A 51,770-nucleotide genomic window follows, 5' to 3' on the forward strand; every position below is an offset into this window, starting at 1 on the left:
CGCTCCACGATGTGGACGCTCGGGGTGTTCGTGCTGCTCGTCGTCGGGATCGGGCTGCTCACCGGAGTGGTGGTCGCCGACTCCGGCTCCGATCTCTCCGGTGACGAGAACGCGCTGTCGCTGGGCTTCTTCGGGGTGCTGCTGGGCAGCATCTGCGTCATCACGCTGGGGGTGCTGACCACCGCCTCCGAGTACGGCACGGGCATGATCCGCACCACGGCGACGGCGTGCCCGGCGCGCGGGCGGATCCTCACCGCGAAGGCGGTGGTGTTCTTCCTCGTCGCCTTCACGGTCACCCTGCTGTCCACGGTGCTCGTCGCGCTCGCGCAGACGGCCCTGCTGGACGGGAGCGGCGCCCGGCAGCCGACCGGCGCGGAGTGGTTCAAGGCCACGGTCGGCGTCAGCCTCTACATCGCCCTGCTCGGCCTGGTCTCGCTGCTGGTCGGCTCGGTGCTGCGGCACTCGGCGGGCGGCATCACCATCATGATCGGTGTCGTCCTCGCCCCGCTGGTGATCGCGCTGTTCATGGCCACGCGCTCGCTGGAGAAGGTGCGCACGGCGCTGTTCGAGTACTCGATCCCCAACCAGCTGAGCGTCTTCTACTCCAGCTCCCTGAGCGATTCCGGCCCTGCGGGCTGGGACCCGCTGTGGATCATGCTGGGCGTCGCGGCGGCCGCCTTCGCCGGCGCCTGGGCGCTGCTGGAGAAGCGGGACGTGTAGGAGGCTTCGGGCGCCGGTCCTCGCGGGCCGGTGTCCGGCCCGGCGTCGGCGGGCCGACGGGGCCGGTCATCAGGACGTGGCCGTGAACGGCCCCTCCGCAAGGCCCCCGCCTTCAGAACCTGCGTTCGGAACCCGCCCCGGAATCTAGAATCTGGGCGCGTTACGGGACCGCTGCACCCGCGTGGTGCGGCGGTCCTTCGCGTTCCAGCACGCCTTGTGCCAGTGCCGCCGGTCGTCCACCCCGGCGTGCTCGGGCCAGGCCACCACGTGCGGGACACCCGAGCCGATCATCTGGTCGCAGCCCGGGCAGCGGTACGTCTTGCCCGCCGCGCTGGCGCCCGCGACATGGCGCACACTCCAGTCGTCGCCCCGCCAGCTCTCCGTGGACTGCCAGCCGCCGTAGCGGCTCGCGGTGTCGTCCTCGGCGCTCCGGCCGGCGGAGCCGGGGCTCTTGGGGCGGTTGCGACGCGGGGACACGGGACACCTCACGGAACGTGCTCGGGAACGGGGCCGCATCCAGACTACGCGCCGCCGACAGGGGTACGTGTGCGGAACCGCATTCCCCACCAATCCGCACAAGTCCCCCTGCGGGACGCCGTATTCGACCGACAATCCGGAAATCCTTTTGGCAGGCCGTGTCCTCGGCACGTGTCGGACGGTTATGCCGGGCGGGGGAGCTCCGCGTCGGAGCCGAGGAAGCAGGAAACAGCGATGCGCGTAGGAAGTTTCGTGTTGGCCGCCCAGTTCCCGGGCCAGGGACAGGGGGAGGCGCTGCACCGCGCGGTCCGTACGGCGGAGGTCGCCGAGGAGGCGGGCCTGGACGCGGTCTGGCTGGCCGAGCACCACTTCGTACCGTACGGAACGTGCCCGTCCGCCGTCACCCTGGCCGCGCTGCTGCTGGGTCGCACCCGGCGGCTGCGGGTCGGCACGGCGGTCAGCGTGCTGCCCACGGCGCACCCGGTGGCGCTCGGCGAGCAGGCCGCGCTGCTGCACATGACGAGCGGCGGGCGGTTCTCGCTCGGCGTGGGCCGCGGCGGGCCGTGGGTCGACCTGGAGGTGTTCGGGACGGGCCTGGACGCGTACGAACACGGGTTCCCGGAGTCGCTCGATCTACTGATGCGCTGGCTGCGCGAGCCGTCCGTGGGCGCCTCGGGGGAACGATTCGCCTTCCGTGAGGTTCCCGTCGTGCCGCGCCCGTCGGAGGCGCTGACCGAGGTCCCCGGCCCCGAGGTCGTCGTGGCCTGCACCTCCCCGGCGAGCGTGCGGCTGGCCGCCGAGCGCGGGCTCCCGATGCTCCTCGGGATGCACGTCGGGGACGAGGAGAAGGCCGAGATGATCGCTCTGTGGCGGCGCTTCGCCGAGGCGGCCGGGCGGCCGGGCGACGAGATCCGGGACGCCGGGCACGTCTCGGCCGGCGTCTGCCAGATCGCCGACCGGCGCACGGACGCTGCGGAGGCGCTGCTGAAGGCGATGCCGGGCTGGCTCAGGCAGGGCCTGGGCGCCCATGTCACGGTGGACGGCCGGGCCCGCCGGATGCGCGATCCGCTGGCGTACACGGAACTGCTGTGCGGGCTGCACCCGGTGGGCACTCCGCGGCTGTGCGCCGACCGGCTGGCGGCGACCTCCGAGCGGACCGGCATCTCGCGGTTCGCGCTGCTCGTCGAGGGCTCGGGCGACCTGGCCGCGACCGAGGAGAACGTACGGCGGCTCGGCGCCGAGGTACTCCCCCACCTCGGCTGACCGAGCCGTCGCGGCACGGCGGGTCCTACGGCCGCTCCGTCCTGAATGCACCTCCCGCGGACCGAGCGGCGGGGGGACGGCGGGTCTCGCGTCCGGTGCGCTTCCCGAAAGTCCGGCGCGCCCCGGGCGTCAGGCCCCGCGCGTCAGCAGTCCCGCAGCTCCGGGGACTGGTTGAGCAGCTGGGCGCGCACCGACGTGAACCGGGCGAGCCGTTCGTCGACCGAGGTGTCGAGCGGGAAGACCGCCACCCGGTGGCAGTTCTGGAAGGCCAGCCGGACACCGAAGTGCCGCTGGAGCGCGCCGCGAATCGCATCGCTCGCGAGCGCGCGCAGCAGCTGGCCGCGCGCGTGCTCGTCCGGCGGGGGCGTCTGGTTGTCGGCGAAGTCTCCGCCGTCCACCTTCAGCTGGGCCACCAGGGAGCTGATCATCTCCCACGCATAGGGCAGGGAGGTCCGGACGCAGTCGACGAAGTCGGCTTCGTCGACCTCGCCTCGCTCGGCCTGTTCGAGTAGGGCCGGTGAGACGTCGAGCGACATGGGTTCTCCTCTCGCACCCCCGGACTGCGGGGGTTGCCGGACAGATGAGGGAGTTCGTGACAACGAACACGGTGCGTACACACATCGCGACCTCCCGTTCTCTACGTTAGGCAACTGAACGGTCACCCACCAGGCGAATGCACGTACCGGCAGGGCGGGTTGTGCACACAATCGGCCACAAGTGAACACGGGTGATCGTGGGAAAAATGGGGCGACGCACGGGCGCGCTCACGCGCCGGAGGGGGAGCCCCGGCGGGCGAATCGCGCCCGGACCGGTGTGTCGAGTAGCGTTGCCGACCATGCGTCTCGTCATCGCCCGGTGCTCCGTCGACTACGCCGGCCGGCTCACCGCCCACCTCCCGTCAGCACCCCGTCTGATCCTGGTCAAGGCGGACGGCAGCGTCTCCATCCACGCGGACGACCGCGCCTACAAGCCCCTGAACTGGATGTCGCCGCCGTGCAGCCTCAAGGAGGGCACGGGTGACGAAGAGGGCGTGTGGACGGTCGTCAACAAGGCGGGCGAGAGGCTCATCATCACGATGGAGGAGATCCTGCACGACTCCTCGCACGAACTCGGCGTGGACCCGGGGCTGATCAAGGACGGGGTGGAGGCGCACCTCCAGGAACTGCTCGCCGACCGCATCGAGACGCTCGGCGAGGGTTACACGCTCATCCGGCGCGAGTACATGACCGCGATCGGCCCGGTGGACATCCTGTGCCGGGACGGCGAGGGGCGGACCGTCGCCGTGGAGATCAAGCGACGCGGTGAGATCGACGGGGTGGAACAGCTCACCCGCTATCTGGAGCTGCTGAACCGCGATCCGCATCTCGCGCCGGTGCGGGGGATCTTCGCGGCGCAGGAGATCAAGCCGCAGGCCCGCGTCCTCGCCACCGACCGCGGCATCGGCTGCCAGGTCCTGGACTACGACGCCCTGCGCGGCATCGAGGACGACAAGCTGCGGCTGTTCTGACCTATGGCATGAACAGGGGGCCGGGACCGTCGAGACGGTCCCGGCCCCCTGTGTCGTCGCGCGGCCGGGGGCGGCCGGACGGGTCAGGCGGCCGTCGTGCCGGACGGGTCGGCTGCCGCCGAGGGCGTGCCGCCGACGGTCGTGTCCGGCGAGGGGGCGCTCGCCGAGACGCCGGCCGTCGGGGACGACGAGCCGCCGCCCTCCGTGCCGCCGCTGCCGCCCTCGGTGCCGCCGTCGCCGCCCTCCGTGGTTCCGCCGGTGGGATCGGGGGTGGCGCTGCCGCCGGTCTCCCCGCCGGTGGGCGAACCGCCGGTGGAGCCGGTGGAGGTGCCGCCCGTGGGTGAGCCGCCGGTGCCGCCCGTGGTCCCGGTGCTTCCGGTGCCGCCCGTGCTGCCGGTACCACCGGTGCTTCCGGTACTTCCGGTGCCGCCCGTGGAGCTGCCGTGCCCGCCCGTGGAGCCGCCGGCTCCGCCGCTGCCCGACGAGCCGGTCGAACCGGTCGGCTGGGGCGGCTTCGACGACGAGCCGCCGCCGGCGCCGGGCGGCCGGACGCTCTCCGACGGCTCGGCGCCCGCCGGGTCAGCCGGGTCGTCCGCCGTGCCGTACGTGCCGTCGGGGCCAGGGTCGGTGGGGCGGCTGGTGGCCGTGCCCGTGTCGCCGCCCCCGCCGGTGCCGCCGCCCGTGCCGTCCTGCGGCGCGTCCCCGCCGAGGCCGCCGTCGTCGGCCTGGCCGGCGGACGGGTTGACGCCGACGTTGTCGGACGGGTCGTTCGCGTCGTTGTGCGAGGTCGCGCCGAGCGTCACCACCGTGCCGAGGACGGCCGCGAGCAGCGCGCCCGCGCCCGCCGCCACCAGGTTGCGCCGGGCCATCCCCTTGAGCGCCACCCGGCGCCGGGACTTGGCGCCGGGACCGGGGGTCCCCGGCGTCGCGGCCGGGGCGTACGACGCCGCGGCCGGGGTGTAGGACGTGGCCGCCGAGGGCTGGTGGGTGACCAGCGTCGAGGGCTCGCCGCCGGGCGAGCGGAGCACGGGGAACGGCGTGGGGACCCCGCCGGACGACGATGTCGGCCCCTCTGGGCGCGCGTCCGCCGCGTCCTCGCCCGCCGGCAGCGCGAGCAGTCCCGGCGCCGTGCCGGAGCGGTCGGCCACCAGGGCGAGGGCGCGGCGGCCGGCGACGGTGCCGCGCTTGTCGGAGAGCGCGCCGCGCAGGCCGATGGATGCCTCCAGCTCCGCGCGGGCCCGGTCCAGCCGGTCGCCGCAGAGCGCGAGGACGCCCAACTCGTGGTGGAAATAGGCCTGCTCGGCGACCTCGCCGGCCAGCCGGGACGCCTCGGAGCCGTACCGCAGCGCCCGCTCCCAGGCGCCCCAGTTGAGTCCGGCGGCGAACGCGGGCGCGGCCGTGCGGGCGAGTTGCAGGGCGATGGACTCCTCGCCCTCGCCGAGCGGCGCCGTGGCCGGCACCAGCACGGCCAGCGCGGCGAGCACGGCGTCCGCCTCGGCGCTCACCCGCTCCGGGCTGACCGAGGGGTGCCCGGCCCACCAGGCGTAGTGCCGGGCGGCGGCATGCGCCTGGTCCTCGGCGTCGGCGCCGTAGCCGGCGGCCTCCAGCTGGGTGAGCACCCCGGCGGCGAGCCGGTAGCGGGCCCCGACCGGGGAGACCAGGCCGCAGCCCGCCAGCTCGCCGAGCGCGGCGTCGGCGTGGGTGTCGCCGACCAGGGCGGGCAGATGGGCCTGGTGGGGCACCTCGCCGCCGAGCGCGACGGCGAAGCGCAGGGTGGCGCGGGCACAGGCGCTGAGCCGGGAGGCGAGCAGCGGGGCGGGCGCGGCCGCGTCGCCGAGCGAGGGCAGCGGCACCGCGTCGGCGGTGTCGTCGCCGAGGGCGGCGTCCTCGGGCGCCGCCTCGGCGAAGACGCCGAACTCCTCGACGGCGCTGGTACCGGCCCGCAGCCGGTCGCGCTGGCGCAGCAGGGCGCCGGCCTGGACGAAGCGCAGCGGCAGGCCCTCGGACTCGAACCAGAGGTCGCCGGCCCACCGGGTCTCCTCCTCGGTGAGGACCCGGCCGACGCCGCGCTCGATGATCTCGACGCCGGCCGCCCGGTCGAGGCCGCCGAGGACGATCTCCTCGACGCCGGAGTCGGCGGACGGCGCGGGCACGTCGGGGGTGGCGGCGACGAGGAAGGCGCACTCGGGGGTCGCGTCGAGGAGCTCGTCGAGCGCGGCGCCGCCGAACTCGATGTCGTCCACGACGACGACGGCGCCGATCTCCCGGACGTGGGTGAGGAGTTCGTCGCGCCCGGGACGGTGCAGGGGGGCGCTGTGGACGGCGTGGAAGAGGTCGTACAGAAGCTCGGTCGCGGTGCGGCGGTGGCCGCAGAGGCGGACCACGCCGTCGGGGGCCAGGTCGGCGCAGTCCTCGGCGACGAGGTCGAGAAGGCTGGTGCGGCCGGAGCCGCCGGGGCCGGTGAGGCGTACGGTGCGGCCGCGGGCGAGCAGCCGCACCAGGCGCTCGCGTTCGTCCTGGCGGTCCACCAGCGGCTCGGCGGACGGGGCCGGTCCGGGCGGGACGGGCGGCCGGGCGGCGCGGTCGGCGCCGGAGCGCTCGGCCCGGTCGCGGCGGCGCGGCGGCGCGGGGCGCTCGCCGGGCGGGCAGACCTCGATCTCGCTGCCGTCGACGGGGTTCACCGTGAGGAGGAGGTCGCCCGCGACCACCCGCACCGTGCGGGCCAGGGCGGGCGCGTGCGGGGTGAAGTCGGTGGCGCGGGTGTCCCGGGGCGGGCGCGGGCCGGGCGCGTGACCGTCGCCGTCGGGGCCCATGCCGTCGGGCTCCCGGGTGTTCGGGTCCATGGGTTCCATCGGTTCCAAGCCCCCAAAAGCGGTGTGCTCTTCGAGCCCTCCCGGCCTTGCTGCACGCTGTCGCTTCTGGTCCGGGCCCGCTCGAGGGTCGCTGAGCAGCGGGCGACCGAACCCTAAACCTTCGCACAGTATCTCCGACAGCCCGGGGTACCGCGCCGCCCGCAACGTCACGGTCTCGTGAGGATTGCGCGCGACGTACGGTTCGGCGTCGTCCGTGCGGGTCTCCCGCGTCGCCCGCTTCACACCCGTACGGGGTCACCCTGTACGGGACCGGCCGGAGGGCTCCTGCTGACGGGCGCCTCCCGTACGGGATTCCTCAGACGCGGGGCAGGGACTCCACGCCGATGCCGCCCTCGATGGCGAGGATGCGGTGCAGCCGGGTGGCCACCAGCAGCCGCTGCATCTGCGGCGGCACGTCGCGCAGCACGAGCCGCCGGCCGCAGCGGCCGGCCCGCCGGTGGACACCCATGATCACGCCGAGTCCGGTGGCGTCCCAGGAGTCCAGCTCGGAGAGGTCGAGGACCAGGTCGCCCACGCCGTCGTCCACGGCCGAGTGCAGGACCGTACGGGCGTCCGCCGCGCTGCGGACGTCGAGGCGGCCCCCGACGACCACCTGGGCGTGGTCGCCCCTGATGTACATATGCGCTCCCCGGGAATGCGGTGGCGTGCTCCGTTTGACGATGTGGCTGTGCAACCTCTGACTGCGGGTGCGGCGGTGCGGTTGCTGCCTGTTGGCGAACCGATACCGAATTCACCCCAAGGGGTGATCCGGGTAGCGCCCGTGCGGTCTCAGTGCTTGTAGAAGCCCTGCCCGCTCTTGCGGCCGATGTCACCGGCGTCCACCATCCGGCGCATCAGCTCCGGCGGGGCGAACTTCTCGTCCTGGGTCTCGGTGTAGATGTTGCCGGTGGCGTGCAGCAGGATGTCGACGCCGGTCAGGTCCGCGGTGGCGAGCGGGCCCATGGCGTGGCCGAAGCCCAGTTTGCAGGCCAGGTCGATGTCCTCGGCGGTGGCCACGCCCGACTCGTACAGTTTGGTCGCCTCCACCACCAGGGCGGAGATGAGGCGGGTGGTGACGAAGCCGGCCACGTCGCGGTTGACGACGATGCAGGTCTTGCCGACGGACTCGGCGAACTCCCGCGCGGTGGCGAGGGTTTCGTCGCTGGTCTTGTAGCCGCGGACCAGTTCCACGAGCTGCATCATCGGCACCGGCGAGAAGAAGTGCACGCCGACGACGCGCTCCGGGCGCTCGGTCACGGCCGCGATCTTGGTGATCGGGATGGCGGAGGTGTTGGAGGCGAGCACCGTGTCCTCGCGCACCAGCTTGTCGAGGGTGCGGAAGATCTCGTGCTTGACCTCCAGCTTCTCGAAGACCGCCTCGACGACGACGTCGGCGTCCGCGGCGGCGTCCAGGTCGGTGGTGGTGGTGATGCGGGCGAGCGCGGCCTCGGCGTCCTCGGCGGCGAGCCTGCCCTTGGCGACGAACTTGTCGTACGACGCCTTGATGCCGTCGGTGCCCCGCCTGAGCGCCTCGTCGGTGACGTCCCGCAGGACGACGTCCCAGCCCGCCTGCGCGGAGACCTGGGCGATGCCGGAACCCATGAGGCCGGCTCCGATGACGGCGAGCTTGCGTGCCACTGACGACTCCCCTGGTGAACGTGATGAACGTGTCGGACGTGCCTGGACGGGTCGGACGTGACGGTCGCGCAGGCCGTACGGATCGCGCTGGACGACCGGTGGCGACCGTGCGAGCGGCCGGCGGCGGGCGCGGGACGGCTCACACACTGTTCTCGTACGACTCCTGAGCGGACACTAGCGCTCGTACGGGGCTGTGTGACCGGTAAGTAACGCGCGTCACGTCTCAACTGACGGACATCACACCGGCATGGGTCACTGCGCGCCTCGGACGGCGTAGTTGGGCGGCTTCCCGCTCAACACGTCCGCCACGCCGCCGAGGAGAGCCGGTCCCTCACGGGGCGCTTCACCCGGATCGCGCCCGCCGGCCGTCCCGGGAGGCGGTCGGGGTTCGCCGCCGCTGACACCCTGTGAGTCCGGGACGGCGTGGCGCCGGACCGTGACGGTGGGCACAGGTGCCCGCCGTGGCGCCCCGGCGAAACTAGGCTGGCCTCATGGTCAATCTGACGCGCATCTACACCCGGACCGGGGACAAGGGCACCACCGCCCTCGGCGACATGAGCAGGGTCGCCAAGACCGACCTGCGGATCTCGGCGTACGCCGACGCCAACGAGGCGAACGCGGTGATCGGCACGGCGATCGCGCTCGGCGGCCTCGACGCGGACATCGTCAAGGTCCTCGTCCGCGTGCAGAACGACCTGTTCGACGTGGGCGCGGACCTGGCCACGCCGGTGGCCGAGAATCCCGAGTTCCCGCCGCTCAGGGTCGAGCAGTTCTACGTGCACCGGCTGGAGGCGGACTGCGACCGCTTCAACGAGGAGCTGGGGAAGCTGCGCTCCTTCATCCTGCCCGGCGGCACCCCGGGCGCGGCCCTGCTGCACCAGGCGTGCACGGTGGTCCGCCGCGCCGAGCGCTCGACGTGGGCGGCCCTGGAGGTGCACGGCGACACCATGAACCCCCTGACCGCCACCTACCTCAACCGCCTCTCGGACCTCCTGTTCATCCTGGCCCGCACGGCCAACAAGGCCACGGGCGACGTGCTGTGGGTACCGGGGGGCGAACGGGAGTGATGCCGGCGGCGCAGGGGACGCCCGCCGGGGCCGTAAGGGGCGCCCCAGCCCGTAGGGGGCGTGCGCCAGGCCCACAGGGGCTGTCCGCCGGGCCCGTAGGGGGTCCACGGGGAGCGGCCGCCGGGCCGGGCCGACACGGCTTCCGGGCGCGGCGCCGGTCGTCGCGTACCCGCCCGGCGTGAGGGCGCGCGCCGGGCGTTCTACTCGCCGCCCTTGTTCACAGCCCGCGTCAGCGCCGTGCCCACCTCCCGGGAGAGGCCCGACTCGCAGGGGATGCCGAGGGTTTCGGCGAGTGGCCTGGTGTGCAGGCCGGCCAGGGCCTCGGTGAGATCGGCGAGGCACTCTGCGGCGTCGCGGCCCCGGCCGACGGTCGTCACGGCGGCCGCCAGGCCGATCACCGCGGCCGGCCACCACCACACCCCCAGCACGAGGTACGCCGCCGACCAGGCCGGCAGCCGCGCGGCGGGTCCCCGGCGTCGACGGCGCACGCCGCCGCCTCCGTGCGCAACGATCTCGCCGCGGTGCTGCACGCCGAGGGCCGCGACCGGGAGGCCGCGGCGGAGCTGCGGCAGGTGGCGGCGGCCACCGCGCGCGAGCACGGCGAGGGCGACCTGGAGACGCTGCCCGTCCTGGACACCTGGCCAACGTCCTGATCGACGCCGGGGACCATGAGGAGGCGGCGCGGCTGCTGCACGGCTGCCTGGACGGCTACCGGCGGTTCCTCGGCCCGTCCCATCCGCCGGCCCGCGCGGCCGCCGAACGCCTGGACCGGCTGCGCGGCACCCCTCCGTGAGCCTCGGGCCGGACCTCCCCGGCCGGGGGCTTCTCGGCCGGGGGCTTCTCGGCCGGGGGCTTCTCGGGGAAGAGCAGATACGTCTGGGCGACCGCCCCGTGGATCGCGGTGCCCACGACGTGCTCCCCGCCAGGACCTTGAGCGGGGCGCTGCCGGCCGGGCCGGGGCTCCGGCTGAAGGGCACGGAGGCGGCCGGCCTGATCGAGGGGGCGCACGGTGGCGCGCGGCGACGGACCGATCGCCCCGGCGATGACCCGGCGGCTGATCGCCGAGTTCGCCGTGCGGTCCGCGCCCGCGCCGAGGCCCGCGCCCGAGGGACTGGGGGCGCTCATCCCGTGCGAGCGCGAAGTGCTCGCCCACGACGGCCGGGGACTGTCGAACGCGGAGACCGCCGACCGGCTCCAGCCGGCGCAGGGAGCGGGGAAGACCACGTCAGCCGCCTGCCGGGGGAGCCGGAACCACGCAGCCGGCTGCAAGCAGCGGTGCCGGCAGAGGAGTTGGGCATCTCGCCGATCCGCCGCCCAACCTCCGCCAGAGTGGTCCAGACCTATTGACCCGTGGTCCAGACCTTTCTATTCTCGCGGCACTTGGGCATGGAGGCTCAGTCATGCCCCTGACACTCACACCCCCGACAAGGGAGGCGCAGCATGCGCTTCAGACACAGAGTGGCGGCAGGGCTCGCGACCCTGGTGCTCCCCATGGCCGGACTGGTCGCCCTCACCGGACCGGCCAGCGCGGCGGCCGACGCGGCGGCCACCGCCACCGCCACCTTCACCAAGACCAGTGACTGGGGCACCGGCTTCGGCGGTTCCTGGACCGTGAAGAACACCGGCACCTCGGCGATCAGCTCGTGGACCGTGGAGTGGGACTTCCCCTCCGACACCAAGGTCACGTCCGCCTGGGACGCCACGGTCACCAACTCCGGCAACCACTGGACCGCCAAGAACGTCGGCTGGAACGGCTCCATCGCCCCCGGCGCCTCGGTCTCCTTCGGCTTCAACGGCTCCGGCCCCGGCTCCCCCTCCGGCTGCAAGCTCAACGGCGGCAGCTGCGACGGCGGCCCCAGCGTCCCCGGCGACACCCCGCCGAGCGCGCCCGGCACCCCCACCGCCTCCGGCGTCACCGACACCTCGGTGAAGCTCTCCTGGAGCGCGGCCACCGACGACAAGGGCGTCAAGAACTACGACGTCCTGCGCGACGGCAAGAAGGTCGCCACCGTGACGACGACCTCGTACACGGACAGCGGCCTGACCGCCGGCACCGACTACTCCTACAGCGTGCAGGCCCGTGACACCGCCGACCAGACCGGCCCGGTCAGCGGCTCCGTCGCCGTGCACACCACCGGCGGCGGCACCACTCCCCCGCCCACCGGCGACAAGGTCAAGCTCGGCTACTTCACCGAGTGGGGCATCTACGGCCGCAACTACAACGTCAAGAACCTGGTGACGTCCGGCTCCGCGGCCAAGATCACGCACATCAACTACGCCTTCGGCAACGTCACCGGCGGCAAGTGCGCGATCGGCGACTCCTACGCCGACTACGACAAGGCGTTCACCGCCGACCAGTCCGTCAGCGGCACCGCCGACACCTGGGACCAGCCGCTGCGCGGCAACTTCAACCAGCTGCGCCAGCTGAAGGCCAAGTACCCGAACATCAAGGTGCTGTGGTCCTTCGGCGGCTGGACCTGGTCCGGCGGCTTCGGCGAGGCGGCCAAGAACCCGGCCGCCTTCGCCCAGTCCTGCTACGACCTGGTGCACGACGCGCGGTGGGCCGACGTCTTCGACGGCATCGACATCGACTGGGAGTACCCGAACGACTGCGGCCTGACCTGTGACACCAGCGGCCCCGACGCCTTCAAGAACCTGATGGCCGCGCTGCGCGCCAAGTTCGGCAAGGAGCTGGTCACCGCCGCCACCACCGCGGACGGTTCGGACGGCGGCAAGATCGACCACGCCGACTACGCCGGCGCCTCGCAGTACGTCGACTGGTACAACGTGATGACGTACGACTTCTTCGGCGCCTGGGACGCGAAGGGCCCGACCGCCCCGCACTCCCCGCTCACCTCCTACAGCGGCATCCCGAAGGCCGGCTTCACCACCGCCGACGCGCTGGCGAAGTTCAAGGCCAAGGGCGTGCCCGCCAAGAAGCTGCTGATCGGCATCGGCTTCTACGGCCGCGGCTGGACCGGCGTCACCCAGGACGCCCCCGGCGGCACCGCGACCGGCGCCGCACCCGGCACCTACGAGGCCGGCATCGAGGACTACAAGGTCCTCAAGACCAGCTGCCCGGTCACCGGAACCGTCGCCGGCACCGCCTACGCCCACTGCGGCAGCAACTGGTGGTCCTACGACACCCCGTCGACCATCAAGTCGAAGATGGCCTGGGCCAACAGCCAGGGCCTCGGCGGCGCCTTCTTCTGGGAGTTCAGCGGCGACACCAGCGACGGTGAACTCGTGAACGCGCTCAGCAGCGGCCTGTCGTAGGCACAGCCCGCCCCGAGTGACACGGAAGCTCCCCCGGACCCGGTCCGGGGGAGCTTCTTCGTGGGTCCTCTTCGGATGCGGAGGCTCCGGAGACGGCGGCCGCCCTACGCGACGTTCACCCTCTGCCCGGGCGGGGCCGCCTCCAGCCAGGCGAGGAAGCCGGTCAGCGCGTCGTCGCTCATGGCCAGCTCCAGGCGGGTGCCCCGGTGCACACAGGTGAGGATCACCGCGTCGGACAGCAGCGCCAGCTCCTCCTCGCCCTCGGGCAGCCGGCGGCCGGCCACCTCGATCGACGCACGCTCCAGGGTGCGGCGCGGGCGGGGGGCGTAGGAGAAGACGCGGAACCACTCGACGCGGTCGCCGTTGTAGCGGGCGACACCGTAGCTCCAGCCCTTGCCGCTGGTGTCGGGCGTCTCGGGCACGTCCCAGCGCAGGCTGCAGTCGAAGGTGCCGCCGGAGCGCTGGATCAGCCGGCGCCGCAGCCCGAAGACGAACAGTCCCACCACCACGAGCGCGACCACGACTCCGCACACAGTCAGAGCGAGGACCATCGGCACCGACCTCCTCGTCTCCTAGGTAATGGAACGGAAAAAACACCCACATCCACCTCAGCCGCGACCGGTTCCGGATTGCTCCGGTACCGGCCGCGGCTGAGTGACGTCATCGCATCGGCGCTGGGTTCAGCGTGCCGCCGTCGCCGCCCGCAGGCGGACGTCGGCGCGGCGCTCGGCGGAGGCGTCGCCCTCCGCCTTGGCGCGCTCGAGCTCCCGCTCCACACGCTGGACGTCGATCTCGTCCGACAGCTCGGCGACCTCCGCCAGCAGCGACAGCTTGTCGTCCGCGAAGGAGATGAAACCGCCGTGCACCGCGGCGACGACCGTCGCCCCGTCACTCGTACGGATGGTCACCGGGCCCGACTCCAGCACACCGAGCAGCGGCTGGTGACCGGGCATGACGCCGATGTCGCCGGACGTGGTGCGCGCCACGACCAGGGTGGCCTCGCCGGACCAGACCTGCCGGTCGGCGGCGACCAGCTCGACGTGCAGCTCAGCAGCCAAGGGAGGCTCCTCGGGTCACCACCCGGTGGGGTCACCGGGTGTTGGAAACAAGTCTAGTGGGCCGTGCGGCACGAAGTGCCCGGGCCCGCCCCCGGCGGGCCGGGGGCTTCGGGGGAGGTCCCCCGTGAGGCACAGCGTTGGGCGTGGGTGAGGGGGCGGGACGCCCCGCCCCCTCGGGTGTGGACCGTGCGGCCCACGGTGAGCCGAAGGCTCAGGAGACGCCCAGCTCCTTGGCGTTCTTCTTCAGGTCCTCGAGACCACCGCACATGAAGAACGCCTGCTCCGGGAAGTGGTCGTACTCGCCGTCGCAGATCGCGTTGAACGCGGCGATCGACTCCTCCAGCGGCACGTCCGAACCGTCCACGCCGGTGAACTGCTTGGCGACGTGGGTGTTCTGGGACAGGAAGCGCTCCACGCGACGGGCCCGGTGGACGACGAGCTTGTCCTCCTCGCCGAGCTCGTCGATGCCGAGGATCGCGATGATGTCCTGCAGGTCCTTGTACTTCTGCAGGATGTTCTTCACGCGCATGGCCGCGTTGTAGTGGTCCTGCGCGATGTAGCGCGGGTCCAGGATCCGGGACGTCGAGTCCAGCGGGTCCACGGCCGGGTAGATGCCCTTCTCGGAGATCGGACGGGACAGGACCGTCGTCGCGTCGAGGTGGGCGAAGGTGGTCGCCGGGGCGGGGTCGGTCAGGTCGTCGGCGGGGACGTAGATCGCCTGCATCGAGGTGATCGAGTGACCGCGGGTCGAGGTGATGCGCTCCTGGAGGAGACCCATCTCGTCGGCCAGGTTCGGCTGGTAACCCACCGCGGACGGCATACGGCCGAGCAGCGTGGAGACCTCGGAGCCGGCCTGCGTGAAGCGGAAGATGTTGTCGATGAAGAACAGCACGTCCTGCTTCTGGACGTCGCGGAAGTACTCGGCCATGGTGAGGCCGGCCAGCGCGACGCGCAGACGGGTGCCCGGGGGCTCGTCCATCTGACCGAAGACCAGCGCGGTCTTGTCGATGACGCCCGAGTCCGACATCTCCTCGATGAGGTCGTTGCCCTCACGGGTGCGCTCGCCGACACCGGCGAACACGGAGACACCGTCGTGGTTGTTGGCGACGCGGTAGATCATCTCCTGGATGAGCACCGTCTTGCCGACGCCGGCACCGCCGAACAGACCGATCTTGCCGCCCTTGACGTACGGGGTCAGCAGGTCGATGACCTTGACGCCGGTCTCGAACATCTCGGTCTTCGACTCGAGCTCGTCGAAGTTCGGGGCCTTGCGGTGGATGGACCAGCGCTCGCCCGAGTACTGCTCGTCGACGTTCAGCACCTCACCGAGGGTGTTGAACACCTTGCCCTTGGTGAAGTCGCCGACCGGGACGGTGATGCCGTCGCCGGTGTCGGTGACCGGGGCCTGGCGGACCAGGCCGTCGGTGGGCTGCATGGAGATGGTGCGGACCAGGCCGTCACCCAGGTGCTGGGCGACTTCCAGGGTCAGCGTCTTGCGCTCGCCCTCGTTCGCCGGGTCGGCGACCTCGACGTGCAGGGCGTTGTAGATGTCCGGCATCGCGTCGACGGGGAACTCCACGTCGACGACCGGGCCGATGACCCGCGCGACGCGGCCGGTGGCCACGCCCGACGCAGCGGTCGGCTCAACAGTGGTGGTCATTAGTTGTCACTCCCCGCGGTCGCGTCGGCCAGGGCGCTCGCGCCACCGACGATCTCGCTGATTTCCTGGGTGATTTCGGCCTGGCGGGCCGCGTTGGCAAGACGGGAGAGCGTGTTGATCAGCTCGCCCGCGTTGTCGGTCGCCGACTTCATCGCGCGCCGCGTGGCAGCGTGCTTCGAAGCGGCCGACTGGAGCAGCGCGTTGTAGATGCGGCTCTCGACATAGCGCGGCAGCAGGGCGTCGAGGACGTCCTCCGCCGACGGCTCGAAGTCGTAGAGGGGAAGGATCTCGTCCTTCTTCCGCGTCTCGGCCGCGACCTCGTCCAGACGCAGCGGAAGCAGTCGGGGGCCGACCGCGGTCTGCGTCATCATCGAGACGAACTCGGTGTAGACGATGTGGAGTTCGTCCACGCCGCCGTCAGCCGTGTCCTTCTCGATGGCCTCGATCAGCGGCGCCGCGACCTTCTTGGCGTCCGCGTACGACGGCTCGTCGGTGAAGCCCGTGAACGACTCCGCGATCCTGCGCTCGCGGAAGTTGTAGTGGGCGACGCCGCGCCGGCCGACGATGTACGTGTCGACCTGCTTGCCCTCGCGCTCCAGGCGCTCGGTCAGCTGCTCCGCCGCCTTGATGGCGTTGGAGTTGAAGGCGCCGGCCAGACCGCGGTCGCTCGTGAGGAGCAGCACCGCGGCGCGGGTCGGGTTGTCCGCCTCCGTGGTCAGCGGGTGCTTGGTGTTCGAACCGGTGCCGACCGCCGTGACCGCGCGGGTCAGTTCCTGCGCGTACGGCGTGGAGGCCGCCACCTTGCGCTGCGCCTTGACGACGCGCGAGGCGGCGATCATCTCCATCGCCTTGGTGATCTTCTTGGTCGCGGTGACGGATCGGATGCGACGCTTGTAGACCCGGAGCTGGGCTCCCATGAGTCAGGTCCCTTCCTTACGTCACTTGGCGGCAGCGGCCGGAGTGTCCTCGCCGAGCAGCTTGCCGTCCGAGGTCTCGAACTGCTTCTTGAACTCCGCGATCGCGTCGGCGACGGCCGTGAGGGTGTCGTCGGACATCTTGCCGCCCTCGCGGATGGAGGTCATGAGGCCCTGCTCCTTGCGGTGCAGGTACTCCAGCAGCTCCTTCTCGAAGCGGCGGATGTCGGCGACCGGGACGTCGTCCATCTTGCCGGTGGTGCCGGCCCACACGGAGACGACCTGGTCCTCGGTGGACATCGGCTGGTACTGGTCCTGCTTGAGCAGCTCGACCATGCGCTGGCCGCGCTCCAGCTGGGACTTGGAGGCCGCGTCCAGGTCGGAACCGAAGGCGGCGAACGCCTCCAGCTCACGGAACTGGGCGAGGTCCACGCGCAGTCGGCCGGAGACCTGCTTCATCGCCTTGTGCTGCGCGGAGCCACCGACTCGGGAGACGGAGATACCGACGTTCAGCGCGGGGCGCTGACCGGCGTTGAACAGGTCCGACTCCAGGAAGCACTGGCCGTCGGTGATGGAGATGACGTTGGTCGGGATGAACGCCGAGACGTCGTTGGCCTTGGTCTCGACGATCGGCAGACCCGTCATCGAACCGGCGCCCATGTCGTCGGAGAGCTTCGCGCAGCGCTCCAGCAGACGCGAGTGCAGGTAGAAGACGTCGCCCGGGTAGGCCTCGCGGCCCGGCGGACGGCGCAGCAGCAGGGAGACGGCACGGTAGGCGTCGGCCTGCTTCGACAGGTCGTCGAAGATGATCAGGACGTGCTTGCCCTGGTACATCCAGTGCTGGCCGATGGCGGAACCGGTGTAGGGCGCCAGGTACTTGAAGCCGGCCGGGTCGGAGGCCGGGGCGGCGACGATGGTCGTGTACTCCAGGGCGCCGTTCTCCTCCAGCGCGCGGCGGACCGACGCGATGGTGGAGCCCTTCTGGCCGACGGCGACGTAGATGCAGCGGACCTGCTTGTTCGGGTCGCCGGTGCGCCAGTTGTCGCGCTGGTTGATGATCGTGTCGACGGCCAGGGCGGTCTTGCCGGTCTGGCGGTCGCCGATGATCAGCTGGCGCTGGCCGCGGCCGACCGGGGTCATGGCGTCGACGGCCTTGTAGCCGGTCTCCATCGGCTCGTGCACCGACTTGCGCTGCATGACCGTGGGGGCCTGCAGTTCGAGGGCGCGGCGGCCGTCGGTCTCGATCTCGCCGAGGCCGTCGATCGGGTTGCCGAGGGGGTCGACGACGCGGCCGAGGTAGCCCTCGCCCACGGCGACCGACAGGACCTCACCGGTGCGGGTGACCGGCTGGCCCTCCTCGACGCCGCTGAACTCGCCGAGGACGATGGCACCGATCTCGCGCTCCTCGAGGTTGAGGGCGAGGCCGAGGGTGCCGTCCTCGAACTTCAGCAGCTCGTTGGCCATGGCCGAGGGCAGGCCCTCGACCTTCGCGATGCCGTCGCCGGCAAGGGTGACCGTACCGACCTCCTCGCGCGAGGCCGCGTCCGGCTTGTACGACTGGACGAAGTTCTCCAGCGCGTCCCGGATCTCCTCCGGCCGGATCGTGAGCTCCGCCATCTGGGTTCCCTGCTCTCCTTGTTGGGCCCGAAGTTTCACTCGGGGGGGTATTCCACGAGTCTGGGACTCCCCCCGAAAAGAGGTGAATCCTCTGCACGGCCCAACCAGGGCCGTCGTGTACGTCTTGCGTGTTGAGTTGCTGCTAGCTCGCCATGCGGCGGGCGGCGTCGTCGAGCCGGTCCGCGAGCGAGCCGTTGATGATCTCGTCGCCGACCTGCACCCGGACTCCGCCGACCAGCTCGGGGTCCACGTCGAGGTTGAGGTGCATCTGGCGGCCGTAGAGCTTGCCGAGGGCGGCGCCGAGGCGTCGCTTCTGGGTGTCGCTCAGCGGGACCGCCGAGGTGACGACGGCGACCATGCGGCCCCGGCGGTCGGCGGCGAGCTTGGACAGGGACTCCAGTCCCGCTTCCAGGCTACGTCCCCGCGGCGCGGTCACAAGGCGCGTCACCAGGCGCTCGGTGACCCGGTTGGCCCGGCCGCCGAGCAGGCGGTGCAGCAGTTCGGCCTTGGCCGAGGCGCTGGCGGCCCGGTCGGTCAGCGCGGCGCGCAGCTCGGTGTTGGAGGAGATGATCCGGCCGAAGCGGAACAGCTCGTCCTCGACCTCGTCGAGCGCGCCACGCCGCTGGGCGGTGGTGAGGTCGGCGATGTTCGCCAGCTCCTCCAGCGCGTCCACCAGGTCCCGGGACTGCGACCAGCGCGAGCGCACGGCACCGGACACCACGTCCACGGTGGCCTCGCTGACCTGGCCGGCGAGCAGGCGCTGGACCAGCGCGGCCTTGGCGTCACCGGGCTGCGCCGGGTCGGTCAGGACCCGACGCAGGCCGACCTCGCGGTGGAGCAGCGCCGTGACGGACGCCAGCTCGTCGGCGAGCCGCGCGGCGTCGACGGACGTGGAGTCCGTCAGCGCGTCGAGACGCTCACGTGCGGAGGTCAGGGCCTCGCGGCTCGCTCCGTTCATCGCGCTGCCTCGGCCTTCTCCTCGAGCTCGTCGAGGAAGCGGTCGATGACGCGGCTCTGCCGGGCGTGGTCCTCGAGGGACTCGCCGACGAGCTTGCCGGCCAGCTCGGTGGCGAGCTTGCCGACGTCCTGGCGCAGCGCGGACGAGGCGGCCTTGCGGTCGGCGTCGATCTGGGCGTGGCCGGCGGCGACGATCTCCTCGCGCTGACGCTGGCCCTCGGCCCGCATCTCGGCGATGAGCGCGGCGCCCTGCTCCTGCGCCTCCTGGCGCAGGCGCGCGGCCTCGTGCCGGGCCTCGGCCAGCTGCGCCTTGTACTGCTCGAGGACGCTCTGGGCCTCGACCTTCATGGCCTCGGCCTCTTCGATGCCGCCTTCGATCGCCGAGCGGCGCTCCTCCAGAACCTTGTTGATGTTCGGCAGGAGCTTCTTCGCGAGGAAGAAGAAGACGATGGCGAAGGTGACGAGGCCGATGACCAGCTCGGGGCCCGGCGGGATGAGGGGGTTCTGCGAACCCTCCTCCGCCAGCTGCACCATCTGCTGTGTCAGCTGCATGTCATCAGTGCCTTTCCCTAAGGGTGGGGTCGTCCGCCGTCGGTTTACTTGTAGGTGTAAACGAACGGCATGACGATGCCGATGAGGGCGAGCGCCTCACAGAAGGCGAAGCCCAGGATCTGGTTGGCACGGATCAGACCGGCGGCCTCGGGCTGGCGGGCGAGCGCCTGGGTGCCGTTGCCGAAGATGATGCCGATGCCGATGCCGGGACCGATGGCGGCGAGGCCGTAGCCGACGGAGGCGATGGAGCCGGTGACGGCGGCAAGGGTCTCAGTGGCAGCCATGCTGATTCTTCCTTCTCTTTCAAGGACCGGTGGGGGTTGGCCACCGGACGTCTGTGACGGGGCGGGGCGGGACTGGAGGCTCAGTGGTGCTCGGCCAGAGCGCCCTGAACGTAGGAGCAGGCCAGGAGGACGAAGACGTACGCCTGGACGGCCTGGACGAAGAGCTCGAAGAGGATCATGACCAGGGCCATCACGAACGAGACGGCGCCGGCCGCGATCAGCCAGCTGTTCATCAGGTACCAGCTGGCGACGGTGAACATCACGAGCAGCAGGTGGCCGGCGAACATGTTGGCGAACAGTCGCACCGCGTGGGTGAACGGGCGGACCAGGACGTTCGAGAAGAACTCGATGACGACGACGAGCGGCAGGACGGCGCCGAGCGACTTGTCGTAGCCGGTGAGGTTCTTGAGGCCGCCGACGAAGCCGTGCTTCTTGAACGTGAGGACCATCCAGGTCACGTACACGCACAGGGCGAGCGCGGCCGGGTAGGCGATGACCGACGTCACCGGGAACTGGGCGACCGGGATGATCGACCAGAGGTTCATGATCCAGATGAAGAAGAACAGCGAGACCATGAACGGGACGTACTTCTCGCCCTCGCGCTTGCCGAGCGTCTCGTAGACGATGCCGCGGCGCACGAAGTCGTAGCCCGCCTCGCCGACCATCTGGAGCTTGCCCGGGACCACCTTGGCCTTGCTGAAGGCGGCCCAGAAGAAGCCGACGACGACCACCGTGGTGACGATGGCGAGCAGCATCGGCTTGTCGAAGTCGTAGCCGCCGACCGAGAACATCGGCTTGAAGAGGAAGGAGTGGAGGCCCGGCGAAGGGAAGCCGCAGCCGTTGTCGGCGAAGACGCGGCAGCTCCAGTCGAAGGCGAGCGTGGTCTGTTCAGCACTCACCGCGGGCTCCTTCAGCGTGGCGCATGGGTACGGCAACCTCGTTGTGTCGGCGCGGCGAGCAGCCGCGGGTCGGCACCGGACTGGTGTTACGGATGTGGGGACGGCGGGCGGGCATCGAGCCTCGCGATCGACCAGGCGTCAGCTCAGCTGCCCGCGCCCGCGATGCCGCAGTTGGCACCGGACGATAGCAGGAGATCTCACACGCCTTTATCCCGGGCCTACCCCTCACGACGAGGACCCTGTCTTCTGGGACTTGTCGTTCTTGTCGGAGTCCGGCTCCACATAGAAGATCTTGGACTTCATGTGAGCGCGCGCCTGTGCGGCCATCCAGACGACGGTCGCGACGACGAGCGAGAACGCGAACGCCTTGGCGTTGAACAGGGAAGTGCCCTTGAAGAGGGCCAGGAAGATCAGCAGCAGCAGCAGTTGGGCGACATAGAGCATGAGACCCATGGCCTGGAAGAGCTGCGGAAGCGTTTTCGCCGTCCACTGGAGCACGTAGAGGCCGATCCCCATGTAGAGGATGGCGAGGACCACTCCGACGACTGCCCCGATCGCGCCCTTGCCGCCGGCGACCGCACCACTGACGGCCACCGCGACCACACCGACAGCTGCGGTGGGCACGGCGGTGTGCAGTAGGTTCCGGACGTCATTGGACGGCATGGCGGCAACTCCGCTTTCGCAGGGGGCAGGGGTGTCGTCATGGACGAGCGTAGTCCCCGGTTTGAGAGAGGAACCTCTACGCCGGGGGACCCTTGCACTTGGCCCCTTCGGCTGTATCCCGGGTTCTCGTGAACGGTATCACAAACTATTTGATGCGGTCTTTACCAAGAGCGTGTGCTGGCTGTCACACATGAGAGTGACACTGCCCGTCTGCGCGAAAACGGGGGCGACTTGTCTGGTATAAGCCGCTTCGCTCCCCCATGAATGGGCAACGCTTTAGTCAGATTCTTACCTTGGCGTCAGCGCGACGTTCCGGCTTTGCGCCCCTCGAGGAGCCGCGGACGGGCGCCGACGGCGGTCGCTCCGTTGACCCCGGCCACCCCCGCCGCCACCGGCGTGGGGTGCTCACGGGGGCCCCGGGTCTCGTCCGCCTCGCCGTCCCCGGGCGCCGCGACGGCGGCCGGGCCGGCGGACAGGGCCGCGTCCGGCGCCGCGGCCGCGGTGCGTCGGCGGCGGTAGCGCGGCGGCACGAACCGCTCCGCCCAGCGCGGGGCGCGCGGCGTGAAGCGCGGCAGCAGGAGCAGCACCAGACCGACGAAGCTGAGGAAGACGATGCCCAGCACGATCCACATGGACGCGGAGTTGACGGAGTAGCCGAGGGCGCCGAAGCCGATCACCGCGGCCCAGAAGTACATGATCAGCACGGCCCGGCTGTGCGAGTGGCCGATCTGGAGCAGCCGGTGGTGCAGATGGCCCCGGTCCGCGGCGAACGGCGACTGTCCGCGCCAGGTGCGCCGCACCACCGCGAAGACGAAGTCGCAGGCGGGGATGGCGATGATCGACAGCGGCATCAGCAGCGGGATGTAGACCGGCACCATCTGGTGCACCGCGTTGCGCTCGGACCCGGCGAACAGGCCGATCACGTCCGGGTCCACCTGCCCGGTCACCGAGATCGCGCCGGCCGCCAGCACCAGGCCGATGAGCATCGAGCCCGAGTCGCCCATGAAGATCCGCGCCGGATGCATGTTGTGCGGCAGGAAACCGAGGCACATGCCCATCAGCACGGCCGCGAACAGGGTGGCCGGGGCGGCGGCCTCGATGCCGTACGAGTACCAGATGCGGTAGGCGTACATGAAGAACGCGGCGGCCGCGATGCACACCATGCCCGAGGCCAGACCGTCCAGGCCGTCCACGAAGTTGACCGCGTTGATGGTGATGACGACCAGCGCCACCGTCAGCAGCGTGCCCTGCCACTGGGTCAGCGCCACCGTGCCCACGCCCGGCACCGGCAGCCACAGGATCGTCAGACCCTGCATGACCATCACACCGGCGGCGATCATCTGGCCGCCCAGCTTGATCAGGGCGTCGATCTCGAACTTGTCGTCCAGCACGCCGATCAGCCAGATCAGGGCGGCCCCGGAGAGCAGCGCCCGCGGCTCGTTCGACTTCTCGAAGACCTCGTTCAGATTGGTGAGGTGGTCGGCGACCAGCAGCCCCGCGCACATGCCGAAGAACATCGCGATACCGCCGAGCCGCGGAGTGGGTTCCCGGTGCACGTCCCGCGCCCGGACCTCCGGCATCGCCCCCGCCACGATCGCGAACTTGCGCACCGGCCCGGTCAGCAGGTACGTCACCGCGGCCGTGACGCAGAGCGTCAGCAGGTATTCACGCACGGGCATTCCCCACAGGTCTCGCTGGCCATCTCAGCCCCACACACTAGCGACGCGGGCATATGTATGGGGACTTCCGGGTAGCGACGATGGTTGCACGTGAGGCTGTGTACCGTTTCCTCCCGGGTGCGTCTGCCCCGGATCAGCCGGGATACGGCGGGAACGCCCCGGTGAGTTCGCGCACGTCCTCCCGGGCCCGCACCACGTCCACCTCGCCGCGCAGCACCTTGCCGAACAGCACCGCGATCCTCGCCATCTCCTCCTGTCCCATGCCCTGGGTGGTGATCGCCGCGGTGCCCAGGCGCAGTCCGCGGGCGTCGGTGTGCGGCAGCGCACAGCAGTCCAGCACCATCCCGGCCGCCGCCAGCCGGCCGCGCGCGGTGCGCCCCTCGACGCCGAGCGGCGCCGGGTCCGCGGTGATCAGATGGGTGTCGGTGCCGCCGGTGGTGACCGCCAGCCCCTCCGCGGCCAGGTACGCGGCCAGCACCCGCGCGTTGGCGACCACCTGGTGGGCGTACGCCGCGAAGGCCGGTGTGGCCGCCTCACCGAAGGCGACGGCCTTCGCCGCGATGGTGTGCATCTGCGCGCCGCCCTGCGTGAACGGGAACACCGCCCGGTCCACCCGCTCCGCCAGCTCGCTCCCGCACAGCAGCATCCCGCCGCGCGGCCCGCGCAGCACCTTGTGCGTGGTGGCGCACACCACGTCCGCGAACGGCACCGGGTTCGGCGCCGCTCCCCCGGCCACCAGGCCCATGGGGTGCGCGGCGTCCGCGATCAGATAGGCGCCCACCTCGTCGGCGACCGCGCGGAAGAAGGCGTAGTCGAGATGGCGGGGATAGGCGATCGACCCGCACACGATGGCCTTCGGCCGGTGCGTACGGGCCAGGGTGCGCACCTGCACGTGGTCGATGAGCCCGCTGTCGGCGTCGACGCCGTAGCCGACGAAGTCGAACCAGCGCCCAGAGAAGTTCGCCGGCGAGCCGTGCGTGAGGTGGCCGCCGTAGGGCAGCCCGAGGGCCAGGACGGTGTCGCCGGGGCGCAGCAGGGCCGCGTAGGCGGCCAGCACGGCCGAGGAGCCGGAGTGCGCCTGCACGTTGGCGTGCTCGGCGCCGAACAGCTCCGTGGCCCGCCGCACCGCGAGCCGTTCGGCGGCGTCCACGAACTCGCAGCCGCCGTGGTGGCGGTCGCCGGGGTAGCCCTCGGCGTACTTGTTGGCCAGCGGCGAGCCGAGCGCGGCCAGGACCGCGGGCGAGGTGAAGTTCTCCGCCGCCGTCAGCTGGAGCGTGGTCGACTGCCGCTCCAGCTCCCCCAGCACCAGGTCGGCCACTTCGGGGTCCTGCCGTCGCAGGACATCGCCCTCAAGAGCGGGGATGACCGACATGGTGGTCTCCGGACGGGTCGACGGTGACGTACGTCCAATGTAGGCCCGCACCCGGGGCCCCGCGCGGCCGCTGGGCCTCCCGTGTGGATCAGGCCGGACCAGGGGGCGGGGCCTGCTGACGGAGGCGTCTCCCGCGTCGTTGAGACGGCGGGGAGGCGTCGCAGGGCGGAGGAGGGCGGCATGGCGGAGCCACGGCGGCCGACGGGCGGCGCGGGGGCCGCCCCTGCTCGAAGAGGTCGGGGAGCTGTGCCGGACCCCGCGAGCCCGGCCTGCTCCACACCCGGGGCCCTGTGCCTGACGGGCGCCCCCGGCGCCCGCCGCCGTCTCAGGCGCGTGCCGCGACCCCCGTCAGGGCCGTCACCACCGGGTCCAGGGCCTGGTGTATCTCGTCGCCGATCGAGCGGAAGAACGGCAGCGGGGCGCCGTAGGGGTCGTAGACCTCGTCCGCCTCCGCGTTCGGGGCCAGGAGCCACCCGCGCAGAGCGGCGGCGGCGCGGACCAGGGCGCGTGCGCGTTCGACCACGCCGTCCTCCAGGGGCGGCAGCGTCGCCGGGTCTATCGCCTTGACCAGGCGGGTGAACTCCTTGAGCGTGAAGGTGCGCAGCCCCGCCGAGTGGCCCATCGACACCACCTGGGCGCGGTGGTCGCGGGTAGCGGTGAGCACCAGGTCGGCCATGATCACGTGCTCGTCGAGGAGTTCGCGGCCGGTGAAGCCGGAGGCGTCCGCGCCGAAGTCGGCGAGGACCGTCTCCGCGTTGGTCTCCATGGGCGCGCCCTCGTGGCCCCAGGTGCCGGCGCTCTCCACGATCAGCCCGCCGCCCGCCGGATCGCCGAGCCGGTCCGCGAGGAAATGCCGGGTCAGCCGCTCGGTGATGGGCGAGCGGCACACGTTGCCGGTGCTGACGTGGAGGATGCGGAAGGTCTCGCCGGGCGGCCCCGGCTGCGCCGGGATGCTGCCCGGCGCGGTCTTTCCGCCTATGCCACGCCCCGCGTCAGGGGCCGTCAATTCGCCACCTCGAGGTCGGGTACGACCTTGCGCAGCTCCTCCGGCGACAGCGCGCCCTCGCGCAGCAGGACGGGCACCTCGCGGGTGACGTCCACGATGGAGGAGGGCACGTTGCCGGGGGTGGGGCCGCCGTCCAGGTAGACGGAGACGGAGTCGCCGAGCATCTCCTGCGCGGCGTCGCAGGTCTCGGGCGCCGGGTGGCCGGTGAGGTTGGCCGAGGAGACGGCCATCGGGCCGACCTCGGTGAGCAGCTCGATGGCGACCGGGTGCAGCGGCATGCGCACGGCGACCGTGCCGCGGGTGTCGCCGAGGTCCCACTGCAACGACGGCTGGTGACGGGCGACCAGGGTCAGCGCGCCCGGCCAGAACGCGTCGACCAGTTCCCAGGCCTGCTCGGAGAAGTCCGTGACCAGGCCGTGCAGCGTGTTCGGGGACCCGATGAGGACCGGTGTGGGCATGGCGCGGCCGCGGCCCTTGGCGTCCAGCAGATCGGCCACGGCGTCCCCGGAGAACGCGTCGGCGCCGATGCCGTACACGGTGTCGGTCGGCAGCACCACGAGTTCGCCCCGGCGGACGGCGGACGCTGCCTCGCGCAGACCCGTCACACGGTCGGTCGCGTCGTTGGTGTCGTATCGCCGTGCCATTGTCAGCGGGCCTCCTCGTACACGTACTGCTGGCTTGAAGTCCTGGCGGGCGCGGTCACGGCAGCGCCTTGCGGGCGGTGGCGAACCGGGGCCGGTTGTTCAGGTCGGGATGGTCGGCCGCGTCGGCCCAGCCCCGCTCCTCGGTGAAGATCCACGGCACCTGTCCGCCCTGGGTGTCGGCGTGCTCGATGACGACGACGCCGCCCGGACGCAGCAGCCGGTGCGCGGTGCGCTCGATGCCGCGGATCAGGTCGAGGCCGTCCTCCCCGGAGAACAACGCCAGCTCGGGGTCGTAGTCGCGGGCCTCCGGGGCGACGTACTCCCATTCGGTGAGCGGGATGTACGGCGGGTTGGAGATCACCAGGTCGACCTGGCCGTCCAGGTCCGGGAAGGCGGTCAGGGCGTCGCCCTGGCGCAGGTCGACCCGGGACCCCTCGACGTTCTTCCGCGTCCAGCGCAGCGCGTCCTCGCTCAGCTCCACAGCGTGCACGCGCGAGCGCGGCACCTCCTGCGCCAGGGCGAGCGCGATGGCCCCCGAGCCGGTGCACAGATCGACGATGCACGGTTCGACCACGTCCATCGCCCGCACCGCGTCTATGGCCCAGCCGACCACTGACTCGGTCTCCGGGCGCGGCACGAACACCCCGGGCCCGACCTGGAGTTCCAGATACCGGAAGTAGGCCCGCCCGGTGATGTGCTGGAGCGGCTCACGCTGCTCGCGCCGGGCGATCACCTCCCAGTAGCGGGCGTCGAAGTCGGCGTCCTTGACGGTGTGCAGCTGGCCGCGCTTGACGCCGTGCACGAACGCGGCCAGCTCCTCGGCGTCGTTGCGCGGCGAGGGCACGCCGGCGTCGGCGAGCCGCTGGGTGGCCTGCGCCACCTCCGCGAGCAGCACGCTGCGGGGGCCTGGGGGGCGCCCCCCGAATTCTTGCTGCACGCTGGTCCTCCGGTGCTCGTGCTTCGTACTGCGTGCCGTGCGCGGCCCGCGGGTGCCTCAGGCGGCCGCGAGTTTGGCGGCCGAGTCCGCGTCGACGCAGGCCTGGATCACCGCGGCGAGGTCGCCGTCCAGCACCTGGTCGAGGTTGTACGCCTTGAAGCCGACGCGGTGGTCGGAGATGCGGTTCTCCGGGAAGTTGTACGTGCGGATCTTCTCGGAGCGGTCGACGGTGCGGACCTGGCTGCGGCGGGCGTCCGCGGCCTCTCTCTCCGCCTCCTCCTGCGCGGCCGCGAGCAGCCTGGAGCGCAGGATACGCATCGCCTGCTCCTTGTTCTGGAGCTGGCTCTTCTCGTTCTGGCAGGAGGCCACGACCCCGGTGGGCAGGTGCGTGATGCGCACCGCGGAGTCGGTGGTGTTGACGGACTGGCCGCCGGGGCCCGAGGACCGGTAGACGTCGATGCGCAGGTCGTTCGGGTTGATCTCCACGTCGACCTCCTCGGCCTCCGGAGTCACCAGGACACCGGCCGCGGAGGTGTGGATACGGCCCTGCGACTCGGTGGCCGGCACCCGCTGCACGCGGTGCACGCCGCCCTCGTACTTCAGCCGGGCCCACACGCCCTGGCCGGGCTCGATCTGCCCGCGGGCCTTCACCGCGACCTGGACGTCCTTGTAGCCGCCCAGCTCGGACTCGGTGGCGTCGATGATCTCGGTCTTCCAGCCGACGCGCTCGGCGTAGCGCAGGTACATGCGCAGCAGATCGCCGGCGAACAGCGCCGACTCGTCGCCGCCCGCGCCCGCCTTGATCTCCAGGATGACGTCCTTGTCGTCGCTGGGGTCGCGCGGGACGAGCAGCAGGCGCAGCTTCTCGGTGAGTTCCTCGCGCTGCTTGTCCAGCTCCTTGACCTCGGCGGCGAAGTCCGGGTCGTCGGCGGCCAGTTCGCGCGCGGTCTCGATGTCGTCGCCCGTCTGCTTCCAGGAGCGGTACGTGGCGACGATCGGGGTCAGCTCGGCGTAACGCTTGTTCAGCTTGCGGGCGTTGGCCTGGTCGGCGTGGACCGACGGGTCGGCGAGCTTCTTCTCCAGGTCGGCGTGCTCGGCGACGAGCTCCTCGACGGCCTCGAACATCTTGCGGCTCCTGTACTGCCTGTACTGCTGGTTGGGGGAAGGCGAACGACCAAAAACGCCGGTCCAGGCCCGCCCCGCGAGGGGGTACGGCCGTGGACCGGCGAAAAGGGGCTCGCTACTTCTTGGAGCCGGCGGCAGCCTTGCCGAAGCGGGCCTCGAAGCGGGCCACACGGCCACCGGTGTCGAGGATCTTCTGCTTGCCCGTGTAGAACGGGTGGCACTCGGAGCAGACCTCGGCCCGGATGGTGCCGGACTCGATGGTGCTGCGGGTGGTGAACGACGCGCCACAGGTGCAGCTGACCTGCGTCTCGACGTACTCGGGGTGGATCTCGCGCTTCAAGGTGTCTCCTAGGTTCCGGGAGGGCGCCGGGTCGCCGTCCGCGGGATGCGGAAGCGTGAACCGGAGCCGACGTACCAGTCTGCCAGCACTGGCGCCATCCCCCAAAACCGGGGGGCGGTGCGAGGTATTCCCGGCGCGCCCGCGCCGGGGGGCTGCGGCGCACGCCGGGACCGGCGGGAGGCCGGTTACCGGCCCGCGCCGGGGCGGCGGGACGCGGCCGTCCGCCGGGCGGCCGCGGCTCGGGCGGGCCCGAGCCGGGACCGTCTCAGGAGGCGCTGACCACGCCCTTGGCCTCGCCGGTGGCGGTGCCCTCGGTGGCGCTCGCCGGGATCGGCCGGTCGGCGCGCAGGGCGTTCCACACCTGCCGCGCCTTGGCCTCCTCGACGACGACCCGGTTGGCGTTCGCGGAGTCGTACTGCACCGGCATCGTGATCATGTGCATCTGCCCGGCGCCGATGCCCTTCAGGCCGCCGGCGAAGGAGAGCAGCGAGTTCACCGAGCCGATCTCGGAGTCGGTGGTGACGGCCTTGGTGGCGGTGTCGGCGAGGTCGTAGAGCTTCTTCGGGTTGCCGAACAGGTCGACGTGCTTGACCTGGGTGAGCAGGGCCTTCACGAACGCCTGCTGCAGCTGGATGCGGCCGAGGTCGGAGCCGTCGCCGACGCCGTGCCGGGTGCGCACCAGGCCGAGGGCCTGCTGCCCGTCGAGGGTGTGGGTCCCGGCGGCGAGGTTCAGATGGCTGTTGGGGTCGTGTATGGCCTTGGTGGTGGTGACCTCGACCCCGCCGAGGTCGTCTATCAGCTTCTGGAAGCCGCTGAAGTCGACCTCCAGGTAGTGGTCCATCCGCAGCCCGGTGAGCGACTCCACGGTCTTCACGGCGCAGGCCGCGCCGCCGGTGCCGTACGCCTCGTTGAACATCACGTCGTGCGCGGCCCGGTGCTCGACGCCCTGCGCGTCGGTGCACTCGGGGCGGTCGACGAGGGTGTCGCGGGGTATGGAGACCACGCTGGCCGTCCTGTGGCCCTGGTAGACGTGCACGATCATCGCCGTGTCGGAGCGGGCGCTTCCGTCGTCGGTGCCGCCGCCGAGCTTCTTGTTGCCGCCGGCGCGGGTGTCGGAGCCGAGGACCAGGATGTTCTCGGAGCCGTTGTCGGCCGCGGTGGGCCGGTCGGTGCCGAGGGCCTGGTTGATGTCGACCGTCTTGAGGTTGTCGTTGAACTTGAGGAACAGGTAACCGGCGCCGGCGCCGCCGAGCACCACGATCCCGGCCGCGGTCCACGCGGTGGCCGTCAGCGCCCTGCGCCGTCCCGTGGGCGGCTTGCGGCGGCGGCCCTTCGCGGCGGCCCGTCGTCTGCTGTTCGTGGATCCGGTCTCCCCCGGTATGCCGGGGTCCGGTGTGCTCTCGGCGGACATGCGCTCCTCAGCTCTCGTATCCGGTCGGTTACCCCCTGTTTTCAGGGTCGGGCTCCGGTGTGTGCGTCCTGGTCGGCGAGTACCCCCGGGCCCCCGACTTCGCTCGTGGGGGCGCACCGCCGCGCACCGCTTCGTCGCTCGCACACTCAGACGGCACGACGGGCCAAAGGGTTGCACAGGCTCCCGCCCGCCCGGCACACGGCCGACTGTGTCAAACCTCTCTCCGGGCCGGGAACGCACGAAGGGCCGCCCCCGTCACAAGGACGGAAGCGGCCCGATCCAGGGGCGCGGGGAACCGCGCGACCAGCGACGGCTCACCCGCACCCGAGGAGCGGCGAGCGCCTGCGCGCCCGCCGGAGAACGACTAGTCGCCGTTGCCCGGCGCGGGAGTCGTCTTCTGGATCTGCATCAGGAACTCGACGTTCGACTTCGTCTGCTTCATCTTGTCCAGCAGCAGCTCGATCGCCTGCTGCTGGTCCAGCGCGTGCAGCACCCGCCGCAGCTTCCAGACGACCGCCAGCTCCTCGGCGCCGAGCAGGATCTCCTCCTTGCGCGTGCCGGACGCGTCCACGTCCACCGCCGGGAAGATCCGCTTGTCCGCGAGCTTGCGGTCGAGCTTCAGCTCCATGTTGCCGGTGCCCTTGAACTCCTCGAAGATCACCTCGTCCATGCGGGACCCGGTGTCCACCAGCGCGGTGGCGAGGATGGTCAGCGAACCGCCGTCCTCGATGTTGCGCGCCGCACCGAAGAACCGCTTCGGCGGGTACAGGGCGGTCGAGTCGACACCACCGGACAGGATGCGGCCGGAGGCCGGCGCCGCCAGGTTGTAGGCACGGCCCAGACGCGTGATGGAGTCGAGCAGCACGACCACGTCGTGACCCAGCTCCACCAGGCGCTTGGCACGCTCGATGGCCAGCTCGGCGACCGTGGTGTGGTCCTCGGCGGGGCGGTCGAAGGTCGAGGAGATGACCTCTCCCTTGACCGACCGCTGCATGTCGGTGACCTCTTCCGGACGCTCGTCGACGAGGACGACCATCAGGTGGCACTCGGGGTTGTTGTGCGTGATCGCGTTGGCGACCGCCTGCATGATCATGGTCTTGCCGGTCTTCGGCGGGGCCACGATCAGACCGCGCTGGCCCTTGCCGATCGGCGACACGAGGTCGATGATCCGCGTGGTCAGCACGCCCGGGTCGGTCTCCAGACGGAGGCGGTCCTGCGGGTAGAGCGGGGTGAGCTTGTTGAACTCCGGGCGGCCGCGGCCGTGTTCGGGCGCCATGCCGTTGACGGAGTCGAGGCGCACCAGCGCGTTGAACTTCTCGCGGCGCTCGCCCTCCTTGGGCTGGCGCACCGCGCCGGTGACGTGGTCGCCCTTGCGCAGGCCGTTCTTGCGGACCTGGGCGAGGGAGACGTACACGTCGTTCGGGCCGGGCAGGTAGCCGGAGGTCCGGATGAACGCGTAGTTGTCGAGGATGTCGAGGATGCCCGCGACCGGGATCAGGACGTCGTCCTCGGCGATCTGGGGCTCCTGCACGTCGTCGCGGCCACGGCGGCCACGGCGGTCGCGGTAGCGGCCACGGCGGCCCCGCCGCCCGCCGTCGAAGTCGTCGTCGTCCTGCGGGCCGGTGTTGCGGTCCTGGCGGCCGCCGCCCTGCTGCTGGCTCTGCTGCTGACGCCGGCCGTCCTGGCCGCCGCCCTGCTGGTCGTCGCCCTTGCGGCGGTCCCCGCCGCGGTCCCGGTCCCCACCGCGGTCACGGTCGCGGTCGCGGTCCCGGCCGCGCTCACGGCGGTCGCGGCGGCGGCCCTCGGCGCCGTCGACGTCGCCGCCCTTGGCGTCGGCCTGCGGCTGCGCGGGGGCGGCGGTCTCGGCCTTCGCCTCGGCGGCGACGGTCTCGGCGCTGCCGGCCGGGCTGCCCGCGTCGGCGGTCGCACGACGCCGGCGGCGCTCCACGGGAGCGTCCTCTCCCCCGTGCTCGGCCGCGCCCGCGCGGGAGGTACCACCGTCGCGGGAGGGGCCCCCAGCCGGCTGGCCGGGAATCTCGATCTGCTGCTGGGCCGTGGCCTTCTCGGCCGCGGCCTCGGCCGCCTTCTTCGCGGCCTCGTCGCCCGTGCGGGCGCGGGAGGTGGTGCGGCGCTTCGGCTTGGTCTCGGCCTCGCCGGCGGGCGCGGCGGCCTTCGCGGGGGCGGCGCCCCCTCCAGCCTGCGCCTCCTTGATGACCTCGATCAGCTGGCTCTTGCGCATCCGCGCGGTGCCCCTGATACCGAGGCCGGAGGCGACCTGCTGCAGCTCGGCCAGCACCATGCCCTCGAGGCCGGTACCACGGCGCCGCCGGGAGCCGGCACCGGTGGCAGGCGCGGAGGCGTCCGTGGCGGGCGCGGCAGCGGTCTCCTCGACACGTGCGCCCATCAGATCGGTGGTGTCGCTCACGAAGGGTCCTTCCCTGGAGCGGACGTCGGCCTGTCTGGCTCGGCGACCGGTTGTGCTGTCCGGCTTCGGTCCTTGCTGTGTGGACCGTGCCGGGGCGGTGGTCCGCCAAAACGGCGGAAGAGATATCTGGTGACTGGCGCTTCCCCGACGATCCGCGACACCGAGTGTCACGTGGCGCGGTAGCACCGATTCCGGAGCGTGCCCTGTGGACCGCTCAGCGTCCGCGTACGACGTACTGCCCGGATACGGCGTACGGAACACAGAGTGACTTGGGGAGCTCCCGGAAGAATGTTGGTCCCGGACGGGGACACGAAGCACCTCGCCATGGTGGGGTCGGGTGCAGACTTGAGATTAACACTACCGGATCCAACAAACATTCCCCCTCTCGAAATCCGGCAATCGCGTGTCAGCCCGACAGCGGGAGCACGCACGCGCCCTGCTGGTCCAGGTGCAGCCGGTTGGCGGCCCATTCGGGACCGGCCAGCCGCTCCACCTTGTCGGCGGTGTCCGCGTCGGCCAGCGCCATGACCGTGGGTCCGGCGCCGGAGATGACCGCCGGGATCCCGTCGGCGCGCAGTCGCTCCACCAGCGCGGCGCTCTCCGGCATCGCCGGGGCGCGGTACTCCTGGTGGAGGCGGTCCTCGGTGGCGGGCAGCAGCAGCTCGGGGCGCCGGGTCAGGGCCTCGACGAGCAGCGCGGCACGGCCCGCGTTGACGGCAGCGTCGACGTGCGGCACGGTGCGCGGCAGCAGGCCGCGCGCGGTCTCGGTCAGTACCGGCTTTCCGGGCACGAAAACCACCGGAACGATGGAATCGCAGGGGTCCATCCTGATCGCGCGGGCGGCTCCGCTCTCCATCCAGGACACGGTGAACCCGCCGAGCAGACAGGCCGCGACGTTGTCCGGGTGGCCCTCGATCTCGGTGGCCAGCTCCAGCAGCCCGGTCTCGTCGAGGCGGGCCTCGCCGCCTATGGTCACGGCGCGGGCGGCGACGATGCCGGCGCAGATGGCGGCGGAGGAGGAGCCGAGTCCGCGGCCGTGCGGGATGCGGTTGGCGCAGACGATCTCCAGGCCGCGCGGCTGCCCGCCGAGCACGTCGAAGGCGGTGCGCAGCGACCGTACGAGCAGGTGCTTCTCGTCGCGCGGCAGGGTCTCGCTGCCCTCGCCCGCGATGTCGATGTGCAGCCCGGAGTCGGCCACCCGGACGACCACGTCGTCGTAGAGCCCCAGCGCGAGGCCGAGGGCGTCGAAGCCCGGGCCGAGGTTGGCGCTGGTGGCGGGGACGCGCACCCGGACGGCGGCGGCGCGGAACGCTGGACCGGCCATCGCTCGTTGACTCTCCTTGAGCTGCGTGGTGGCCGAATGGCGTTCGACGGGCATCCGACGGACATTCGACCGACGTTCGGCTGACGTTCGACAGGGACGAAGGACCCAGGGGCCGCGACCGCGGGGACGGCGCGGCGCCGCACGCTATGCGGGGCATATGCGGCGGGCGGGTTCAGTACAGCCTATCGAAGGAAGGTTCTGTGGCGACATAGGGCGCACAGGAGGCGCACGATGCGTGTCGCATGCCCCCCGTGCACCCTGCGCACGGCGCCCCTGGAGGGGGCGTCATGGAAGGTGGCGCGGGGTGCGGGGCACGGAGTGCCCGGCGCGGGACGCGGGGTGCGCGGCGGGGTGTCCGGCGACGGCCGCGCGGAGTGCGTCCGTACCGCGGGGCGCGGAGTGCGTCCGTACCGCCGCGGGGGCCGTACCGCCGTGCGGCGCGGTGGGCCGTACGGCCGCGGGGCACGCCGCCGCGTACGCAGGGACGTGCAGGAGTCCCTCCGTCGGCGCCGGGCGCGCCCGCCCGGAGGCGGGCGCGGTGCCCGGACCGGGCGGCGGGCCCGAGGGCACGCCGACCTGCCGACCTGGCGCACTGCCGGGCAGGTACCGGGCGGCGGGCGCCCAAAGGAGCCGCGCCGCCCGACCCGTCCGGATCAGACCAGGCCCAGACGTTCCGCCGCCGTGGCCGCGTCCACCGGGACGGTGACCGGCTGCGGGGCGCCGGCGACGGCCCAGTCGGGGTCCTTGAGGCCGTTGCCCGTGACGGTGCACACGATCCGCTGGCCCGGGTCGACCTTGCCCTGCTCGGCGGCCTTCAGCAGACCGGCGACGGACGCGGCCGACGCGGGCTCGACGAAGACGCCCTCCTGCGCGGCCAGCAACCGGTAGGCGCGCAGGATCTCACGGTCCGTCACCTCGTCGATGAAGCCACCGGACTCGTCGCGGGCGGCCAGCGCGTACGTCCACGAGGCCGGGTTGCCGATGCGGATGGCGGTGGCGATGGTCGAGGGGTCCTTGACGACCTCGCCGCGCACGATGGGCGCGCTGCCGGAAGCCTGGAAACCCCACATGCGCGGGGTCTTCGTGGCGACGCCGTCGGCGGCGTACTCCCGGTAGCCCTTCCAGTACGCGGTGATGTTGCCCGCGTTGCCGACCGGGAGGACGTGGATGTCGGGGGCGTCGCCGAGCATGTCGACGATCTCGAAGGCGGCCGTCTTCTGACCCTCGATCCGCACCGGGTTGACCGAATTCACCAGCGCCACGGGGTAGTTGTCGCTGAGCGAGCGGGCGAGGGTGAGGCAGTCGTCGAAGTTTCCGTCGACCTGGAGGATCTTCGCGCCGTGCACGAGGGCCTGCCCCATCTTGCCGAGCGCGATCTTGCCCTGCGGCACGAGCACCGCGGAGACCATCCCGGCCCGTACCGCGTAGGCGGCGGCGGAGGCGGAGGTGTTGCCGGTGGAGGCGCAGATGACCGCCTTGGCGCCCTCCTCCTTCGCCTTGGTGATCGCCATCGTCATGCCGCGGTCCTTGAAGGACCCGGTCGGGTTCGCGCCCTCGACCTTGAGGTGGACCTCGCAACCGGTGCGCTCGGAGAGCACCTGCGCGGGGACGAGGGGCGTACCGCCCTCCCGGAGCGTCACGACCGGCGTGCTGTCGGACACCGGCAGCCGGTCCCGGTACTCCTCGATGATGCCGCGCCACTGGTGGGTCATTGCTGGTTACTCTCCTTCAACCCGCATGATGCTGGCGACGCCCCGCACGGTGTCGAGGCTGCGCAGCGCCTCGACGGTGCCGGTGAGGGCGGCGTCGGACGCTCGGTGGGTGACGACGACGAGGGAGGCCTCGCCGCCCTCCCGTCGCCCACCACCGCCCTGAACGACGGCGACCGCGTCGCCGCTGCTTTGGTTTCTGCCCTGCTGACGGACGGTGTCGATCGACACCCCGTGCTCGGCGAACACGGTGGCGACCTGCGCCAGGACGCCGGGTTTGTCGGCCACGTCCAGGCTGATGTGGTAGCGCGTGACGACGTCGCCCATGGGCGAGACGGGCAGCGCGGCGTACGCCGACTCGCCGGGCCCGGTGGTCCCGCTGAGCCGGTTGCGGCAGACCGCGACGAGGTCGCCGAGAACGGCCGAGGCGGTGGGCGAACCGCCGGCGCCGGGACCGTAGAACATCAGCCGGCCGGCCGCCTCCGACTCCACGAAGACGGCGTTGTACGCGCCGCGCACCGAGGCCAGCGGATGGCTGAGCGGGATCATCGCGGGGTGCACGCGCGCCGTGACGGAGGCGCCGTCGGCGGCCCGCTCGCAGATGGCGAGCAGCTTGATGGTGCAACCCATCTCCTTGGCGGAGGCGAAGTCGGCGGCGGTGACCTCGGTCATGCCCTCGCGGTACACGTCGTCCAGGCGTACCCGGGTGTGGAAGGCGATCCCGGCGAGGATGGCGGCCTTGGCGGCGGCGTCGAAGCCCTCGACGTCGGCGGTCGGGTCGGCCTCGGCGTACCCGAGCGCGGTGGCCTCGTCCAGGGCCTCCTGGTAGCCGGCGCCGGTGGAGTCCATCTTGTCGAGGATGAAGTTGGTGGTGCCGTTGACGATGCCCAGCACCCGGTTGACCTTGTCGCCGGCGAGGGACTCGCGCAGCGGGCGGATCAGCGGGATGGCGCCGGCGACGGCGGCCTCGTAGTACAGGTCGCGGCCGTGCTCGTCGGCGGCGGCGTGCAGGGCGGCCCCGTCCTGGGCGAGGAGGGCCTTGTTGGCGGAGACGACGGAGGCGCCGTGCTCGAAGGCGGTGGCGATGAGCGTCCGGGCGGGCTCGATGCCGCCGATCACCTCGACAACGACGTCGATGTCGCCGCGTTTGACGAGGGCGGTGGCGTCGGTGGTGACCAGGGCGGGGTCGATGCCCTCGCGCACCTTGGCGGGGCGGCGGACGGCGACTCCGGCCAGTTCGACCGGGGCCCCGATGCGGGCGGCGAGGTCGGCGGCGTGCGTCGTCATGATGCGCGCCACCTCTGAGCCGACAACCCCACAGCCCAGCAGCGCCACCTTCAGCGGACGCGTACGCATCATCCGACCTCGTTTCCTCATACCGTCTACGGTTCGACCAGTCTCACTCACCGGACCGCAGTTTCTGTCATTTGTCCGGATCGTGAGACGTTTATTTCATTTTCGTCGGCCCGGGTGACGGAGATCTTCCGGCCCCGGGACGTGCCGTGCGTGGTCCGCGCGTCACCCGCCGCCGAGTCCGCGTCATCCGACGTCCAGGCGGAGGAGGTCGTCCTCCGTCTCGCGCCGGACGATCACCCGGGCCTCGCCGCCGGCGACGGCGAGCACCGGCGGGCGCAGCGCGTGGTTGTAGTTGCTCGCCATGGAACGGCAGTACGCGCCGGTCGCGGGCACGGCGACGAGGTCGCCGGGGGCGAGGTCGGCGGGCAGGAACGCGTCCTTCACGACGATGTCGCCGCTCTCACAGTGCTTGCCGACGACGCGAACCAGCATCGGCTCGGCGTCGGAGGTGCGCGAGACCAGGGCGACGCTGTACTCGGCGTCGTAGAGCGCGGTGCGGATGTTGTCCGACATGCCGCCGTCGACGGAGACGTACGTACGCAGCCCCTCCAACGGCTTGACGGTGCCGACCTCGTAGAGCGTGAAGGCGGTCGGCCCGACGATCGCGCGCCCCGGCTCGACGGAGATACGGGGCGTGCGCAGCTTCGCGGCCTCGCACTCGCGCGTCACGATCTCGCTGAGCGCCTTGGCGATCTCGTGCGGCTCGCGCGGATCGTCGTCGCTGGTGTAGGCGATGCCGAGGCCGCCGCCGAGGTCGATCTCGGGCAGCTCGACGCCGTGCTCGTCACGGACGTCCTTCAGCAGCCCGACGACGCGGTGCGCGGCGACCTCGAAGCCCGACATGTCGAAGATCTGCGACCCGATGTGGCTGTGGATGCCGATGAGTTCGAGCCCGTCCAGCTTCAGCGCCCGCCGTACCGCCTCGGCGGCCTGCCCGCCGGCCAGCGGGATGCCGAACTTCTGGTCCTCGTGGGCGGTGGCGATGAACTCGTGCGTGTGCGCCTCGACGCCGACCGTGACCCGGATCTGCACCCGCTGGCGCCGCCCGAGGGACTGGGCGATGTGCGCGACGCGGACGATCTCCTGGAAGGAGTCGAGCACGATCCGCCCGACCCCGGCGCGCACGGCGCGCTCGATCTCCGCGGCGGACTTGTTGTTGCCGTGGAAGGCGATCCGGTCGGCGGGCATCCCGGCGGACAGCGCGGTGGCCAGCTCGGTGCCGGAGCAGACGTCGAGGTTGAGCCCCTCCTCGTCCAGCCAGCGCACGACGGCCCGGGACAGGAACGCCTTGCCGGCGTAGAACACGTCGGCCTCCGGCCCGAAGGCGTCGCGCCAGGCGCGGGCACGGGACCGGAAGTCGGCCTCGTCCAGGACGTACGCCGGGGTGCCGAACTCCTCGGCGATCCGGGTGACGCGCAGGCCGCCGACGGTCACGACACCGTCCGCGCCCCTCTCGACGGTCTGCGCCCACACCTTGGCGTCGAGGGTGTTGAGGTCGGCGGGCGGGGCGGAGTAGTGGCCCTCGGGCAGGACGTCGGCGTGACGGGGCCCGGCGGGGTGTGCGGAACGGCTCATGTCGGTGTGTCTCTCTGGGCTCTCTCAGAGGTGGTCGGGTGCGTCGATGCCGAGCAGGGACAGGCCGCCGGCCAGCACCGTCCCGGCGGCTTCGGCGAGGGCGAGCCGGGCGCGGTGGGCGGCCGAGGGTTTCTCCTCGCCGAGCGGCAGCACGGTGACGAGGTACGGCAGGGCGGCATCGGCGACGTCGACGAGGTGCCGGGCGAGGCGGTCGGGCGCGCGGTGCGCGGCGGCCCGGTAGAGGACACGGGGGTGATCGGCGAGGGCGGCGAGCAGCGCGCGGACGCCCGGCCCGTCGACGGGCCCCGGTTCGGGCCCGAATCCGAGATCGGCGGCGTTGCGCAGCAGCGCGCGGGTGCGTGCGTGGGCGTACCGGACGCGGAAGAGGGGGTTGCTCTCACGCTGGACGAGATACGCCCGGCCGGGGCGGGGCCGGTCGTGGGGCGCGGGGTGGAGCAGGGCCCAGCGGGCGGCGTCGGGACCGAGGGCGAGGAGACCGCCCTCGGAGGTTCCGGCGGGGGCGGGGGCCGGGGTGGGGCGGATGTCGAGGGTGACGGGGGTGCCGTTGCGGTCGGGCGGGGCGACGGCGGGGCCGGGGTCTGCGGGAGCGCCGGCGGTGGGGCTGACGTCTGCGAGAGGGGCGACGACGGGGCTGACGTCTGCCGGAGCGCCGGTGGAGGAGGGGACGTCTGCCGGAGCGCCGGGGGAAGCGCCGGGGGCGGGGCCGGCGTCTGCGAGAGGGGCGACGACGGGGCTGACGTCTGCCGGAGCGCCGGTGGAGGAGGGGACGTCTGCCGGAGCGCCGGTGGAGGAGGGGACGTCTGCGGAAGCGCCGTCGGCGGGGCTGACGTCTGTCGGAGCGTCGACGGCAGGGCCGGCGTCTGCGAGAGGGCCGGTGGTGAGCCTGGTGAGGCTGATGTCTGCCGGGAGGGCGAGCAGGTCGGCCCAGGCGGAGGCGGGCGGCGCAGGCGGGCCCGCGTGACTGACGCCGGCACCGACGCCGACACAGCGGATACGGACGGTGTCGCCGTGGACCGCCCGCAGGAGCCGCGCGACGACGTCGGCGTGGACGAGGGCGCGGGGTTCGCGGGGGCAGCGCAGCTCGACGAGGCGCGGCGGCATCCCGGAGCCGGAGTCCGAGTCGACGCATCCGTACCGCTTCCCGCGGCGGAGGATCTCCTCGACGAGGTGCTGCGCCCCGGCGGCGGCGTCGGCCGCGCGGAGGCTGATGTTGAGGAACCCGGGCCCGGTGACGGCGACGTCGCGGATGCCGTCGAGGTCCAGGAGGTGGCCGCGCAGCACGTCGGCGACGCGGAGAGCGGGCTGTCCGGCGGGCCGGGCGAGCTGGAGGGCGACATTGGTGGCGTAGTCACCGCACCCGCCGGCCCCTGGCGGAGTCACGACGACCCGTTCCGGCGGATCCACGCTCAGCTCCCCCACGTCGACAGCGCGACGCACCGCGCGCAGCACGGTACGGGAGAGCTCGACGGGGGTCACGGGTCAAGCGTAGGGGAGGAGGGGGGTGGGTAGGCGAGTCCATTTGGCCGGGGTATCGGTATGTGGACGGTGGAATACCGATGCGCGGGACGAGGGACGGGCACCGCAGCGGATCAACCGCCGGGCCGCCCGGCCCACCGCCCGGCCCCTCCGGACCCGGAGGGGCCGTCCCCCGCGGCGTCGGCCTGCCGCCGCCCCCGTCCCTCGACGAGCCGCAGCACGACTCTCACCAACTCGGCAGGCTCGAAGGGCTTGGCGAGGAAGGCGTCGACCCCGACGCCTACCCCGGCCTGGACCTCGTGCTCGTTGCACGCGCTGACGATGGCGAGAGGAAGATCACGCGTACGGGGGTCGGCACGGAGCTGGGCGGCGGTGGAGAGGCCGTCGAGCCGGGGCATGACGACATCGAGGGTGACGACGTCGGGCCGCACCTGATGGATCACTTCCAGACACTCGGCACCATCGGCCGCGGTCACGACCTCGAGCCCCTCAAGCTCGAGATTGACCCTGATCAGCTGCCGGATGACCTTGTTGTCGTCCACAACAAGCACCCGTCCCGAAGCGCCTGACACACCTCGAGCGTAGGTCCAGGCCGGCTGGCGCGTCCGGGTTTTCCCCACTTCCACCCCGTCCGGGGGACGGGGCACACGTAGGTGGACGCCGTCACCACGCCCCCGGGCCGATGCCGCCTCACGCCGTCGAACGTCCACCCCACCACCCGACGAAAAGCCGCCACCGAGACCACGTGCGCCCAGCACCCGCCCCCAAGGCGGACACCGACGGGCCACCCCTCGACCGGGGCTGCCGTCAGACACAGCCCCGGATCAGCCCCCGGTCGCCCCTCCCCCGAAAACGTTCATGACCACCCCACCAGAGCTGGTAGTGTTCTACTCGTCGCCGGGCGCGAGGAACGCACCCGACACGCCCCCGTAGCTCAGGGGATAGAGCAACGGCCTCCGGAGCCGTGTGCGCAGGTTCGAATCCTGCCGGGGGCACCCAGCATGAGGTGCCCAAAGACCCCGTCACCAGCGGAAACGCTGAGGCCGGGGTCTTCGCGTTTATGCAGGCATGTGCGGCCCGGAGCGGCCGTATGCCGGGGTCCGTGGACTATCCGTGGACAGAATCTTGGTGCGTCTTCCCAGGTCAGCCAGCACACGTGAGGCCGACAGCCGTCACCCGGCATCCGGCCATTGCTCAGGGAACCGGGGTGGCTCCGAGCCAGCCTGCCGTTCGACTCGTCGCGCGTTCTCACCGCGGAGCGAGGTCAACCACGGCCAGAGATCCGGGAGCGGCTGTGCCGAGCACGCCAACCGATGCTCGACACGGCACCGCTGATACGGGTCTGGCGGACATACTCCGTAGACGGCCACTCGCCCATCTGACAGCTCGATCCACCGATGCTCCGCCGGCACCGTGTGGGCCAACGGGTTCATGTCCGGCTCCAGCAACACCCAGTCCTGCTCAAGCGTCGCCACTCGGTCTTGCAAAAGGCCACAGTACGGACAGCGCGACTGCCCGCTGCGCAGTCGGCGTGGCTCCTCCTCCAAATGCCCCATACGGTGAGAGTCGACAGCCCTGCGGCATATTCGTAGAGGTGAATTGGACGGAACCTCTGAGCCGTCCGATCATCAGTGATACGAAAAGCGACGCGGCAGGTGCACTCAGCATCTACCGGCCGCCAGCATACGGCTGAAACACGGCAATGCCCTCCGCTCGTGTAAGCGGAGGGCATCCGGCGTGGTCATTCGTATTCGCGCAACAGATCCTCGATCTTGCGGTTGGCGATCTCCTGCCGTCCGTCGATGCACTTGGCGTAACGGCTCAGCAGCACCTCAACACTGTTGCCCGCACGTTCGGCCACTTCGGTCGGGTCCACCCCGGAGTTGAGCCACGTCGACAGCGCCGAGTGCCGCAGATCGTATGGACGCGCGGCAAGCGGGGAGGCAACCGCGGCCGGCGGAAGCGCCAGCACACGGGCTTCCTGCCAGACGCGGTAGTACGTCGAAGAGCCGACCACTCCCCCGCGCTCATTGGTGAACAGCCGCCCGTCCTCGGCGGTGCCGAAGATATCGAGATGCTGCCGAAGGATGGCGACGAGCTGGGGCGGGATCGGTACCAGCCGGACCTCCTCCGCCGGCCGGTTCTTCAGGCCCCGGTCGTCGTGGGTCTCGCCAGAGTCCGTCCACCGCTTGCCGACACTGGGGCGCGTCCTGTTCAGGAGGACCGTCCCCCAGCCAGCCTCAGGGAGCTTCACGTCCGCGGCGGTGAGGCCGACGGCCTCAGCCGGACGCAGAGCGCCGTAGTACATGCAAGCGAACAGGCCGACGAGCCGGCGGCCACGCGCACGGTCGTACCCACCGACATACGACACCGCGGACAGCAGGGACCGAGCCTGCTCCGGATTGGCGACCACCCGAGGATCGACCTCCCCGGCGACCTTCGGCTTCTTCCAGCGGATACCCGTGATCGGATTCTCCTTGAACTCCCCGAGATCCACCGCGTAATGCAGAGCGTTGACCAGTGTCCGTCGCTTACGTCGAACGGTCTCCGCAGCTGCCGGCGTCCCGTCGAGCTTCAACTTGAGCGAGTCCAGGACGGCCCTGCCGATCGCGGCGTCACCGAGGTCCGAGAGCGGGCGCGACGCTTTTGCCACCCAGTGCAAGGCATTCGTGATCTCGGCCGGCACTTCGCGCTCCTCCGGACCAGGAAGCACGAAAGCCCAGTTGCGGAGCGCCTTCCTGATCAGTTCCTCGGACGGCCGGCCCGGACGCGCGTCGAGAAGGGCCATGGTCACAGCGGTCAGCGACTCGTTGATCCCGTTGCGCGTATTGGGCGCCGCGTGCGGCCACTTCATGGCCAGATACTTCAGCGCGAAGGCGTACCAGGTCATCGAGGCCGCCTTCTCGACCATGGATTCGGGCAGTCCCGTCACCGTGTCGAACTCTTCTCCGGCGTGGGCGGCGCGGAGCAGCTTGGAGCGGTAATGGTCCGCCAGTCCTTTGGTTCGGAATTGCTCGGAGAACACGTTCCCGGCGACAGTCCATCGGACGTCATAGGAGGACTTCTTGGTGTTCCGCTTTCGGACGCCCCACACCTTCACGTCGAGAGACTTCATGCCGCCTCCTCCAGCTGCCCGAGCCAAGCGGTGAAGTCACTCCGCCACACACGGAGTTCACCGTTGGGCAGCTTGAAAGCAGCCGGCCCCTGCCCCAACTCGCGCCACCGGTAGAAAGTGCGGCGGGACACCCCGCCCAGTTCCGCAAGGATCTGCGGGACGGTCATCAGTTCGTCGCGGCGGCGGTCCATGTCGGTTCTCCTTCCGTTCCGGGAGCAGGGTCGAGGGATGCGGCAAGCCAGGCTTCGGTGTCGAACAAGCCGGTGCCGGCGAAGACCCAGTGGGCGAGGACGTACGTGGTTTCGACCTCCGGGCCGTTGGGTGCTGTGGCTTGCGCTCGGCGCCATTGGGCGCGGGCATCGCGGAGGGCGCCGAGGGTGGTGGAGTAGCGGCGGGACTTGGTGGAGAAGTGGCCGCGGAAGCCGAGCATGTGGGCCCAGGCGCGCAGGCGGAGGTGTTCCAGGTCCTTGCGGGCGCCGAGGGTCCAGGCGGTTCGGATGAGGCGGCGGGCGTGGTCGCTGATGTCGAGCTGGGCGAGTTCGGCCGCGAACTTCAGGGGGCGGTCGAGGGCGCCCGTCGCGGTCTCGGCGCCCTTGGTGGCGTACTTGGCGATGTAGGCCGCTACGGCCCGCTCGGTCAGCTCCTGGCCGTCGTCGAAGTCGGCGGAGCGGATGGTGCGGACGTCGAGTTGGCGGCCGAAGGTGAAGGTGTGGGCGCGGCTGTCGATGGCCGGGCCGTTGACGCGGGCCTTGGCGGCGGCAGTCCCGATGGCGTCGGTGAGCAGTTCGGCAGTGGCCCAGGCTGGGGGCGGGGTGTCGCCGCCGCTGGGGCCGTCGAGGCGGATCACGGCGTGGAAGTGGACGGCGCCGCGCTTCTGGTACTCGGCGACCTTGGCGAAGGAGACGCGGGCGTGTTCACGGAAGCGGCGCTGGGACAGGCCAGCACGCTTGGCGATCTCCCGGCGCAGGTGGATGGAGAAGCGGCGCCAGAGGAGACCGGCGTGCGCGTTCCACAGCACGGCCGCTTCGTAGTCGTACGTGTCGGGGTCGAGCGGGGTGCCAAGGGCGTGGTCGTCCTGGTCGTGATGGGTGCCGCAGCGGCAGGGGCGGCCGTCGGTGCGCCGGTTGTGGACCGGGCCGAAGCCGGGGGCGGTGAAGGTGGCGAAGACGCGGGGGTGGGCGGCGACCTGTTCCGGGGTGCCCTTGCCGCCGCGCAGTCCGGCGGTGATGAGGTGGAAGGTGTCGCGGCGATAGACCTCGGCGCAGGCGGGGCAGCGGGTGGTTCGGCGGTTGTTGCAGCGGACGAGCAGTTGGCCGACCGGGAGGGTGGTCGAGTCGAGGTGCTGGAGGACGCGGCCGATCTCACCGGTGGTGGTGTCGACGTCGTACTCGGTGCGGTGGCCGTCGAGGCGGATCGGGTTGGTGCAGCCGCCGAGTCCGGAGAGCTGGCGGAGGATACCGGGCAGGGTGCCGTGGGCGGCGAGGTTGCTGAGTTCCGGGAGCGGGGGCGGGGTGGTGCGGGTGAAGATGGCGGTCTCCTTCTGACGGGAGTTGTCGGGAGGAATGGGCCGCCGGGGCGGCGGATGCTTGGCCGTGTCGCGCCGCCCCGGAGGTCAGGGCGTGTCAGCGCCGGTTGTGCTCGCGGAGGAGTGAGCGAAGGACCACGGCGGCGATGGCCACGGAGACGGCCGTGACGGCGACGGCGGCCAGGAGCGCGGTGAGGACGACGCCACCGACGAGCACGGCCGCGACCGTCTTCTGATCGACGGAGAGGGACGGAAGGCCGCGCCGGACGGGCGCCGGGTCGGTCGGGGCGTGGGTGTGGACGGGCGGCGGGGTGGGGCTGTCCGGGTACTTGGGCTGGAACACGGTCTACCTCTCCTTATCTACTCGTCTAGTCATGTGAGCCGTTTACGACGCCCACGCCGGACCGCGTGCCGGACTCGATGGCGGGGGCCAGGAAGCTGTGCGAGAGCCAGAAGCCGAACAGGGCGATGAGGACGACGATCCAGGGGCGGACGCCGAGGAACTTGATCGCTCCCCAGACGAAGAAGCCGAGGACGACGACGAGCGGCAGGCTGACGGTCACGATGGTCCGGGTCCTTTCAGCGGACGGGGCAGCGGTGGGTGCGGGCGGCCAGTTCGGCGGCGGCGCGGCTGTCGTAGTCGGCGGAGAAGCCGCAGCGCGGGGCGGTGCAGGCGGCGGTGTGCTTCTCGCGGCCCCGGTTGTCGTAGGCGGTTCCGACCTGGACGGGGCCGATGCGGGTGACGTTGCGGAAGTTCCGGTTGGCGGTCACGGGGTCTCCTCTCAGATGTGCGCGGCGATGGCTTCGGCCATGGGGGCCGGGACGCCGAGGCGGGCGCGGAGGGTCGGGGTGTCGATGGGAGCGCCGGTACGGGTGTGGTGCTCGGCGGCGACCTTGCGGGCGTGTTCGACCAGGGCGGATGGGACCGGTACGGGTGGGGTCTGTGCCGGTGCCCCGATGGTCGGTTGGGCAGGCGGTTCGGGTGCGGTTTCGGGCTCGTCCTCCTGGTCCTCGATGACCTCGGTGCCGGGGTCTGTCTCGGGCGCGGTGTGGGCGAGGAGGGTTCCGCCGAGGAAGGCGACGGCGGGCCAGCCCGCGACGAGGATGCGCAGCCAGGCCGGGACCTTGCCGAGGTCGAGGAGGCCGGCGGTGGCGACGTTGGCGCCGAGGGATGCGGCGAGTGCGGTGACGAACCAGCACCAGGCCGCCACTTTGGTCGTACCGGAGCGCAGTCGGCGCCAGGCGGCGACCAGCAGCAGATCGACGGAGACGGGGTAGGCCCAGGCTTTCCACCCGTCCTGTCCGGCCGCCATGGCGAGGTCGTGGAGGTGGGCGAAGGACAGCGCGGCGGCGATGAGTGCTTGGACGAGTACCGCGTCGACGCGGGCCAGGCGGGCGCGCATGATGCGGCTCCTTCCGGAGTCGGGCGGGGAAGGTCAGTCGGTTACCGGGTGGGGCAGGACGACGGGTGCCGCGTCCTCAACCGGGCGCACGGGCACGTTCGGCCGGAAGGGCTTCAGCGCGGCCAGGTCGGGCACCATGTGCGCCGATTCCTGGCATGTCTCGGCGGCGTCGCCGAGGGAGAGGTACGGCGTGCGGATGCGGGACCAGCCGCCGGAGGTGTCGCCCGCCACGGCCAGGCCGGGGCGTTCGGGGGCGATGGAGCAGGCCGCATGCACCGCTTCGGGTGCGATGTCGCCGAGCGCCATCTTGGCGGAGGCTTCGTCATTGACGCGGTGGCACACGCGGCCGGTGAGCTGGGCGCGGAGCATGGTGGCGCCCTTGCCGAGTTCGGCGCCGAAGCGCTGTCCGCACACTTCCAGGTGGATGCCGGCAGCTCGGCCGAGCTGGGCGAGCCGGATGAGCTGGGTGACCATCTCATCCCGGCGTTCCTCGTCCTTCTTGGTGGCCACGAGGAACAGCTCCGCCACCTCGTCCACGAAGAGCACGACGGGCACCGGGCGTTCGTCCTCGGGTAGTCCCCAGATGTCGGAGGTGATCGCCTCGTCCGGGGTTTCCGGGGCTATGCCCTGCCGGGCCCTGATCAGGTCGTATCGGTCCTCCATCTCCTTGACCAGCGTGGGCAGCAGTTCGGCGGCCTGGTCCGGGTCCGTGGCGAGCGCCGAAAGCCGGGGTGCGAAGGGAGCCAGTTCGACGCCGCGCTTGCAGTCGATGCCGACCAAGGCGACCGGCTGTCGGGCGAGTCCGGCGATCAGGTGGCGCAGGTACATGGACTTGCCGGACAGGGTGGCGCCGAGGGTGAGTTGGTGCGGGATGGTGCGGTAGTCGCGTATGAACGGCGTCGCGTCCTCTCGCAGTGCGACCGGCACCTTGAGGAAGCCGCCCACGGCCTTGCGTGGCATACGCACCCGCCGTAAGACGTCGTAGCCCACGAGGCTCAGCTCGACGACCCCCGGCTTGACGGTGGTGACGTACGCGGAATGAACGCCCCAGGCGTGCCGCAGCCGCTCGGCCGACGCGGCGATGTCGGCGGGTTCCTGGCCAGGCGCCAGGCGGAGGCGAAGCTTCAACCCGGTCAGGGTGGGGCGGATGATGCCCCGGCGCGGCGGTACGGGCCGCACCTCGCGCTGCGTCATGGCCTTCATGGCAAGGACTCGCAGCCGGGAGGGCGCCACGGTCAGGCCGCACGCTTCCATGACCGAGCCGTACGAGCTGAGCAGCCGGACCGTGGACACCGGGAGGCCGACCGTGGACCAGTACGCCGCCGGGTGCTTGGCCCGGGCGTAGGCGGCCCCGCCGCCGAGTGCGACGACAGGACCACCCACTTCGAGGAGCGTCGTCAGGTCGGACATCAGGCGACGGCCCCGGTCGTGGCCGGGAAGGCGGCCGGGGTGACGGCGGCGGCGCGGTAGGCGATGCCGTGGCGCTGCTGGCCGTTGAACACGGACTCCCACGGCCGGGCGACGAGGCCCGGCAGCGAGACCGGCGCCCCGAGAGTCAGCCCCTCGGAGATGCCGCCTTCCGGAACGGTGACCTTGATGAGCGACGACTCCCCGTCCTCGATGTAGACGACGCCGATGGTCATCAGCGCCTCACCGCTGTTGGCGTCCTTGGCGATCTCGCCGGTCTGCCGGTCGCGGACCTTCGGCTCAGGGGCCTCGGTGAGAAGGATCGTCGCGGCCGAGGTCTCCACGCGGATGGTGCGCAAGGCACACTCCTATCTACTCGTCTATACAAGGTGGGTCCTGCGAGCCCCTTGGTGGGGATCGCGGGATTACCTTGCCACACAACTCACCCACTCGTCTATACGAGTTGGCGTGTTGGGGTGTACGAGTTCGGGAGAGCGTCCCCGCGCACCACCGCAAACCGTGACGATCAGGTCGCCGGGAGCTGGTAGGAGAGGACGTAGGCGTCCGCCGCCATCACCGTGTCGCAGACCTCGACGGCCCGTCCTTCGGTGTCGAAGGCGGTCCGGATGAGATGGATGACCGGCACGCCGGCCGCCAGCCGAAGCGTCTTCACCTCGGCCGGGGAGGGCATCCGTGCACGGATCTCCTCCTCGAAGTGGTCGAGGTGGTGGCCCAGTTCTTCGAGGCGGGCGTAGATGCCGCCGGGGCCCGGGTTGGGTTCGGCGATGGGGGTCCCGCGGGCGATGTCGAGCGGGAGGTAGGAGGTGGCGAACTCGACCGGCTTCCCGTCGAGCAGGTAGCGGCGCCGACGCGCGAGAACCCGCCGCACGGACCCGAGCCGGGTGGAGATGTCCTGGCCGGCCTTCTCCTCCTTGACCTCCAGGCTGTCCACCTGCGGGTGACTGCCGGCCGCGTCGGCTTCCACGATGAACGCGGACTTGCCCTGCTCCCGGTGCCGCCGGGCGAAGCGGTCCGAGGCCAGCCGTCGCACAGGCGGTCGTGGTCGTACGAAGACTCCCCTGCCGTGCTCGGCGTGCACCAGGCCCTCGCCCTGAAGGATGGAGAAGGCGTTGCGGACCGTCATCCGGGACACGCCGAAGTGCTCGACAAGGTCGGCTTCGGAGGGCAGCTTCTCGCCCTCGCGGAATCGCCCACGGTCGATGGCCTCGCGCAACTGGTCGGCGATCTGCCTAAAGACCGCACGATCGCTCGTGGGGTCGAGATCACCGAGGAGGCCCGAAGAGAGAGGGCTCACGTGAGTACTCCTTTAGGTATCTAGACGAGTGGGCGAGTGTTGTTGCTACGGTGGAGAGCCTAGTCAGCCGAGAGGGCCGAGGAACGTGAGCACTGAACGCCCGCACTCTGTGAGCGTCGCCGGGGTCGTCGTGGACGACCAAGGCCGGGCCCTCCTGATCCAGCGCCTGGACAACGGCCACTGGGAGCCGCCGGGCGGTGTCCTCGAACGCGAGGAGACCATCCCGGAAGCCCTCCAGCGCGAAGTCCTCGAAGAGACCGGCATCAAGATCGCACTCCCGGCGGCCTTGACCGGCGTCTACAAGAACATGAAGGGCTTGATCGTCTCTCTGGTTTTCCGCTGCGAGGCCGCCGACGGCACGCCCACCACCGGTGACGAGACCCGCGCGCTGCGCTGGGCCACTCGTGAAGAGGTCACCGAGCTTGCCGACGAGGCGTACGCAATCCGCGTCCTTGACGCACTCGACGCGGCGTCCCCGCCGGCCGTCCGCGCCCACGACGGCGTGAAACTCGTCTAGCCCGAACCCGCTGCACATGGCGGCCTACCAGCACGAAGGAACTTGTATGCACGAGTATATGAGTACGGCCCGGGTCTGGGGGCTGAGTTGCCCAGGATTCCCGGAAGAAGTGAGCCGAGCCCGCCGCTGGACCCGTGACATCCTGCGTGGTTCCCCCTTTGCGGACGACGCCGCCCTCATCGTGAGCGAGCTGAGCACGAACGCGATCCGTCACACGGCGAGCGGCCTGGACTCCGGCGTCTTCCACCTGGCCGTCGCGGTCTCAGCTCAAGCCGTCGCGGTCTCGGTCACGGACGACGGCGGTACGCGCGCGACCCCGAAGGTCGAGCACCAGGACCACGACGCTGAGCACGGCCGGGGCCTGGGCATGGTCAGCGCCATCGCTCACCGGGTGGTCGTCCACAGCAGCGACCAGGGCTACACGGTCACCGCGGAGCTGTATGCGGACGCTCGACTGGGAGGACGCTCGTGCTGAAACGGGGCTTCTGGTGTGAGTGCTGGACCGAGGACCTGGCCGAGCGGCAGCCGCCGGCACTGCTGGCATCGTTCGACGCCTACTCGGCACCACAGGCGGACCGTTGGGTATCAGTCGCCCTCCGGACGATCTCCCCGGCACTGGACGCGGACGCCTCAGACGAAGCGTGGGAGTGGCTGTACGAGGACCGCATCGAGACCCGACGAGCCCTGTTGCGGGCGGAACCGTGCACGGTGTCAGTGACCCACGCCAACACCCGGATCACGTGGACGATCCGACCAGCGCTCTTCCTGCCACTCGCTCACCGGCAAGGCCCCGAACTTCCCCCATGCGCGAACGAGTTCAGGCCCCGATCGACAAAGTGAGTTACAACTTTCTCTACTGGTTCAAGGCTCGCTTCGCTCGCAGGTCCGGCGGTCAACGGCGCTCTTGGATCATCGCCAACCCGACCGCCGCACCCTCCGCCCAAGCGCATCAGCGGCCGCGCCGACCCCCACGCCACCACCACCACGATCCGGCCCCAGGAAGGGAAAGACGCAACAGCAGCTCCACCCCAACGCCCCGCTACGGGGCCACCGCGCACCCCTTTCCACCCGGTTGCCTACTTCCGGTAGGTCGGATCAAGACCCGAGGGCCGCGCCAAGCGCGGCGGCGCCGGCCGGTCGCCGCCGCGCCGCCTCATCTGTCTTCGCCACCGGCCGCACGTCGCCGCCCGTCCGTCGCCGCACGCAGCGGCCACACTCCAACACGGGCACGGGGACGTACGGTGATCCCCAACGGTGCAGGTCAAAGACACTTTGTGTTACCGCAGGAGGCCGGATCGTGGTGGCGGTGGCATGCGGGCCAGTGCTGCCAGATGCGCGGGTGTTCGTACGGCCCGTTGATCCCGCACCAGGCCACCGGTCGGACAGCGGGCGTTGCCACGAGAGGGGAGAACCCGCCACGGCTGCACCGACGGTCAGAACGATGCCTCCGGCGGGGGATCGGCTGGCACCGGGATGGAGGGGGCGCCGTCGCCGACCGCAGGTCCGTTGCGGTGGATGCTGGGGGCTCCCATCCCGTACGCCGTCGACCCAGGCGGAGCCGAGCAGACGCGGCCCCTGGCGTCCAGGTCGTTCGTACAGTGGCGCGCTCCACCTGGACGCCAGGAACCACGCCTGCTCCACGGTGTGTGGGTCGACGGCGTACGGGATGGAAGCTGGGGCGAGTGGTGGGTTGAGGAGGAGTGGGCACCTGTCAAATACCGCGAACAGGGCACGAGTTGAGCTGCTAGCAGAGATCATGTGCCCGTGAATGTCGCGCGATTGGTCCTTGACTACATGAAGGCGTTGGCTTGGCCCGCCATAGTGCTCATTGTGATGATCTTCTTCCGAGACGAGTTTCGGAAGCTCCTGAGACGGCTCAAGTCCGCAAAGGGAGGTGGAGCCTCTGTGGAGTTCTCGGAGGAAGTGCAGGCCGTCGCAGAGGAAGCTCGCGCAGCAGTCGAAGCCGAAGTCCGTGACGCCAGGGAACGGGCTGAGGAAGTGCGGTCCGTGTTCGAAGCCAGCCGACAGGCAGCCCGCGCAGCCGCGGATGCGGCGTTGGAACCGGGGACGCTTATCGAAAACGGTGCTCCGCCTAAGGGCTTGCAGATCATTAACACGTTGACTTGATCATGCTGGTGTTGCCGGTCTGGGTTCGAACCCGAGCCTGGAGGGCTGTGAGGGCGGCGGGTGGAGTGGCCGCTGGCGGGATGACGATGCCGTGCGCCTTGAGTAGCCTCCTGATCTTCAGCAGGGTGCGGTGCATGGCGGTCCGACTGCTGTCGAACAGCACCGCGAGGGGTCTCGACCGGCTCACTCAACTACCCGACCCTGGCTGACCAGCGGATTCCCCGTTCCTTCGACAGCACCTGAACACCCGGAGCAGTGGAATCCGGCGCCACCCCGAGGCGACACTCGGGCCCTCAGCCTGCCCAGCCACAGCCCACGGTACGAAAACGGTCCACCGACTCCGTCGGCGGACCGTCATGCAAGATCGAGGCTAGGGTGATCCCTTGTTGCGCCATCTGTTCGGCACGCAAGTCTCTCTGGCCGGCGAAAGGGTCCGAGTGGCTGGGCTCACCTTGGTCGCTAAGGGCTTGCAGATCATCAAGGTGTTGCTTCCCGCCCCATGGCTCGTTGATGTGGTATGCGCATTCCGGACGAGATCCGTACCCAACTCGCCATGA

General features: G+C 71.2%; 53 protein-coding genes, 1 tRNA gene and 1 pseudogene (1 of these 55 only partly in view). 11 read left to right on the forward strand and 44 right to left on the reverse strand.

The window, feature by feature from the left end; all coding sequences use genetic code 11:
* Nucleotides 1–720, forward strand: the 3' portion of a protein-coding gene (locus AB0N63_RS28200; protein ID WP_365533005.1) for an ABC transporter permease. The gene continues 156 nt to the left of window position 1, outside the view; only the last 720 of its 876 coding nucleotides appear in the window; its start codon lies beyond the left edge, outside the window; it ends in the stop codon at nt 718–720.
* A gap of 144 nt (nt 721–864) precedes the next feature.
* On the opposite strand, the gene AB0N63_RS28205 is transcribed toward AB0N63_RS28200, so the two are convergent.
* On the reverse strand, nt 865–1,197 hold the full coding sequence (locus AB0N63_RS28205; RefSeq protein WP_365533007.1) for an ATP/GTP-binding protein: 333 nt from the start codon (nt 1,195–1,197) through the stop codon (nt 865–867).
* Between the two features lie 234 nt (nt 1,198–1,431).
* Between AB0N63_RS28205 and AB0N63_RS28210 the strand changes: the two genes are divergently transcribed.
* Nucleotides 1,432–2,460 (forward strand): LLM class flavin-dependent oxidoreductase, encoded by a 1,029-nt coding sequence (locus AB0N63_RS28210; protein WP_365533009.1) that lies wholly within the window; start codon nt 1,432–1,434, stop codon nt 2,458–2,460.
* A gap of 143 nt (nt 2,461–2,603) precedes the next feature.
* Here the strand turns inward: AB0N63_RS28210 and AB0N63_RS28215 are convergent, their stop codons facing one another.
* Nucleotides 2,604–2,996 (reverse strand): SCO5389 family protein, encoded by a 393-nt coding sequence (locus AB0N63_RS28215; RefSeq protein WP_365533011.1) that lies wholly within the window; start codon nt 2,994–2,996, stop codon nt 2,604–2,606.
* 299 nt (nt 2,997–3,295) lie between these two features.
* Between AB0N63_RS28215 and nucS the strand changes: the two genes are divergently transcribed.
* Nucleotides 3,296–3,967 carry an endonuclease NucS gene (gene nucS, locus AB0N63_RS28220; protein ID WP_365533013.1) on the forward strand — a complete coding sequence of 224 codons (672 nt, stop codon included), beginning with the start codon at nt 3,296–3,298 and terminating at the stop codon, nt 3,965–3,967.
* Nucleotides 3,968–4,050: 83 nt separating this feature from the next.
* Here nucS and AB0N63_RS28225 read toward each other — a convergent pair whose 3' ends face one another.
* The 3 genes from AB0N63_RS28225 to AB0N63_RS28235 form a co-directional block, all read right to left on the reverse strand.
* The gene (locus tag AB0N63_RS28225; RefSeq protein ID WP_365533015.1) at nt 4,051–6,810 is read right to left on the reverse strand and encodes an ATP-binding protein; all 2,760 of its coding nucleotides are present in this window, start codon (nt 6,808–6,810) and stop codon (nt 4,051–4,053) included.
* A 325-nt stretch (nt 6,811–7,135) separates the two neighbouring features.
* Complete coding sequence (locus AB0N63_RS28230; protein WP_365533017.1) at nt 7,136–7,459, reverse strand: STAS domain-containing protein; 324 nt, start codon at nt 7,457–7,459, stop codon at nt 7,136–7,138.
* Between the two features lie 149 nt (nt 7,460–7,608).
* Nucleotides 7,609–8,457: a 3-hydroxyacyl-CoA dehydrogenase family protein gene (locus AB0N63_RS28235; protein WP_365533019.1), complete on the reverse strand. Its 849-nt coding sequence runs from the start codon at nt 8,455–8,457 to the stop codon at nt 7,609–7,611.
* A gap of 491 nt (nt 8,458–8,948) precedes the next feature.
* Here AB0N63_RS28235 and AB0N63_RS28240 point away from each other — a divergent pair, with 491 nt between their 5' ends.
* Complete coding sequence (locus tag AB0N63_RS28240) at nt 8,949–9,524, forward strand: cob(I)yrinic acid a,c-diamide adenosyltransferase (RefSeq protein ID WP_365533021.1); 576 nt, start codon at nt 8,949–8,951, stop codon at nt 9,522–9,524.
* A 200-nt stretch (nt 9,525–9,724) separates the two neighbouring features.
* On the opposite strand, the gene AB0N63_RS28245 is transcribed toward AB0N63_RS28240, so the two are convergent.
* On the reverse strand, nt 9,725–10,012 hold the full coding sequence (locus tag AB0N63_RS28245; RefSeq protein WP_365533023.1) for a hypothetical protein: 288 nt from the start codon (nt 10,010–10,012) through the stop codon (nt 9,725–9,727).
* Nucleotides 10,013–10,024: 12 nt separating this feature from the next.
* On the opposite strand from AB0N63_RS28245, the gene AB0N63_RS28250 reads away from it, so the two are divergent.
* Nucleotides 10,025–10,177: a hypothetical protein gene (locus AB0N63_RS28250; protein WP_365533025.1), complete on the forward strand. Its 153-nt coding sequence runs from the start codon at nt 10,025–10,027 to the stop codon at nt 10,175–10,177.
* Nucleotides 10,178–10,232: 55 nt separating this feature from the next.
* Here AB0N63_RS28250 and AB0N63_RS28255 read toward each other — a convergent pair whose 3' ends face one another.
* The gene (locus AB0N63_RS28255) at nt 10,233–10,649 is read right to left on the reverse strand and encodes a hypothetical protein (RefSeq protein ID WP_365533028.1); all 417 of its coding nucleotides are present in this window, start codon (nt 10,647–10,649) and stop codon (nt 10,233–10,235) included.
* A gap of 315 nt (nt 10,650–10,964) precedes the next feature.
* Here AB0N63_RS28255 and AB0N63_RS28260 point away from each other — a divergent pair, with 315 nt between their 5' ends.
* The gene (locus AB0N63_RS28260) at nt 10,965–12,800 is read left to right on the forward strand and encodes a glycoside hydrolase family 18 chitinase (RefSeq protein WP_365533030.1); all 1,836 of its coding nucleotides are present in this window, start codon (nt 10,965–10,967) and stop codon (nt 12,798–12,800) included.
* A 104-nt stretch (nt 12,801–12,904) separates the two neighbouring features.
* Here AB0N63_RS28260 and AB0N63_RS28265 read toward each other — a convergent pair whose 3' ends face one another.
* The 25 genes from AB0N63_RS28265 to AB0N63_RS28385 all read right to left on the reverse strand — a co-directional run bounded on the left by AB0N63_RS28265 (nt 12,905) and on the right by AB0N63_RS28385 (nt 40,451).
* A complete protein-coding gene (locus AB0N63_RS28265) occupies nt 12,905–13,351 on the reverse strand; it encodes a DUF2550 domain-containing protein (protein WP_043261300.1) in 447 nt (148 codons plus the stop codon).
* A gap of 129 nt (nt 13,352–13,480) precedes the next feature.
* Nucleotides 13,481–13,858 (reverse strand): F0F1 ATP synthase subunit epsilon, encoded by a 378-nt coding sequence (locus AB0N63_RS28270; protein WP_009190642.1) that lies wholly within the window; start codon nt 13,856–13,858, stop codon nt 13,481–13,483.
* Nucleotides 13,859–14,069: 211 nt separating this feature from the next.
* Nucleotides 14,070–15,518, reverse strand: a complete 1,449-nt coding sequence (gene atpD / locus AB0N63_RS28275) for a F0F1 ATP synthase subunit beta (protein WP_365533032.1) — start codon at nt 15,516–15,518, stop codon at nt 14,070–14,072.
* Nucleotides 15,518–16,435 (reverse strand): F0F1 ATP synthase subunit gamma, encoded by a 918-nt coding sequence (locus AB0N63_RS28280; protein WP_365533035.1) that lies wholly within the window; start codon nt 16,433–16,435, stop codon nt 15,518–15,520. Before AB0N63_RS28280 ends, atpD begins: the two co-directional genes overlap by 1 nt.
* 21 nt (nt 16,436–16,456) lie before the next feature.
* Complete coding sequence (gene atpA / locus AB0N63_RS28285) at nt 16,457–18,049, reverse strand: F0F1 ATP synthase subunit alpha (RefSeq protein WP_365533037.1); 1,593 nt, start codon at nt 18,047–18,049, stop codon at nt 16,457–16,459.
* Between the two features lie 142 nt (nt 18,050–18,191).
* The gene (locus tag AB0N63_RS28290; protein ID WP_365533040.1) at nt 18,192–19,007 is read right to left on the reverse strand and encodes a F0F1 ATP synthase subunit delta; all 816 of its coding nucleotides are present in this window, start codon (nt 19,005–19,007) and stop codon (nt 18,192–18,194) included.
* Nucleotides 19,004–19,552, reverse strand: a complete 549-nt coding sequence (locus AB0N63_RS28295; protein WP_365533111.1) for a F0F1 ATP synthase subunit B — start codon at nt 19,550–19,552, stop codon at nt 19,004–19,006. Before AB0N63_RS28295 ends, AB0N63_RS28290 begins: the two co-directional genes overlap by 4 nt.
* Before the next feature lie 50 nt (nt 19,553–19,602).
* The gene (gene atpE, locus AB0N63_RS28300; protein WP_018571456.1) at nt 19,603–19,842 is read right to left on the reverse strand and encodes an ATP synthase F0 subunit C; all 240 of its coding nucleotides are present in this window, start codon (nt 19,840–19,842) and stop codon (nt 19,603–19,605) included.
* Between the two features lie 80 nt (nt 19,843–19,922).
* The gene (gene atpB, locus AB0N63_RS28305; protein ID WP_365533044.1) at nt 19,923–20,741 is read right to left on the reverse strand and encodes a F0F1 ATP synthase subunit A; all 819 of its coding nucleotides are present in this window, start codon (nt 20,739–20,741) and stop codon (nt 19,923–19,925) included.
* Between the two features lie 225 nt (nt 20,742–20,966).
* The gene (locus tag AB0N63_RS28310; protein WP_365533046.1) at nt 20,967–21,404 is read right to left on the reverse strand and encodes a hypothetical protein; all 438 of its coding nucleotides are present in this window, start codon (nt 21,402–21,404) and stop codon (nt 20,967–20,969) included.
* 299 nt (nt 21,405–21,703) lie between these two features.
* Nucleotides 21,704–23,077: an MraY family glycosyltransferase gene (locus AB0N63_RS28315; protein ID WP_365533048.1), complete on the reverse strand. Its 1,374-nt coding sequence runs from the start codon at nt 23,075–23,077 to the stop codon at nt 21,704–21,706.
* A 139-nt stretch (nt 23,078–23,216) separates the two neighbouring features.
* Nucleotides 23,217–24,455 (reverse strand): serine hydroxymethyltransferase, encoded by a 1,239-nt coding sequence (gene glyA / locus AB0N63_RS28320; protein ID WP_365533051.1) that lies wholly within the window; start codon nt 24,453–24,455, stop codon nt 23,217–23,219.
* A 325-nt stretch (nt 24,456–24,780) separates the two neighbouring features.
* A complete protein-coding gene (locus AB0N63_RS28325; protein WP_365533053.1) occupies nt 24,781–25,461 on the reverse strand; it encodes a protein-tyrosine-phosphatase in 681 nt (226 codons plus the stop codon).
* Complete coding sequence (locus AB0N63_RS28330; protein WP_365533054.1) at nt 25,458–26,105, reverse strand: L-threonylcarbamoyladenylate synthase; 648 nt, start codon at nt 26,103–26,105, stop codon at nt 25,458–25,460. Before AB0N63_RS28330 ends, AB0N63_RS28325 begins: the two co-directional genes overlap by 4 nt.
* Nucleotides 26,106–26,160: 55 nt before the next feature.
* Nucleotides 26,161–27,000: a peptide chain release factor N(5)-glutamine methyltransferase gene (gene prmC / locus AB0N63_RS28335; protein WP_009190629.1), complete on the reverse strand. Its 840-nt coding sequence runs from the start codon at nt 26,998–27,000 to the stop codon at nt 26,161–26,163.
* A gap of 99 nt (nt 27,001–27,099) precedes the next feature.
* Entirely contained in the window at nt 27,100–28,167 is a 1,068-nt protein-coding gene (gene prfA, locus AB0N63_RS28340) for a peptide chain release factor 1 (RefSeq protein WP_365533056.1), read from the reverse strand.
* Between the two features lie 115 nt (nt 28,168–28,282).
* Nucleotides 28,283–28,507: a 50S ribosomal protein L31 gene (gene rpmE, locus AB0N63_RS28345; protein WP_009190627.1), complete on the reverse strand. Its 225-nt coding sequence runs from the start codon at nt 28,505–28,507 to the stop codon at nt 28,283–28,285.
* A gap of 265 nt (nt 28,508–28,772) precedes the next feature.
* On the reverse strand, nt 28,773–29,918 hold the full coding sequence (locus tag AB0N63_RS28350; protein ID WP_365533058.1) for an LCP family protein: 1,146 nt from the start codon (nt 29,916–29,918) through the stop codon (nt 28,773–28,775).
* 364 nt (nt 29,919–30,282) lie between these two features.
* A complete protein-coding gene (gene rho / locus AB0N63_RS28355) occupies nt 30,283–32,343 on the reverse strand; it encodes a transcription termination factor Rho (protein ID WP_365533061.1) in 2,061 nt (686 codons plus the stop codon).
* A gap of 406 nt (nt 32,344–32,749) precedes the next feature.
* Nucleotides 32,750–33,667 carry a homoserine kinase gene (gene thrB / locus AB0N63_RS28360; protein WP_365533063.1) on the reverse strand — a complete coding sequence of 306 codons (918 nt, stop codon included), beginning with the start codon at nt 33,665–33,667 and terminating at the stop codon, nt 32,750–32,752.
* 653 nt (nt 33,668–34,320) lie between these two features.
* Nucleotides 34,321–35,379 carry a threonine synthase gene (thrC, locus tag AB0N63_RS28365; protein ID WP_365533065.1) on the reverse strand — a complete coding sequence of 353 codons (1,059 nt, stop codon included), beginning with the start codon at nt 35,377–35,379 and terminating at the stop codon, nt 34,321–34,323.
* Between the two features lie 6 nt (nt 35,380–35,385).
* The gene (locus AB0N63_RS28370) at nt 35,386–36,735 is read right to left on the reverse strand and encodes a homoserine dehydrogenase (RefSeq protein WP_365533067.1); all 1,350 of its coding nucleotides are present in this window, start codon (nt 36,733–36,735) and stop codon (nt 35,386–35,388) included.
* A gap of 180 nt (nt 36,736–36,915) precedes the next feature.
* On the reverse strand, nt 36,916–38,307 hold the full coding sequence (lysA, locus tag AB0N63_RS28375) for a diaminopimelate decarboxylase (RefSeq protein ID WP_365533069.1): 1,392 nt from the start codon (nt 38,305–38,307) through the stop codon (nt 36,916–36,918).
* 24 nt (nt 38,308–38,331) lie between these two features.
* Nucleotides 38,332–39,804 carry an ArgS-related anticodon-binding protein NrtL gene (gene nrtL / locus AB0N63_RS28380; RefSeq protein WP_365533071.1) on the reverse strand — a complete coding sequence of 491 codons (1,473 nt, stop codon included), beginning with the start codon at nt 39,802–39,804 and terminating at the stop codon, nt 38,332–38,334.
* A gap of 113 nt (nt 39,805–39,917) precedes the next feature.
* On the reverse strand, nt 39,918–40,451 hold the full coding sequence (locus AB0N63_RS28385) for a response regulator (RefSeq protein ID WP_365533073.1): 534 nt from the start codon (nt 40,449–40,451) through the stop codon (nt 39,918–39,920).
* A gap of 276 nt (nt 40,452–40,727) precedes the next feature.
* Here AB0N63_RS28385 and AB0N63_RS28390 point away from each other — a divergent pair.
* Nucleotides 40,728–40,799 (forward strand) — tRNA-Arg (locus AB0N63_RS28390).
* 177 nt (nt 40,800–40,976) lie between these two features.
* Here the strand turns inward: AB0N63_RS28390 and AB0N63_RS28395 are convergent.
* The 11 genes from AB0N63_RS28395 to AB0N63_RS28445 form a co-directional block, all read right to left on the reverse strand.
* On the reverse strand, nt 40,977–41,360 hold the full coding sequence (locus AB0N63_RS28395) for a DUF6083 domain-containing protein (protein WP_365533075.1): 384 nt from the start codon (nt 41,358–41,360) through the stop codon (nt 40,977–40,979).
* Nucleotides 41,361–41,545: 185 nt separating this feature from the next.
* Entirely contained in the window at nt 41,546–42,919 is a 1,374-nt protein-coding gene (locus AB0N63_RS28400) for a tyrosine-type recombinase/integrase (RefSeq protein WP_365533077.1), read from the reverse strand.
* The gene (locus AB0N63_RS28405; RefSeq protein ID WP_089514220.1) at nt 42,916–43,110 is read right to left on the reverse strand and encodes a helix-turn-helix domain-containing protein; all 195 of its coding nucleotides are present in this window, start codon (nt 43,108–43,110) and stop codon (nt 42,916–42,918) included. The genes AB0N63_RS28400 and AB0N63_RS28405 overlap by 4 nt, the downstream gene beginning before the upstream one ends.
* On the reverse strand, nt 43,086–44,384 hold the full coding sequence (locus AB0N63_RS28410) for a replication initiator (RefSeq protein WP_365533114.1): 1,299 nt from the start codon (nt 44,382–44,384) through the stop codon (nt 43,086–43,088). The genes AB0N63_RS28405 and AB0N63_RS28410 overlap by 25 nt, the downstream gene beginning before the upstream one ends.
* A gap of 157 nt (nt 44,385–44,541) precedes the next feature.
* Nucleotides 44,542–44,787: a SpdD protein gene (locus AB0N63_RS28415; RefSeq protein WP_360716724.1), complete on the reverse strand. Its 246-nt coding sequence runs from the start codon at nt 44,785–44,787 to the stop codon at nt 44,542–44,544.
* Nucleotides 44,788–44,812: 25 nt separating this feature from the next.
* Complete coding sequence (locus AB0N63_RS28420) at nt 44,813–45,007, reverse strand: hypothetical protein (RefSeq protein WP_355146663.1); 195 nt, start codon at nt 45,005–45,007, stop codon at nt 44,813–44,815.
* A 16-nt stretch (nt 45,008–45,023) separates the two neighbouring features.
* The gene (locus AB0N63_RS28425) at nt 45,024–45,215 is read right to left on the reverse strand and encodes a mobile element transfer protein (protein ID WP_355146665.1); all 192 of its coding nucleotides are present in this window, start codon (nt 45,213–45,215) and stop codon (nt 45,024–45,026) included.
* A gap of 11 nt (nt 45,216–45,226) precedes the next feature.
* Nucleotides 45,227–45,847 (reverse strand): DUF2637 domain-containing protein, encoded by a 621-nt coding sequence (locus AB0N63_RS28430; RefSeq protein ID WP_365533080.1) that lies wholly within the window; start codon nt 45,845–45,847, stop codon nt 45,227–45,229.
* Nucleotides 45,848–45,880: 33 nt separating this feature from the next.
* Nucleotides 45,881–47,257 carry an FtsK/SpoIIIE domain-containing protein gene (locus AB0N63_RS28435; RefSeq protein WP_365533083.1) on the reverse strand — a complete coding sequence of 459 codons (1,377 nt, stop codon included), beginning with the start codon at nt 47,255–47,257 and terminating at the stop codon, nt 45,881–45,883.
* Entirely contained in the window at nt 47,257–47,613 is a 357-nt protein-coding gene (locus AB0N63_RS28440; RefSeq protein ID WP_365533086.1) for a hypothetical protein, read from the reverse strand. Before AB0N63_RS28440 ends, AB0N63_RS28435 begins: the two co-directional genes overlap by 1 nt.
* Before the next feature lie 167 nt (nt 47,614–47,780).
* Nucleotides 47,781–48,569, reverse strand: a complete 789-nt coding sequence (locus tag AB0N63_RS28445; protein WP_039654755.1) for a GntR family transcriptional regulator — start codon at nt 48,567–48,569, stop codon at nt 47,781–47,783.
* Nucleotides 48,570–48,678: 109 nt separating this feature from the next.
* On the opposite strand from AB0N63_RS28445, the gene AB0N63_RS28450 reads away from it, so the two are divergent.
* The 4 genes from AB0N63_RS28450 to AB0N63_RS28465 all read left to right on the forward strand — a co-directional run bounded on the left by AB0N63_RS28450 (nt 48,679) and on the right by AB0N63_RS28465 (nt 51,213).
* Complete coding sequence (locus tag AB0N63_RS28450; protein WP_365533117.1) at nt 48,679–49,086, forward strand: NUDIX hydrolase; 408 nt, start codon at nt 48,679–48,681, stop codon at nt 49,084–49,086.
* Nucleotides 49,087–49,132: 46 nt separating this feature from the next.
* Nucleotides 49,133–49,561, forward strand: a complete 429-nt coding sequence (locus AB0N63_RS28455) for an ATP-binding protein (RefSeq protein ID WP_365533090.1) — start codon at nt 49,133–49,135, stop codon at nt 49,559–49,561.
* Complete coding sequence (locus AB0N63_RS28460; protein WP_365533093.1) at nt 49,555–49,926, forward strand: hypothetical protein; 372 nt, start codon at nt 49,555–49,557, stop codon at nt 49,924–49,926. The genes AB0N63_RS28455 and AB0N63_RS28460 overlap by 7 nt, the downstream gene beginning before the upstream one ends.
* A 924-nt stretch (nt 49,927–50,850) precedes the next feature.
* A complete protein-coding gene (locus tag AB0N63_RS28465) occupies nt 50,851–51,213 on the forward strand; it encodes a hypothetical protein (RefSeq protein ID WP_365533096.1) in 363 nt (120 codons plus the stop codon).
* Here AB0N63_RS28465 and AB0N63_RS28470 read toward each other — a convergent pair.
* Nucleotides 51,197–51,391: pseudogene (locus AB0N63_RS28470) on the reverse strand (ISAzo13 family transposase); the annotation flags it as partial. The gene AB0N63_RS28465 and the pseudogene AB0N63_RS28470 overlap by 17 nt on opposite strands.
* Nucleotides 51,392–51,770 lie beyond the last annotated feature (379 nt).

The organism is Streptomyces sp. NPDC093260 (genome assembly GCF_040683715.1).
Classification (GTDB): domain Bacteria; phylum Actinomycetota; class Actinomycetes; order Streptomycetales; family Streptomycetaceae; genus Streptomyces; species Streptomyces sennicomposti.

Excerpts from the sequence above, each read along its gene's own strand:
- atpD (WP_365533032.1), bottom strand. The coding sequence starts at position 15,518 with ATGACCACCACTGTTGAGCCGACCGCTGCGTCGGGCGTGGCCACCGGC.
- AB0N63_RS28370 (WP_365533067.1), bottom strand. The coding sequence starts at position 36,735 with ATGATGCGTACGCGTCCGCTGAAGGTGGCGCTGCTGGGCTGTGGGGTT.
- thrB (WP_365533063.1), bottom strand. The coding sequence starts at position 33,667 with ATGGCCGGTCCAGCGTTCCGCGCCGCCGCCGTCCGGGTGCGCGTCCCC.
- AB0N63_RS28405 (WP_089514220.1), bottom strand. The coding sequence starts at position 43,110 with ATGGACCGCCGCCGCGACGAACTGATGACCGTCCCGCAGATCCTTGCG.
- AB0N63_RS28260 (WP_365533030.1), top strand. The coding sequence starts at position 10,965 with ATGCGCTTCAGACACAGAGTGGCGGCAGGGCTCGCGACCCTGGTGCTC.
- AB0N63_RS28350 (WP_365533058.1), bottom strand. The coding sequence starts at position 29,918 with ATGTCCGCCGAGAGCACACCGGACCCCGGCATACCGGGGGAGACCGGA.
- AB0N63_RS28265 (WP_043261300.1), bottom strand. The coding sequence starts at position 13,351 with ATGGTCCTCGCTCTGACTGTGTGCGGAGTCGTGGTCGCGCTCGTGGTG.
- prfA (WP_365533056.1), bottom strand. The coding sequence starts at position 28,167 with ATGTTCGAGGCCGTCGAGGAGCTCGTCGCCGAGCACGCCGACCTGGAG.
- AB0N63_RS28435 (WP_365533083.1), bottom strand. The coding sequence starts at position 47,257 with ATGTCCGACCTGACGACGCTCCTCGAAGTGGGTGGTCCTGTCGTCGCA.
- AB0N63_RS28240 (WP_365533021.1), top strand. The coding sequence starts at position 8,949 with ATGGTCAATCTGACGCGCATCTACACCCGGACCGGGGACAAGGGCACC.
- atpE (WP_018571456.1), bottom strand. The coding sequence starts at position 19,842 with ATGGCTGCCACTGAGACCCTTGCCGCCGTCACCGGCTCCATCGCCTCC.
- glyA (WP_365533051.1), bottom strand. The coding sequence starts at position 24,455 with ATGTCGGTCATCCCCGCTCTTGAGGGCGATGTCCTGCGACGGCAGGAC.
- AB0N63_RS28455 (WP_365533090.1), top strand. The coding sequence starts at position 49,133 with ATGCACGAGTATATGAGTACGGCCCGGGTCTGGGGGCTGAGTTGCCCA.
- atpA (WP_365533037.1), bottom strand. The coding sequence starts at position 18,049 with ATGGCGGAGCTCACGATCCGGCCGGAGGAGATCCGGGACGCGCTGGAG.
- AB0N63_RS28330 (WP_365533054.1), bottom strand. The coding sequence starts at position 26,105 with ATGGCACGGCGATACGACACCAACGACGCGACCGACCGTGTGACGGGT.
- AB0N63_RS28210 (WP_365533009.1), top strand. The coding sequence starts at position 1,432 with ATGCGCGTAGGAAGTTTCGTGTTGGCCGCCCAGTTCCCGGGCCAGGGA.
- AB0N63_RS28255 (WP_365533028.1), bottom strand. The coding sequence starts at position 10,649 with ATGAGCGCCCCCAGTCCCTCGGGCGCGGGCCTCGGCGCGGGCGCGGAC.
- AB0N63_RS28280 (WP_365533035.1), bottom strand. The coding sequence starts at position 16,435 with ATGGGAGCCCAGCTCCGGGTCTACAAGCGTCGCATCCGATCCGTCACC.
- lysA (WP_365533069.1), bottom strand. The coding sequence starts at position 38,307 with ATGAGCCGTTCCGCACACCCCGCCGGGCCCCGTCACGCCGACGTCCTG.
- AB0N63_RS28215 (WP_365533011.1), bottom strand. The coding sequence starts at position 2,996 with ATGTCGCTCGACGTCTCACCGGCCCTACTCGAACAGGCCGAGCGAGGC.
- AB0N63_RS28310 (WP_365533046.1), bottom strand. The coding sequence starts at position 21,404 with ATGCCGTCCAATGACGTCCGGAACCTACTGCACACCGCCGTGCCCACC.
- AB0N63_RS28290 (WP_365533040.1), bottom strand. The coding sequence starts at position 19,007 with ATGAACGGAGCGAGCCGCGAGGCCCTGACCTCCGCACGTGAGCGTCTC.
- AB0N63_RS28230 (WP_365533017.1), bottom strand. The coding sequence starts at position 7,459 with ATGTACATCAGGGGCGACCACGCCCAGGTGGTCGTCGGGGGCCGCCTC.
- AB0N63_RS28225 (WP_365533015.1), bottom strand. The coding sequence starts at position 6,810 with ATGGACCCGAACACCCGGGAGCCCGACGGCATGGGCCCCGACGGCGAC.
- thrC (WP_365533065.1), bottom strand. The coding sequence starts at position 35,379 with ATGACCCACCAGTGGCGCGGCATCATCGAGGAGTACCGGGACCGGCTG.
- AB0N63_RS28430 (WP_365533080.1), bottom strand. The coding sequence starts at position 45,847 with ATGCGCGCCCGCCTGGCCCGCGTCGACGCGGTACTCGTCCAAGCACTC.
- AB0N63_RS28400 (WP_365533077.1), bottom strand. The coding sequence starts at position 42,919 with ATGAAGTCTCTCGACGTGAAGGTGTGGGGCGTCCGAAAGCGGAACACC.
- AB0N63_RS28395 (WP_365533075.1), bottom strand. The coding sequence starts at position 41,360 with ATGGGGCATTTGGAGGAGGAGCCACGCCGACTGCGCAGCGGGCAGTCG.
- nucS (WP_365533013.1), top strand. The coding sequence starts at position 3,296 with ATGCGTCTCGTCATCGCCCGGTGCTCCGTCGACTACGCCGGCCGGCTC.